Annotated in this window: 47 protein-coding genes; 24 read left to right on the top strand and 23 right to left on the bottom strand. The window is 71.5% G+C overall.

The genetic code is table 11. From position 1 onward, the window contains the following. Positions 1-18 precede the first annotated feature (18 nt). Positions 19-2,892: an FAD-binding and (Fe-S)-binding domain-containing protein gene (locus ACGFW6_RS43585; RefSeq protein ID WP_393522893.1), complete on the bottom strand. Its 2,874-nt coding sequence runs from the start codon at positions 2,890-2,892 to the stop codon at positions 19-21. Positions 2,893-3,118: 226 nt separating this feature from the next. Here ACGFW6_RS43585 and serC point away from each other — a divergent pair, with 226 nt between their 5' ends. Beyond that, positions 3,119-4,237, top strand: coding sequence for a phosphoserine transaminase (gene serC / locus ACGFW6_RS43580; protein WP_393522891.1), 1,119 nt, complete (start codon positions 3,119-3,121; stop codon positions 4,235-4,237). A 59-nt stretch (positions 4,238-4,296) separates the two neighbouring features. On the opposite strand, the gene ACGFW6_RS43575 is transcribed toward serC, so the two are convergent. The 3 genes from ACGFW6_RS43575 to ACGFW6_RS43565 all read right to left on the bottom strand — a co-directional run bounded on the left by ACGFW6_RS43575 (position 4,297) and on the right by ACGFW6_RS43565 (position 8,057). Then, positions 4,297-5,847, bottom strand: a complete 1,551-nt coding sequence (locus ACGFW6_RS43575; RefSeq protein ID WP_393522888.1) for a cellulase family glycosylhydrolase — start codon at positions 5,845-5,847, stop codon at positions 4,297-4,299. A gap of 309 nt (positions 5,848-6,156) precedes the next feature. Continuing rightward, complete coding sequence (locus ACGFW6_RS43570) at positions 6,157-6,978, bottom strand: ABC transporter permease (protein ID WP_393522886.1); 822 nt, start codon at positions 6,976-6,978, stop codon at positions 6,157-6,159. Next, entirely contained in the window at positions 6,975-8,057 is a 1,083-nt protein-coding gene (locus ACGFW6_RS43565; RefSeq protein WP_393522884.1) for an ATP-binding cassette domain-containing protein, read from the bottom strand. Before ACGFW6_RS43565 ends, ACGFW6_RS43570 begins: the two co-directional genes overlap by 4 nt. Before the next feature lie 87 nt (positions 8,058-8,144). Between ACGFW6_RS43565 and ACGFW6_RS43560 the strand changes: the two genes are divergently transcribed. Then, positions 8,145-8,924, top strand: a complete 780-nt coding sequence (locus ACGFW6_RS43560) for a TetR/AcrR family transcriptional regulator (RefSeq protein ID WP_393522881.1) — start codon at positions 8,145-8,147, stop codon at positions 8,922-8,924. A gap of 326 nt (positions 8,925-9,250) precedes the next feature. On the opposite strand, the gene ACGFW6_RS43555 is transcribed toward ACGFW6_RS43560, so the two are convergent. Together ACGFW6_RS43555 and ACGFW6_RS43550 are read right to left on the bottom strand one after the other, a co-directional pair. Beyond that, positions 9,251-9,877, bottom strand: a complete 627-nt coding sequence (locus tag ACGFW6_RS43555) for a hypothetical protein (RefSeq protein ID WP_393522878.1) — start codon at positions 9,875-9,877, stop codon at positions 9,251-9,253. A 91-nt stretch (positions 9,878-9,968) separates the two neighbouring features. Continuing rightward, complete coding sequence (locus tag ACGFW6_RS43550) at positions 9,969-10,943, bottom strand: WD40 repeat domain-containing protein (RefSeq protein WP_393522875.1); 975 nt, start codon at positions 10,941-10,943, stop codon at positions 9,969-9,971. Between the two features lie 99 nt (positions 10,944-11,042). Between ACGFW6_RS43550 and ACGFW6_RS43545 the strand changes: the two genes are divergently transcribed. From ACGFW6_RS43545 to ACGFW6_RS43535, 3 genes are all read left to right on the top strand, one after another. Next, on the top strand, positions 11,043-11,732 hold the full coding sequence (locus tag ACGFW6_RS43545; RefSeq protein ID WP_393522873.1) for an SGNH/GDSL hydrolase family protein: 690 nt from the start codon (positions 11,043-11,045) through the stop codon (positions 11,730-11,732). Between the two features lie 132 nt (positions 11,733-11,864). Continuing rightward, positions 11,865-12,449 (top strand): Uma2 family endonuclease, encoded by a 585-nt coding sequence (locus ACGFW6_RS43540; RefSeq protein WP_393522871.1) that lies wholly within the window; start codon positions 11,865-11,867, stop codon positions 12,447-12,449. A 50-nt stretch (positions 12,450-12,499) separates the two neighbouring features. Further along, positions 12,500-13,492, top strand: coding sequence for an aldo/keto reductase (locus tag ACGFW6_RS43535; protein WP_393522869.1), 993 nt, complete (start codon positions 12,500-12,502; stop codon positions 13,490-13,492). Positions 13,493-13,805: 313 nt separating this feature from the next. On the opposite strand, the gene thpR is transcribed toward ACGFW6_RS43535, so the two are convergent. Continuing rightward, entirely contained in the window at positions 13,806-14,384 is a 579-nt protein-coding gene (gene thpR, locus ACGFW6_RS43530) for an RNA 2',3'-cyclic phosphodiesterase (protein ID WP_393522867.1), read from the bottom strand. Between the two features lie 25 nt (positions 14,385-14,409). Here thpR and ACGFW6_RS43525 point away from each other — a divergent pair, with 25 nt between their 5' ends. Further along, positions 14,410-14,928: a GNAT family N-acetyltransferase gene (locus tag ACGFW6_RS43525; protein ID WP_393522864.1), complete on the top strand. Its 519-nt coding sequence runs from the start codon at positions 14,410-14,412 to the stop codon at positions 14,926-14,928. 58 nt (positions 14,929-14,986) lie between these two features. Here the strand turns inward: ACGFW6_RS43525 and ACGFW6_RS43520 are convergent, their stop codons facing one another. Together ACGFW6_RS43520 and ACGFW6_RS43515 are read right to left on the bottom strand one after the other, a co-directional pair. Beyond that, complete coding sequence (locus tag ACGFW6_RS43520; protein ID WP_393522861.1) at positions 14,987-16,336, bottom strand: MFS transporter; 1,350 nt, start codon at positions 16,334-16,336, stop codon at positions 14,987-14,989. Between the two features lie 27 nt (positions 16,337-16,363). Beyond that, a complete protein-coding gene (locus ACGFW6_RS43515; protein ID WP_093904463.1) occupies positions 16,364-16,801 on the bottom strand; it encodes a MarR family winged helix-turn-helix transcriptional regulator in 438 nt (145 codons plus the stop codon). A 119-nt stretch (positions 16,802-16,920) separates the two neighbouring features. Between ACGFW6_RS43515 and ACGFW6_RS43510 the strand changes: the two genes are divergently transcribed. Further along, complete coding sequence (locus ACGFW6_RS43510) at positions 16,921-17,103, top strand: ribbon-helix-helix protein, CopG family (RefSeq protein ID WP_272118905.1); 183 nt, start codon at positions 16,921-16,923, stop codon at positions 17,101-17,103. Positions 17,104-17,109: 6 nt separating this feature from the next. On the opposite strand, the gene ACGFW6_RS43505 is transcribed toward ACGFW6_RS43510, so the two are convergent. Continuing rightward, entirely contained in the window at positions 17,110-18,561 is a 1,452-nt protein-coding gene (locus ACGFW6_RS43505) for an NCS2 family permease (RefSeq protein ID WP_393522858.1), read from the bottom strand. Positions 18,562-18,679: 118 nt separating this feature from the next. On the opposite strand from ACGFW6_RS43505, the gene ACGFW6_RS43500 reads away from it, so the two are divergent. Together ACGFW6_RS43500 and ACGFW6_RS43495 are read left to right on the top strand one after the other, a co-directional pair. Beyond that, on the top strand, positions 18,680-18,979 hold the full coding sequence (locus ACGFW6_RS43500) for a DUF2530 domain-containing protein (protein WP_393522855.1): 300 nt from the start codon (positions 18,680-18,682) through the stop codon (positions 18,977-18,979). A gap of 104 nt (positions 18,980-19,083) precedes the next feature. Beyond that, positions 19,084-21,495, top strand: coding sequence for a cation-translocating P-type ATPase (locus ACGFW6_RS43495; RefSeq protein ID WP_393522852.1), 2,412 nt, complete (start codon positions 19,084-19,086; stop codon positions 21,493-21,495). Between the two features lie 75 nt (positions 21,496-21,570). Here the strand turns inward: ACGFW6_RS43495 and ACGFW6_RS43490 are convergent, their stop codons facing one another. The 3 genes from ACGFW6_RS43490 to ACGFW6_RS43480 form a co-directional block, all read right to left on the bottom strand. Then, positions 21,571-22,470 (bottom strand): hypothetical protein, encoded by a 900-nt coding sequence (locus ACGFW6_RS43490; protein WP_393522850.1) that lies wholly within the window; start codon positions 22,468-22,470, stop codon positions 21,571-21,573. A 191-nt stretch (positions 22,471-22,661) separates the two neighbouring features. After that, positions 22,662-23,522, bottom strand: coding sequence for a DUF5707 domain-containing protein (locus ACGFW6_RS43485; RefSeq protein WP_393522847.1), 861 nt, complete (start codon positions 23,520-23,522; stop codon positions 22,662-22,664). Between the two features lie 185 nt (positions 23,523-23,707). After that, on the bottom strand, positions 23,708-26,830 hold the full coding sequence (locus ACGFW6_RS43480) for a sacsin N-terminal ATP-binding-like domain-containing protein (protein ID WP_393522844.1): 3,123 nt from the start codon (positions 26,828-26,830) through the stop codon (positions 23,708-23,710). Between the two features lie 125 nt (positions 26,831-26,955). Here ACGFW6_RS43480 and ACGFW6_RS43475 point away from each other — a divergent pair, with 125 nt between their 5' ends. From ACGFW6_RS43475 to ACGFW6_RS43460, 4 genes are all read left to right on the top strand, one after another. Then, positions 26,956-28,611, top strand: coding sequence for a hypothetical protein (locus tag ACGFW6_RS43475; RefSeq protein WP_393522841.1), 1,656 nt, complete (start codon positions 26,956-26,958; stop codon positions 28,609-28,611). After that, positions 28,596-29,291 carry a tetratricopeptide repeat protein gene (locus tag ACGFW6_RS43470; protein ID WP_393522838.1) on the top strand — a complete coding sequence of 232 codons (696 nt, stop codon included), beginning with the start codon at positions 28,596-28,598 and terminating at the stop codon, positions 29,289-29,291. The genes ACGFW6_RS43475 and ACGFW6_RS43470 overlap by 16 nt, the downstream gene beginning before the upstream one ends. A gap of 127 nt (positions 29,292-29,418) precedes the next feature. After that, positions 29,419-31,536: an RNase A-like domain-containing protein gene (locus tag ACGFW6_RS43465; RefSeq protein ID WP_393522896.1), complete on the top strand. Its 2,118-nt coding sequence runs from the start codon at positions 29,419-29,421 to the stop codon at positions 31,534-31,536. Between the two features lie 21 nt (positions 31,537-31,557). Beyond that, the gene (locus tag ACGFW6_RS43460) at positions 31,558-32,217 is read left to right on the top strand and encodes a contact-dependent growth inhibition system immunity protein (protein ID WP_393522836.1); all 660 of its coding nucleotides are present in this window, start codon (positions 31,558-31,560) and stop codon (positions 32,215-32,217) included. A 475-nt stretch (positions 32,218-32,692) separates the two neighbouring features. On the opposite strand, the gene ACGFW6_RS43455 is transcribed toward ACGFW6_RS43460, so the two are convergent. Further along, positions 32,693-33,424: a hypothetical protein gene (locus ACGFW6_RS43455; RefSeq protein WP_393522833.1), complete on the bottom strand. Its 732-nt coding sequence runs from the start codon at positions 33,422-33,424 to the stop codon at positions 32,693-32,695. A gap of 158 nt (positions 33,425-33,582) precedes the next feature. On the opposite strand from ACGFW6_RS43455, the gene ACGFW6_RS43450 reads away from it, so the two are divergent. Beyond that, the gene (locus ACGFW6_RS43450; protein WP_393522830.1) at positions 33,583-33,798 is read left to right on the top strand and encodes a hypothetical protein; all 216 of its coding nucleotides are present in this window, start codon (positions 33,583-33,585) and stop codon (positions 33,796-33,798) included. Between the two features lie 122 nt (positions 33,799-33,920). Here ACGFW6_RS43450 and ACGFW6_RS43445 read toward each other — a convergent pair whose 3' ends face one another. Next, on the bottom strand, positions 33,921-34,847 hold the full coding sequence (locus tag ACGFW6_RS43445; RefSeq protein WP_393522828.1) for a DUF3027 domain-containing protein: 927 nt from the start codon (positions 34,845-34,847) through the stop codon (positions 33,921-33,923). Positions 34,848-35,138: 291 nt separating this feature from the next. Between ACGFW6_RS43445 and ACGFW6_RS43440 the strand changes: the two genes are divergently transcribed. The 4 genes from ACGFW6_RS43440 to ACGFW6_RS43425 all read left to right on the top strand — a co-directional run bounded on the left by ACGFW6_RS43440 (position 35,139) and on the right by ACGFW6_RS43425 (position 38,630). Continuing rightward, entirely contained in the window at positions 35,139-36,566 is a 1,428-nt protein-coding gene (locus ACGFW6_RS43440; protein WP_393522826.1) for an MFS transporter, read from the top strand. Between the two features lie 81 nt (positions 36,567-36,647). Continuing rightward, a complete protein-coding gene (locus ACGFW6_RS43435) occupies positions 36,648-37,121 on the top strand; it encodes a DUF2771 domain-containing protein (RefSeq protein ID WP_393522823.1) in 474 nt (157 codons plus the stop codon). Between the two features lie 11 nt (positions 37,122-37,132). Next, on the top strand, positions 37,133-37,792 hold the full coding sequence (locus ACGFW6_RS43430; RefSeq protein WP_393522820.1) for a futalosine hydrolase: 660 nt from the start codon (positions 37,133-37,135) through the stop codon (positions 37,790-37,792). Next, positions 37,782-38,630 (top strand): 1,4-dihydroxy-6-naphthoate synthase, encoded by an 849-nt coding sequence (locus tag ACGFW6_RS43425; RefSeq protein ID WP_393522817.1) that lies wholly within the window; start codon positions 37,782-37,784, stop codon positions 38,628-38,630. Before ACGFW6_RS43430 ends, ACGFW6_RS43425 begins: the two co-directional genes overlap by 11 nt. Positions 38,631-38,670: 40 nt before the next feature. On the opposite strand, the gene ACGFW6_RS43420 is transcribed toward ACGFW6_RS43425, so the two are convergent. Continuing rightward, on the bottom strand, positions 38,671-39,054 hold the full coding sequence (locus tag ACGFW6_RS43420; protein ID WP_107906050.1) for a cold-shock protein: 384 nt from the start codon (positions 39,052-39,054) through the stop codon (positions 38,671-38,673). 165 nt (positions 39,055-39,219) lie between these two features. Here ACGFW6_RS43420 and ACGFW6_RS43415 point away from each other — a divergent pair, with 165 nt between their 5' ends. Then, the gene (locus tag ACGFW6_RS43415) at positions 39,220-39,471 is read left to right on the top strand and encodes a hypothetical protein (protein ID WP_393522815.1); all 252 of its coding nucleotides are present in this window, start codon (positions 39,220-39,222) and stop codon (positions 39,469-39,471) included. On the opposite strand, the gene ACGFW6_RS43410 is transcribed toward ACGFW6_RS43415, so the two are convergent. The 3 genes from ACGFW6_RS43410 to ACGFW6_RS43400 form a co-directional block, all read right to left on the bottom strand. Then, positions 39,447-40,073, bottom strand: coding sequence for an HAD family hydrolase (locus ACGFW6_RS43410; protein ID WP_393522812.1), 627 nt, complete (start codon positions 40,071-40,073; stop codon positions 39,447-39,449). The genes ACGFW6_RS43415 and ACGFW6_RS43410 overlap by 25 nt on opposite strands. Before the next feature lie 124 nt (positions 40,074-40,197). After that, the gene (locus tag ACGFW6_RS43405; protein WP_393522809.1) at positions 40,198-41,196 is read right to left on the bottom strand and encodes a hypothetical protein; all 999 of its coding nucleotides are present in this window, start codon (positions 41,194-41,196) and stop codon (positions 40,198-40,200) included. Between the two features lie 75 nt (positions 41,197-41,271). Continuing rightward, positions 41,272-42,912, bottom strand: a complete 1,641-nt coding sequence (locus ACGFW6_RS43400) for a substrate-binding domain-containing protein (RefSeq protein WP_393522807.1) — start codon at positions 42,910-42,912, stop codon at positions 41,272-41,274. Positions 42,913-43,224: 312 nt separating this feature from the next. Between ACGFW6_RS43400 and ACGFW6_RS43395 the strand changes: the two genes are divergently transcribed. The 3 genes from ACGFW6_RS43395 to ACGFW6_RS43385 all read left to right on the top strand — a co-directional run bounded on the left by ACGFW6_RS43395 (position 43,225) and on the right by ACGFW6_RS43385 (position 46,448). Further along, the gene (locus tag ACGFW6_RS43395; RefSeq protein ID WP_393522804.1) at positions 43,225-45,858 is read left to right on the top strand and encodes a helicase-associated domain-containing protein; all 2,634 of its coding nucleotides are present in this window, start codon (positions 43,225-43,227) and stop codon (positions 45,856-45,858) included. 178 nt (positions 45,859-46,036) lie between these two features. Further along, the gene (locus tag ACGFW6_RS43390; protein ID WP_093746457.1) at positions 46,037-46,165 is read left to right on the top strand and encodes a hypothetical protein; all 129 of its coding nucleotides are present in this window, start codon (positions 46,037-46,039) and stop codon (positions 46,163-46,165) included. Positions 46,166-46,238: 73 nt separating this feature from the next. Next, positions 46,239-46,448, top strand: coding sequence for a hypothetical protein (locus ACGFW6_RS43385; protein ID WP_393522801.1), 210 nt, complete (start codon positions 46,239-46,241; stop codon positions 46,446-46,448). Here ACGFW6_RS43385 and istB read toward each other — a convergent pair. Next, positions 46,426-47,643 (bottom strand): IS21-like element helper ATPase IstB, encoded by a 1,218-nt coding sequence (gene istB, locus ACGFW6_RS43380; RefSeq protein WP_393522799.1) that lies wholly within the window; start codon positions 47,641-47,643, stop codon positions 46,426-46,428. The two genes, ACGFW6_RS43385 and istB, sit on opposite strands and share 23 nt — an antisense overlap. Positions 47,644-47,793: 150 nt before the next feature. Here istB and ACGFW6_RS43375 point away from each other — a divergent pair, with 150 nt between their 5' ends. Further along, complete coding sequence (locus ACGFW6_RS43375) at positions 47,794-49,437, top strand: DNA repair helicase XPB (RefSeq protein WP_393522796.1); 1,644 nt, start codon at positions 47,794-47,796, stop codon at positions 49,435-49,437. Positions 49,438-49,473: 36 nt separating this feature from the next. On the opposite strand, the gene ACGFW6_RS43370 is transcribed toward ACGFW6_RS43375, so the two are convergent. Further along, positions 49,474-49,653: a hypothetical protein gene (locus ACGFW6_RS43370; protein WP_393522794.1), complete on the bottom strand. Its 180-nt coding sequence runs from the start codon at positions 49,651-49,653 to the stop codon at positions 49,474-49,476. A gap of 294 nt (positions 49,654-49,947) precedes the next feature. Between ACGFW6_RS43370 and ACGFW6_RS43365 the strand changes: the two genes are divergently transcribed. After that, the gene (locus ACGFW6_RS43365; RefSeq protein WP_393522792.1) at positions 49,948-51,996 is read left to right on the top strand and encodes a HelD family protein; all 2,049 of its coding nucleotides are present in this window, start codon (positions 49,948-49,950) and stop codon (positions 51,994-51,996) included. A gap of 449 nt (positions 51,997-52,445) precedes the next feature. Here ACGFW6_RS43365 and ACGFW6_RS43360 read toward each other — a convergent pair whose 3' ends face one another. Both ACGFW6_RS43360 and ACGFW6_RS43355 read right to left on the bottom strand, forming a co-directional pair. Continuing rightward, complete coding sequence (locus ACGFW6_RS43360) at positions 52,446-53,186, bottom strand: copper homeostasis protein CutC (RefSeq protein WP_393522790.1); 741 nt, start codon at positions 53,184-53,186, stop codon at positions 52,446-52,448. Positions 53,187-53,643: 457 nt separating this feature from the next. After that, positions 53,644-54,318 (bottom strand): maleylpyruvate isomerase family mycothiol-dependent enzyme, encoded by a 675-nt coding sequence (locus ACGFW6_RS43355; protein ID WP_393522787.1) that lies wholly within the window; start codon positions 54,316-54,318, stop codon positions 53,644-53,646. Positions 54,319-54,502 lie beyond the last annotated feature (184 nt).

Here is a 54,502-nt window from a genome sequence, read left to right as displayed (position 1 = left end):
GCCACCACCCCCGCCCCCCTACACAGCCGGCCCCAGCCCCTCCGCCAACACCTCCGCCAGATGCCGCCCCCGCACCCCCGCCAACTGCTCCAGCTGCGTCCGGCAGGAGAACCCGTCCGCCAGCACCACGGCGCTCTCCCCCGCCCCCCGCACCGCCGGCAGCACCTGTTCCTCAGCACAGGCCACCGACACCTCGTAGTGCCCCTTCTCGAACCCGAAGTTGCCCGCGAGGCCGCAGCAGCCACCGCTCAGCTCCCCGGCGAGACCCGCCGCCTCACGCAGTCGCCGGTCGGGCGCGTCGCCCAGGACGGCGTGCTGATGGCAGTGGGTCTGGCCGACCACCGGCCGTTCGACGCGGGGCGGCGTCCAGTCGGGTGCGAGCCGCTCCAGTGCCTCCGCGAAGGTCAGGACACGGTCGGCCAGGCGACGGGCCCGCGGATCGTCGTGCAGCAGTTCCGGCAGATCCGAGCGCAGCGCCGCCGCACAGCTCGGCTCCAGGACGACGACCGGCGCGCCCGTCCCCAGCACCGGCTCCATCAGGTCGAGCGTGCGCCGCAGCACCGCGCGGGCACGGTCGAGCTGCCCCGTCGAGACGTACGTCAGGCCGCAGCAGACGCGTTCCCGGCCGCGCAGGAGCGACACCGGATCCATCGCCACGGTCACGCCCTCCCCGCCCCCGGCGGGCACCTTCCACCGCACCGTCGGCGGCAGCGCCACCCGCAACCCGGCCGCTTCGAGGACGCGTACGGCCGCCTGTCCCACGGACGGCGACAGGTGCTCGGTGAAGGTGTCCGGCCACAGGAACACGAGGTCGCCGCCCGCACCGGCGGGAGCCTTCTCCCGCCGCTCCCACCACCGGCTGAACGTGCGGGGCGCCAGCCGCGGGATGTCCCGCTCCGGCGCGATCCCGCCGAGCCGTTTCGCCGCCCACGCCAAGGGCCTCACGGCGGCGAGGGCGTTGACCGAGGACGCGGTACGCGTGCGTGCCACCAGCCGCAGCCACTGCGGCAGCCGGCCCATGCTGTGGTGCGCGGCCGGACGCCGCCGCCCCTCGTAGTGGTGGTGCAGGAACTCCGCCTTGTACGTGGCCATGTCGACCTCGACCGGGCAGTCGGACCGGCAGCCCTTGCAGGCCAGGCACAGGTCCAGTGCGTCGCGCACCTCGGTCGAGCGCCATCCGTCGGTCACCAGTTCCCCGGCGAGCATCTCGTGCAGCAGCCGGGCACGCCCGCGCGTGGAGTGCTCCTCCTCGCCGGTCGCCCGGAACGACGGGCACATCACGGCCGGGCCCGCCGCCGATGTCGTACGGCATTTGGCGACCCCGACGCAGCGCCGTACGGCCGCCGAGAAGTCACCGCCGTCGGCGGGGTAGCCGAAGGCCACGTCGACCGGCTCGCGGGGCAGGACGGAGAAGCGGAGGTTGCTGTCGAGCGGGGCCGGGCGCACCAGCATCCCGGGGTTGAGCAGGTCGTCGGGGTCCCACACACCCTTGGCCCGCTCGAAGAGCCCGACCATGTCGTGGCCGTACATCTTCGGCAGCAGCTCGGCACGCGCCTGCCCGTCCCCGTGCTCCCCGGACAGCGAGCCCCCGTGCGCCACGACGACCTCGGCGAGCTCCTCCGAGAACCGCCGGAAGCGGGCCACGCCCGGCTCCGTCAGCAGATCGAAGTCGATCCGGACGTGGATGCAGCCGTCCCCGAAGTGCCCGTACGGCGTCCCGCGCAGCCCGTGCGTGGTCAGCAGCGCCCGGAAGTCCCGCAGGTACGCCCCGAGCCGCGGCGGCGGCACCGCGCAGTCCTCCCAGCCGGGCCAGGCCTCGCTCCCGTCGGGCATCCGGGTCGCCGTACCGCTGGCGTCCTCCCGGATGCGCCACAGGGCCCGCTGCCCGCCCGCGTCGGTGACGACCGTCGCCCCGACGACGTCGGCGGCCCGCACGATCGCCTCCGCACGCGCGCGTGCCTCGTCCTGCGACTCCCCGCCCGTCTCCACGAACAGCCAGGCGCCGCCCCTGGGCAGCAGGTCCACCGAGGGCACCAGGTCGGCGGCCATGCCCTCCACGGTCAGCGGTCCGTACGGCAGCAGCCCGGCGGCGGCCTCGGCGGCCGCGCTCTCGTCGCCGTACCCGAGCACCGCGAGCGCACGCGCGCGTGGCGCCTCGACGAGGCGTACGACCGCCTCGGTGAGGATGCCGAGGGTGCCCTCGCTGCCGCAGAACGAGCGGGCGACGTCGGCGCCCTTCTCGGGCAGCAGCGCGTCCAGGGCGTACCCGGAGATGCGGCGGGGCAGCTCGGGGAAGCCGGTGCGCAGCCGGGCCAGTTCCCCGTCCACCAGCTCCCGCAGTCCCGGCGGCGCGCCGGCCCCCTCCCGCCCGAGCCGCAGCCGCTGCCCGCGCCCGCTGATGACGTCCAGCTCCTGCACGCTGTCGGCGGTGGTGCCCCAGGCCACCGAGTGGGAGCCGCAGGAGTTGTTGCCGATCATGCCGCCGAGGGTGCAGCGGCTGTGGGTGGAGGGGTCGGGTCCGAAGCGCAGGCCGTGCGGGGCGGCGGCCTCCTGGAGACGGTCGAGGACCAGGCCGGGCTGGACGACGGCGGTGCGGGTGTCCGGGTCCAGGGACACGAGCCGGTTCATGTGCCGGGTGAAGTCCAGGACGATGCCGGTGCCCGTGGCCTGCCCGGCGATCGACGTGCCGCCGCCCCGCGCCACCACCGGCACCATGTGGTCCCGACACACCTCCAGCACGGCGGCGACGTCGTCAGCGTCATGTGGTGCGACCACACCGAGTGGGACGCGCCGGTAGTTGGAGGCGTCCATGGTCGTCAACGCCCGAGAGGTGACGTCGAACCCGATGTCGCCCCGGACAACCTTGCGCAGCTCTGCCTCAAGTTCCGACATACGTCCACTCCATCAGCCGGGCCAGTACTCACTCAGCCCTCCCGTACCCACTCGGCCCGTCCGGCCTTTGACGGACGGGCCGAGCGGGGCGAGGCCGGACGAGGCCGGTTCAGGGCCGAAGCCGGGGTCCGGGGCGGCGGCCCCCGGAGGTGGCGGCCGCCGAAACGCCGTCTCACCCGACGGACGAGGTTTCACCCAGGTTTCCCGAAACGGCTAACCTCACCCCGTGGCTGAGATCCAGATTCCCGCTGACATCAAGCCCGCCGACGGACGTTTCGGCGCGGGCCCCTCCAAGGTGCGGACGGAAGCGCTGGACGCGCTGGCCGCGACCGGAGCCTCCCTCCTCGGTACCTCTCACCGCCAGGCACCTGTCAAGAACCTGGTCGGCCAGGTGCGCGAGGGCATCCGCGAGCTGTTCCAGCTGCCGGACGGCTACGAGGTGATCCTCGGCAACGGCGGCTCCACCGCGTTCTGGGACATCGCGACGCACGGCCTGATCGAGAACAAGTCGCAGCACCTCACCTTCGGTGAGTTCAGCTCCAAGTTCGCCAAGGCCGCCAAGCTCGCGCCGTGGCTCGCCGAGCCGGACGTCATCACCAGCGAGCCGGGCACGCACCCGGAGCCGGTCGCCCAGTCGGGCGTCGACGTCTACGCCTTCACCCACAACGAGACGTCCACCGGTGTGGCCATGCCGATCAAGCGCGTGGCCGGCGCCGACGAGGGCGCGCTGGTCCTGGTCGACGCCACCTCGGGCGCCGGCGGCCTCCCGGTCGACGTCTCCGAGACCGACGTCTACTACTTCGCCCCGCAGAAGTCCTTCGCCTCCGACGGCGGCCTGTGGATCGGCGTCTTCTCCCCGGCCGCGATCGAGCGCGCCGAGCGCGTCCACGCGTCCGGCCGCCACGTCCCGGAGTTCTTCAGCCTGCCCACGGCGATCGACAACTCCCGCAAGAACCAGACGTACAACACCCCGGCGCTGTCCACCCTGTTCCTGTTGAACCAGCAGCTGGAGTGGATCAACGGCCAGGGCGGCCTGGACTGGGCGGTGCGCCGCACGGCCACCTCCGCCCGCACGCTGTACGGCTGGGCCGAGGACATCAAGTACGCCAACCCCTTCGTCACCGACCCGGCCAAGCGCTCGGCGGTCATCGGCACGATCGACTTCACGGACGAGATCGACGCCGCCGCCGTCGCGAAGGTCTTGCGCGCCAACGGCATCGTCGACACCGAGCCCTACCGCAAGCTCGGCCGCAACCAGCTCCGCGTGGCGATGTTCCCGGCGATCGACCCGGCGGACATCGAGGCACTGACGAAGTGCGTGGACTACGTGATCGAGAAGCTGTAACCGCCTCTCCCACGACATCCGAAGGGCGCCCGGCGAACTCACCGCCGGGCGCCCTTCGTTCATGCTGCTGTGCAGGTCACCGAAGGCGCCGGGCCGCCCCCTGGCGTGCCGCCGAATCCGAAGCCTGCCGAGCCGCCCACCGGTACCGCTCCGTTGTGCGCGGCGTTGGACGCGGTCACCGTCGTCCCGCTCTGGGTGTACGTCGCGTTCCACATGGACGTGATCTGGCGGGAGCCGGGCCACGTCCAGATGACCTTCCAGGAGTTGACCGGGGTGGTACCCGTGTTGGTCACCTTCACCTCCGCGTTGAAGCCGCCGCCCCAGTCGCTGGTGACGGTGTAGGCGGCGCTGCAGGCCGCCGTGCCGCCGCCAGGGTCGGGGTCCGGGTCGCCGCCTCCGCCGGCCGGCGGGAAGCCCGGCGCCTTGACGCTCGCGAGGTAGCCGTCCTTCACGGTGTCCACCGTCGACCAGTCGTCCTTGAGGATGCCGCCCGTGTCACCGGAGTTGGGGTTCCAGGACCAGAAGGTCCAGTGGAAGGAGTCGGCGCCGTACGTCGACGTGGGCCGCAGGTAGTTCACCAGCGCCGCCAGCCACTTCTGGTCCACCGTCGACTGGAGTGTCGTACCGAACTCGCCGACCCACACGGGGGCGATGTTCTGCTTGAAGATGTAGCCCCAGTACTTGTCCCAGACACCCGGCATGTTGTCGGGGAACGTGGGGTCGCTGAACCAGCTCTGCTGGGCCACGCTCGTGGCGTAGTCGTGGGCGGAGTAGACGAGCCGGCCCGGCACGTCCAGTTGCACCGGGTACTGCGCGACGCCCATGAGGTTGCCGCCCCACCAGCCGGACACGCCGTTGAAGGTCTGCACGCCCTCGACGAAGATCAGGAGGTCGGGGTCGACGGACAGGACGGCGTTGCCCGCCCGCTGGGCCGCCAGGCGCCAGTCGCGGGTGGTGTCGCCGCAGCCCCAGCAGGCGGGATCGTGCGGCTCGTTGTGCAGGTCGATGCCGACGACCGTGTCCTGGCCCTGGTAACGGGTCGCCAGCGCCTTCAGGTTGGCGATCCAGGTCGACTCGGGGACCGCCGCCGTGTACCAGAGCGCCGACTGGCCGCCCGCGTCCGGACGGTGCCGGTCGAGGACGATCTTCAGGCCGCTCTGTCCGGCGTACGCCACGATCCTGTCCAGCACGCCGAGCGAACCGAGCCCCTGGAGGTCGGCGTTCTTGCCGCCGGAGAAGTCGATGCTGTTCGGGACGGTGGAGCTCTTGAGGATGTCGTCGCTGTAGGGGATGCGGATCGTGTTGTAGCCCAGCGACTTCATCTGGTCGATCATGCTCTTGTAGTCGCGTGACCAGAGGCCGTGCACGACGTTGTTGCCGGTCTCGAAGCCGAACCAGTTGATCCCGGCGATCCGGACCGGCTGCCCGGCGGCGTCCAGGATCTGCCGGCCGCTGGTGTGCCAGGGACCGGCGCCGGCCTCCGCCGCACGGACCGCATCCGTGCCGACGCCGGGCTCCGCCGCCCGGGCCGGCTGCACACCGACCCCCACCAGCGGTAACAGAAGCCCCGCCACCAGCGCGCACAGCGCTCTTCGCAAGCTGCCGACCATGTCGCTGCTTCCTCTCGGGAGGCGCGGGTCCGGAACGAGTGGGAGCGCTCCCACATCCCGCGTCTCTCATGGAAGCCAGGTCGCATGGACACGTCAAGAGCTCCTGCGCCACTTGATATGACAGCCGGGCCGGGACGCCCTTCGACGGGACGGCCGGCCCGGGCACCCCTCGATACGACAGCCGGGCCTGGGCGCCCCTCGATACGACAGGCGGGCCCGGACACCCCTCGATACGACAGCCGCGGCCCGGGCACCCCTCGATACGACGCCCGGGCCACGGCACCCTTCGTATGCGCAGGGCGGCGGTCGTCACCGGCTCAGCTTCTGGAACCTCCGTACCGCCAGCGGCAGGAAGATCGCCGTGAGGATCACGGGCCACACTCCGGCCATCAGCAGCGCGTGCTGCTCGACCCAGGAGTCGCCGCCCCCGACGGGCGTCCCGAACAGGTCGCGGGCCGCCGCGGCCGTGGACGAGATGGGGTTCCAGGCCGCCACCCAGCCGAGCCAGTCGGGCATCAGCTGCGGCGCGACGAAGATGCTGGAGATCATCGTCAGCGGGAAGGCCACGGCGAACAGACCGCCCGCCGCCTCCGGGTTCGGCACCAGCAGGCCCAGCCACACGCCGATCCAGATCAGCGCGAACCGCAGCCACAGCAGCAGCCCGAACGCGCCCAGGAAGCCGAACCCGCCGTCCGGCCGCCAGCCCATCGCGAAGGCGGTCAGCATCATGATCGCCAACTCCGCGCAGGCGATGAGCAGATCGGTGACCCCGCGTCCGGCGACCACCGCGGACGACGACATCGGCATCGAGCGGAAGCGGTCGATGACGCCCTTCGTCGAGTCGTAGACGACGACCGTCGCGGTGTTGATGAAGCCGAAGGCCATGGTCATCACGAACATGCCCGGCATCAGGAAGTCCTTGTAGTCCCCGCCGCCCGGCACCTTCATCGCGCTGCCGAAGACATAGCCGTAGAGCAGGACGGACAGGATCGGGAAGCCCAGCTGCCAGGCGATGTTGACCGGCTGGCGCTGGTAGTGGGTGAGGCCGCGGCGGACGATGTTCCACACGTCGGCGAGGGCCCAGTACACGCGGCCGCGCTCGGCCGGGACGGTCAGGTCGACGGCGGTCATACGACGGCCTCCTTCTCGGTGCCGGCGGCCAGTTCGGCCTTACCGGAGTTCCCGGCCTTACCGGAGTTCCCGGCCTTACCGGAGGTTCCGGAGCTCCCGGGCTCCCCCGCCCCCGCCGCCTTCTCGGCGCGGTGTCCGGTCAGCCGCAGGAACACGTCGTCGAGGCTCGGCCTGCGCAGCCCGATGTCCTCGACCTGGACGCCCTCGTCCTGAAGGGTGCGGGCGACCTCGGTCAGGGCCGACACCCGGTCGATGACGGGCGCGTGCACCCGCAACTCACCCTCCTCCGTCTCGGGTTCGCCGTCCGAGACGCGGGCGACGACCTTCGCCACGTGGGGGATGTCGGACCGCTCCGCGACCACGACCTCGATACGGTCGCCGCCGACGAGGTTCTTCAGCCCGTCCGGGGTGTCGTCGGCGATGGCCCGCCCCTGGTCGATCACGGTGATGCGGGAGGCCAGCTTGTCGGCCTCCTCCAGATACTGGGTGGTCAGCAGCACGGTCGTGCCGCTCGCCACCAGCGCCCGTACGGATTCCCAGACCTCACCCCGGCTGCGGGGGTCGAGCCCGGTCGTCGGCTCGTCCAGGAAGAGCACGGCGGGCGCAAGGATCATCGACGCGGCGAGGTCGAGGCGGCGCCGCATGCCGCCGCTGTAGCCGCCGACGCCCTTGTCGGCGGCGTCGGTCAGGTCGAACTGCTCCAGCAGTTCGACGGCGCGCAACTTGGCCCGCCCACCGCCCAGATGGAAGAGCCGGCCGAACATCTCCAGGTTCTGCCGTCCGGTGAGCACCTCGTCCACGGCCGCGTACTGCCCGGTGAGTCCGATGCGTGCGCGCACCTCGCGCGACTGCCGGGCCACGTCGAGCCCGGCCACGCTCGCCCGGCCGCCGTCGAGCCTGACCAGCGTGGACAGGATGCGTACGGCGGTGGTCTTGCCGGCGCCGTTCGGGCCGAGCAGGCCGTGCACCGTGCCCTCGCGGACGGCCAGGTCGAAGCCGTCGAGGGCGCGTTTGTCGCCGTAGCGCTTCTCGAGCCCCTCGGCCCGTACCGCGTACCCGTCGTCGTTCCCGTCGCCCATGGGTCCCCCTCTCGGTAACTGAGTACAGCGTACCCGATTGCGCGTACACCGTACTCAGTTTTTCCCGGAGGACATAAGCTGAAGTGCATGACGAGCGGCAAGGGCGGCACCAGCGGTACGGAGACCAGCGGCAGCGGCGACATCGTCCGTACGTTGGAGCTGCTGTGGGACACCGGCCGGCGCCCGAGCCGCGGGCCGAAGCCGGCGCTGACGCTGGACCGGATCGTGGAGGCGGCCGTCGGGGTCGCGGACGCCGAGGGGCTGGAGTCGGTGTCCATGCGCCGGGTCGCGGCCGAACTGGGCACCGGCACGATGTCGTTGTACCGCTATCTCCCCGGCAAGGCCGAGCTGCTCGACCTGATGCTGGACCGCGTCCAGCGGCCCTCCGAGAACCCGGCCGACCTCGGCGACGGCACCTGGCGCTCGGCGCTGGCGGCCATGGGCCGCGCGACCCTCGCCCTGTACCAGCGCCACCCCTGGCTGCTCCAGGTCAACCAGTCCCGCCCGATCCTCGGCCCGAGCGCCCTGGACGGTATGGAGAAGGTGCTCACCCGCATCAAGCCGATGGGCCTGTCCGACCCCGAGCTGGTCTCCGCGATCATCATGATCGACGGCTATGTCGTCGGCGCCGCGCGCACCCAGCTGTACCAACTGGAGGCGGAGCGCCGGACGGGGCTGACGGACGTGGAGTTCTGGGAGGCCCAGACCCCGATGCTGGAGAAGGTCCTCGCGTCGGGCCGCTACCCCCTCATGGCCTCACTCGACGAGAACACCTGGGGCCCCGACTTCGACCACTTCGAGTTCGGACTCCAGCGGATCCTGGACGGCCTGGAAGCCTTCGTGAACCGCCGCACGGACGAGACGTAGAGCACGCGAGTACGCCCTACGACGTCGGCTCAGCAATCATTGCGATCCAGCTCAGGAGGCCCACGGGGACGGCGACCAGAACGGCGTGGCCCACCCGGTCGGCCGCCTTCTGACGCCGTGAGGGCTCCCGGCGGTGGGCCTCGCCGCGGGCTGCCCGTCCACGTGGCTTGATCGCCTGGTGGGCGAGAACGGCCAGGACGGTCACACAGATCGCCACCTGCCAGAGCACAGCCCGGCGGACAGGGCGAGATCCGAGGTCGCCGTGACCCACCACAGGCCGGTGACGAGGGCGAGGGCGACACCGCACACCCACCCGAGGACGCGCTTCATCCGCCCACCATGATGTTCGGTTCCTTCTCCAACAGCCTGGAGATTCCCGCCTGTTCGGCAAGTTCCCGACGCCGCGGCCCGGCCTGGGCGCGCTCCTGCTCGTACTCCTGCCAGTCGGCGGGCTGCACGAAGAACATGTCATGGCTTCCCGGCAGGACCATGACACCGCCGAAGGCCGAGTCACCGGCGAACCAGGCACCGCCCTGCTCGGCCTCCTTCGGCCAGCGGCGCCTCGTCGAGGCGTTCAGCGCGCGCAGCGAAGGCGCGCCGTGCTGCCCGCGCATCGTGAGCCGGACGGTGTGCACGGTGCCGAGGTACATCCACTGGGAGCCCTTGCGGACGACCCGGTTGCGGTATTCGAAGGGGTAGGCGTGCAGCACCCTCGCGCACACCCTCATCCGCGAGCCGTGGCGCAGCCGCAGCAACAGGAAGATCAGCACGAAGAAGGCGGCCGGGATGCCGAACGCGGAGAGGGCGGCGTCGTAGCCGACGCCGTGTGCGGCGAACGGCACCGCGAACAGGGCGGCGGCCAGCGCGAGGCGCGCGGCCAAGTGCCCGTACAGCAGCGTGCGGTTGTGCCGGAGCACCTGTGCGACGTCGGGGGCCGGGGGCGGACTGTCCATGGGGAGCGGGAAGTTCCTTCGGGCAAGATCGACGGCCGGGCCCGGCGACGCTATCAGGCACCACCCGACCGCCCGCGTCTCACCTGCGTCATCACCTCCGCCGGAACAACCGGCGCAGCGCGAACAGTACGACGCAGGCGGCTCCCAGGGCGATGGCGCCTACCTTGAGGTTGCTGCCGGAGGCGTCGCCGTCGTCTCCGGAGGCCGAACTGCCGCTGCCGGTCGCGGAGTCGGAGTCGGCGGATCCGGCCGCGCCCGGGGCGTCCTCGGCGACGACGGTGCTGCCGGCGCCCTCCATGCCGAGCATGAGCTTGGTGCCGTCGGGCGAGTAGCTGGCGGACTCGCCCTGGCCCAGGGGCACGCTGATGCGCTCCAGCCGCTTGAGCTTGCCGCCGTTCCAGTCGTACGCGATGCCGCCGAGGTAACCGCGCACGGCGAGCGTGCGGCCGTCCGGGGAGAAGGCGGCGTCGGTGGCCCACAGGTCGACGGGGACGGTGGGCTTGAAGACGTTCGTACCGGACGGGGAGAGTTCGGCCGGCCCTTCGTAGAGGTGCCCGCCGTCCTCGTGTTTGTCGATGATGTAGACCCGGCCGGTCTTGGGGTGCACGACCATCGACTCGGCGTCACGGGTGCCGTCCGTGTACTTCACGACGTACTGGGTGGCCCTGATCGTCTGGTCCTTGAGGGTCTTGGGCTCGGGCAGCCGGTAGATCCAGACGTACGGCCACTGCACACCGTCGTTGTCGCCGATGTCGCCGACGTAGAGCTGGTTGTCCGGGCCCATGGAGATCGCCTCCACGTCGCGCGGGGTGCCGACGCCGGTCAGGGTGATCGTCGCGACGGTCTCGCCGGTGCTGCTGTCGACGGCGTAGAGGTAGGCGCCGGTGTCCTGGTCGTTGTGCGTCCAGTAGATGCCCGGGTGCTGACGTGAGGCGGCCAGGCCGCTGGACTCCGTGATGCGGGGGTCCTTGATCGTGAAGTCCTCGTCACCGGCGGCGGCTGAGGCGGGCAGGGTGAATGCCCCCGTGAGCAGGACCCCGGCGAGAATGGCGAGCGGTCGGCGCATGCCCCAAGCCTGCCATCCGCTCCGGCCGTTCGGGCGGCGTGGCAGGCTTCACACCCCGCCCGCTCCTGCCGACAGGTGGCGATCGTCCATCATGAGCGGATGCTCAGGTTCATGCCCGTCGGCGACTCCATGACCATCGGCAGCGCCGGCGAACACACGTGGCGCTACCGCATGTGGCAGCACCTGCGCGACACCTACGGCGGCCCCTTCGCCCTCGTCGGGCCGCGCGAGACGCTGTACGACAAGGCGGCGGACGCGCCCACGTCGTACGAGTACGCCGACTGCGAGCCCGCCTTCCCCCGTGCCCATCTGGCCGGCTGGGGCGAGGGCTGGCTGCACATGGCGCCGCTGATCGGTGAGGCGGTGCGCTCGTGCCGGGCCGATGTGCTGCTGGTCTCGCTGGGCCTGATCGACCTGGGCTTCTACACCAACGCGGAGCAGACGGCGGACAACGCGCGGAACTTCGTGGCCGCGGCCCGGGCGGCGAACCCGCGGCTGCGGATCGTGGTCATGCCGGTGATCCCGAACGTGCGCGCCGAGTCGGACCCGCCCTTCGCCGCCGAGGTCGCCCGCTTCAACGAACTGCTGGCGAAGGCGGTCGCCGACCTGGACGAGCCCCGCTCACCGCTGCTCCTGGCGTCCCCGCCGCCCTCGTACGACATCCACCTCGACACCTACGACGGCACGCACCCCAACGCGAGCGGCGAGCACAAGATCGCACAGGGCTTCGCGGAGGCGATGTACCAGGCGTGGGACTTGGGCGAGCCGTACGAGGCCGACTCCGTCTGACGGCCGACGGCCGACGGCGGGATCGTCGATGGCCGCGACGCATGTGAGCTTCCTCTCCGTGTCGCGGTCACTGTGCGTATCGTTGTACCGCGCGGCTGCACTCGTGCGGAGCGGCCGGGGAGGAGCGCCACGATGACCGTCCTGGAAGACAGGATCGAGATGGCCGACGACAACGCCCAGCACCTCGACCAGTGGTTCGAGCTGATTGAGCGGATGGTCCCCGCAGGATACAAAGTTGAGGTGGTCGAGGGGGCCGTCCACATGGTGCCGCAGCGGGACACGCACTGGGAGATCACTCGCCGGATCATCCACGCACTGGAGGACAGGTTCGGCAGGGACATCAACGTGAAGACGGATGTACGCATCGACTTCCCCGGATTCGAGAACGGCTTCTGCCCCGACGTGATGAAGCTGCGTGACGACGCGGAACGCGACCCGGAGCGCGGCTGGCGCCATGAGGACGTCGAGTTCGTCGCCGAGGTCATCTCCCGCGGGACCGGCATGAACGACTATGGCCCGAAGAAGGCCGCGTACGCGGACGCCGGGGTTCCCGTCTACCTCATCGCCGATCCGTACCAGGGCCGTTGCCACCTCTTCACCAACCCCAAGGACGGCGAGTACCGCACCGACTCCAGGTTCGACTTCGGCGAGCGGATGGATCTGACCCACACCCTCCTCGACCTCACCCTCGACACGGCCACGTTCCCCCGCGACTAGAACTCAAGTCCCTTGCCTAGAGCACACTCCACCTGGCTAGCGTGCACTTCATGAAGTACACGCAGCTCGGACGCACGGGACTCAAGGTCAGCCGGCTCGTCCTCGGCACCATGAACTTCGGTCCGCAGACGGACGAGGCGGACAGTCGCGCGATCATGGACGCGGCGCTGGACGCCGGCATCAACTTCTTCGACACGGCGAACGTGTACGGCTGGGGCGAGAACAAGGGCCGTACCGAGACGATCATCGGCAACTGGTTCGCGAAGGGCGGCGAGCGGCGCGACAAGGTCGTTCTCGCGACCAAGGTGTACGGCAACATGGCCGCGGACGGCGCCGCGTGGCCCAACCACGACAAGCTGTCGGCGGTGAACATCCGCCGTGCCGTGGACGCCTCCCTCAAGCGGCTGCAGACCGACCACATCGACGTCTACCAGTTCCACCACATCGACCGGGCCACCGGCTTCGAGGAGATCTGGCAGGCGATCGACGTCCTCGTGCAGCAGGGCAAGATCCTGTACGCGGGCTCCAGCAACTTCCCCGGCTACAAGATCGCCCAGGCCAACGAGACCGCCGCCCGGCGCGGCGGCACCATCGGCCTGGTCAGCGAGCAGTGCCTCTACAACCTCTTCGAGCGGCGCGCCGAGATGGAGGTCATCCCGGCCGCGCAGGAGTACGGCCTGGGTGTCATCCCCTGGTCGCCCCTGCACGGCGGACTGCTCGGCGGCATGATCAAGAAGGAGGTCGAGGGCGGGCGCCGCGGCTCGGGCCGGGCGGCCGACTCCCTGGCCGACCCTGCCGTGCGCACGAAGATCCAGGCCTACGAGGACCTGCTCGACAAGCACGGGCTGGAGCCCGGCGAGGCCGCGCTGGCCTGGCTGCTCACCCGGCCGGGCGTGACGGGCCCGATCGTCGGCCCGCGCACCGCGGGACAGCTGGAGTCCGCGCTGCGTGCGGTCGAGCTGGAGCTGAGCGACGAGCTGCTGGCGGGGCTGGACGAGATCTTCCCGGGCCCCGGGCCGTCTCCGGAGGCGTTCGCCTGGTAGGCGAGCACGCGGGCGCGGCGGGGGCGCTCGGTCACTTGCCGAGGGCCGCCGCCAGCGCCACCAGCACGAACATCAGCACAAGCGCACCGGCCATGATCCGGTTCCGGGTTTTCGGGTCCACGCCTTCGAGCCTAACCGGCGCCCCCGAACGACCGACGGGCGACCGCCCTGTAGCGGGACCGCCCGCCCGGGACAGCGGATGTCGACAAGCTCGTGCCCCTCAGCTCTCGCCGCCCCCCGAGCCACCCACAGGCGACCGCGCCTTAGCGGGACCGCCCGCCCGGGACACCGGGCGTCGGCAGGCTCCCGCACATCAGCTCCGGCCGGCGTCCCCGAGTGGCCGGCGGGCGATCGCCTCGTAGTGGGGCTGCTCGCCGGGGATGCCGGATCTCGGGAGGTCGCTGCGCATCAGCACCAGCTCGTCGACCGTCCAGGTACGGCTCGTGAACGTGTCGAGGGCGGTCAGGTACGGGCGTACGTCCACCGCCGACCGGCTCCTGGCCACCGTGAGGTGGGGCTTGTAGCGGCGGTGCTCGCCCATCGGGACGCCGGCCTTGCGCGCCGCGGCCTCACTGCGGTCCGCCAGCAGCCGCAGGGTCTCCAGGTCGCCCCGCGCGCCCGCCCACAGCGCCCGCCCGTGCCCGAACTGTCCGCCGCCGCGCAGGGCCAGCGCGAAGGGGGCGGTGCGCCGGGCGGCCCGCTGAAGCCGTTCCGACAGTTCGGGGACGAGGTCGTCGTCGACCTCGCCGTAGAAGGCGAGGGTGAAGTGCCAGCCGGGGCTGCCGGTCCAGCGGAGCCCGTCCGCGCCGGGGAGCTTCCTCAACTGGGCCACTTCGGAGGCCAGTTCACTGGTCACGTCCTGCGGCGGCAGCACGGCGGCGAAGAGTCTCATGGGTCCAGCCTGGCACCATGGGGGGATGTCGATCACCATCAGAGAAGGCGGGCCCGGCGACATCCCCGTGATACTCGGCATGCTCGACAGCTGCGTGGAGTGGCTGGTCGGGCAGGGCCGCACGGGGCAGTGGGGGACGAAGCCGCTGTCGCGGAACCCGAGGACCGTGGAATCGGTCACCCGGAACGTGGACGAGGGCAGCCTCTTCGTCGCCGAGGTCGACGGCGTGCCGGCCGCCTCCCTCACCCTCACCGACTCCCCCGGCCCCTCCCTGTCCCACCTCCCGCCGCCCGGCGAGCCCGAGCGCTACATCCACTGGCTCGCCTCGGACCGCCGCTTCAAGGGCCACGGCGCGGGCAGCGCCCTGCTCGCCCACGCCGCCGAGGTGACCCGGCGGGCGGGCGTCTCGCTGCTGCGGGTGGACTGCTACGCGGGCGACGACGGCAGGCTGGTGGCCTACTACGAGAGCAACGGCTTCGTCCGCACGGAGACCTACGTGGGCACGAACGACTGGCCCGGACAGGTGCTGGCCCGACGGGTGTGACCCGGTGCGGCCGGGAGGGCGGAGGGCCGGGTCGCGCGCTCGGCCCTCCCTCCGCGGCTCACGCGGCCGCGGCCAGTTGTTCCTGTTCCCTGGGTACGAACCGGACGTGCGGATGGCCGCGGTTCCAGCCCACCGACAGGCGCAGGCCGCCGACGCGGGCCAGGACCAGGGCGATCGTCACCGCGGCCGCGGCCGTGATCGCGCCGCCCACCGCCAGGCCGGCCCGGACGCCGTACGCGTCCGTGATCCAGCCGGCGATCGGTGCGCCCAGTGGCGCGCCGCCCATGAACACCATCATGTACAGGGCCATCACCCGGCCCCGCATGCTCGGGTCGGTGGCCATCTGGATGCTGCTGTTGGCGGTGACGTTCACCGTCATGCCGAACATTCCTATGGGCGCCATGAGCAGGGCGAACAGCCACAGCGAGGGCGCGAACGCGGCGACGATCTCCATCGTGCCGAAAGCCACCGCGCCCGCGACGAGCACCCGCATCCGGGCCGTGCCGCGCCGGGCCGCGAGCAGGGCGCCGGCCAGGGAGCCGACCGCCATCAGCGTGTTGAAGAGGCTGTAGGAGCCGGCGCCCGCGTGGAAGACGTCGTCGGCGAACGCGGACAGATAGACGGGGAAGTTGAAGCCGAAGGTGCTGACGAACCCGGCGAGGACGATCGTCCAGATCAGCTCCGGGCGCCCGGCGACATACCGCAGGCCCTCCCGCAGCTGCCCCTTGCCGCGCGGCGCCCGCTGCACCGGGTACAGCTCGCGCGCCCGCATCAGCAGCAAACCGGCGATGGGCGCGACGAAGGACAGTCCGTTGGCGAGGAACGCCCAGCCCGTGCCGACCCCGGTGATCATCAGGCCGGCCACGGCGGGGCCGACCAGCCGGGCGGACTGGAAGTTCGCCGAGTTCAGGCTCACCGCGTTCTGGAGCTGGTCCGGGCCGACCATCTCGGAGACGAAGGACTGCCGGGCCGGGTTGTCGACGACGGTCGCGAGACCGACGGCGAAGGCGGCCAGGTAGACGTGCCAGACCTGGACATGTCCGGTGAGGGTGAGGACGGCGAGGGCGATGCCGGTGACGGCCATCGCCGACTGGGTGAAGAGCAGCGTGCGGCGCTTGGGCAGCCGGTCGACGAGGACACCGCCGTAGAGGCCGAAGAGCAGCATCGGCAGGAATTGGAGGGCCGTCGTGATGCCGACGGCCGTGGCGGAGCCGGTGAGGCTGAGGACCAGCCAGTCCTGGGCGATGCGCTGCATCCAGGTGCCGGTGTTGGAGACGACCTGGCCGAGGAAGAACAGCCGGTAGTTCCGGACCTTGAGCGAGCTGAACATCGAGGACTTGCGGGGGCCGGAGGGGGTAGTAGGTGCGGTCGGTGCGGGTGCGGAAGCTGCTCCGGGTCCCGAACTCAAAAGTGTTCGCCTCCTTGCGACGACTGCTTACAGATGCGCGAGCTTCTCCAGCACGGGGGCGGCGGCGCGCAGTTTCGCCCACTCGTCCTCGTCCAGGCCCTCGACCAGGGTGGCCAGGAAGGCGTTGCGCTTGCGGCGGCTCTCCTCGAGCATCGCCTCGGCCTGCTCCGTCTTCGTGACGACCTTCTGGCGCCGGTCCTCCGGGTGCGGCTCCAGCCGGACCAGGCCCTTGGACTCCAGCAGCGCGACGATGCGGGTCATCGACGGCGGCTGGACGTGCTCCTTGCGGGCGAGCTCACCGGGGGTGGCCTTGCCGCAGAGGGAGAGGGTGCCCAGCACCGACATCTCGGTGGGGCTCAGCGACTCGTCGACCCGCTGGTGCTTGAGCCGGCGCGACAGCCGCATCACGGCGGAGCGCAGGGAGTTCACGGCGGCAGCGTCGTCGCCATGGGTAAGGTCCGACATGTTCTTTAGCATAACTCATTACCCTGACTAAAGACCACCTGAAATCGGGTCACTCATATGGGTGATCCGGTGGCGGAACGTGACACGTCGAACCCGCGTGTGCCGGGACCCTCATGTCCATGGGGACCAGCGTGCTCAGCCTGCGGATAGACCACGAGCTGCTCGAACGACTCAAGGAGCATGCGGCGAAAAGAGGAATGAGCGTCCAGGACTACGTGGTCCGGACGCTCATTCGCGACGACTTCGACGAACGGTTCCAGACCGCCGTCGACGAGACCGAGAAGTTCTACGGCCTCACCTGATCCCTGCTACGTCAGTCCCAGCGCCGGCATCAGGTAGTAGAACGTGAAGACGGCGGCCACGACGTACATCGCCACCGGCACCTCCCTGCCCCGCCCGGCGGCCAGGCGCAGCACTGCGAAGGTGATGAAGCCCATGCCGATGCCGTTGGTGATCGAGTAGGTGAACGGCATCATCACCATCGTCACGAAGGCCGGCACGGCGATCGTGTAGTCCGTCCAGTCGATCTCCTTGACGGAGTTCGCCAGGATCAGGAACCCGACCGCGAGCAGGGCCGGGGTGGCCGCCTGGGACGGGACCATGGTGGCGACCGGCGTGAGGAACAGCGCCACCGCGAACAGGGCGCCGGTGACGACGTTGGCGAAGCCGGTCCGGGCGCCCTCGCCGACGCCGGCGGTGGACTCCACGAAGGCCGTGGTGGCCGAGGAGGAGCTGGCACCGCCCGCGGCGACGGCGACACCGTCGACGAACAGGACCTTGTTGATGCCCGGCATCTGCCCCTGGGCGTCGGTCAGCTTCGCCTCGTCGCTGACGCCCATGATCGTGCCCATGGCGTCGAAGAAGCAGGACAGCAGGACGGTGAAGACGAACAGGACGCCGGTCAGCGCGCCGACCTTGTCGAAGCCGCCGAACAGGCTGACCTGCCCGATCAGCCCGAAGTCGGGGCTGTCGAAGGGGTTGCCGGGCCACTTCGGGGTCGTCAGGCCCCAGGACGGCACATCCGCGACCGCCTCGATGATCACCGCCAGCACGGTCATCGCGACGATGGAGATGAGGATCGCGCCGGGCACCTTGCGCACGATCAGCGCGAGGGTGAGCAGCGCGCCGAGGATGAAGACCAGGACGGGCCAGCCGTTGAGGTGACCGTCGGCGCCGAGCTGGAGCGGGACCGTGGTGTGGGCGGCGTCCGGGATGCGCGAGACGAAGCCGGAGTCCACGAGACCGATCAGCATGATGAACAGGCCGATACCGATGGAGATGGCCTTGCGCAGGCTGTACGGCACGGCGTTCATCACGCGCTCGCGCAGACCGGTGGCGACCAGCAGCATGACCACGAAGCCGGCCAGGACCACCATGCCCATGGCGTCCGGCCAGGACATCCGGGGCGCGAGCTGGAGCGCGACGACCGAGTTGACGCCGAGACCGGCCGCCAGCGCGATCGGCACATTGCCGATGACGCCCATCAGCAGCGTGGTGAAGGCGGCCGTCAGAGCGGTCGCGGTGACGAGCTGGCCGTTGTCCAGCTGATGGCCGTACATGTCCTTCGCGCTGCCGAGGATGATCGGGTTCAGCACGATGATGTACGCCATCGCGAAGAAGGTGGCGAGACCGCCGCGGATCTCACGGGACAGCGTGCTGCCGCGTTCGGAGATCTTGAAGTAACGGTCGAGTGCGCCGTAAGTGGGCCCGGCTCCCGGCTGTTCAGGGGTGGGGGCCTTGGCAGGAGCCGAGGTGGGCATGCTTTTGGTGTTTCCTACGAAGAGAAGTGGTCAGACACAAACCGTTTCAGTATGAACATATAAAGCCGCGATCGGCCATCTCCGCGCGTAGACCCGATCGCCTCGTAAGCTGTCCTCCATGGCCGGATTTTTCACGGGACCCATCAAGCACGAGGCGCCGGAGCCCCTGGAGGGGCCGGTGGTCCCCACCATCGTCGGGGGCACCGTCCTCTGGTTCGTCCTCTTCCTCGTGCAGCTCCCCTTCTACGGCTGGTTCGACGACCACGGCCACACCTGGTGGGTGTGGACGTGCCTGGCCGGCGGCGGACTCGGACTGATCGGCATCTGGTACGTCCGCAGGCGGGACGCGGCCCTCAAGCGGGCGGCAGCCGCCCTCCCGGAGCCCAGGGAAACGACGGGCGAACCCCAGTCGTCCTGAGGCACCGCGCCCTACGACCAGGGCACGAGGCCCCGTCCTCCCCAGGTCGGAACTTCCGCCCACTCGGCGGGTGAAGCCGTAAATCCGCACGTACCGTCGAATGCATGACGCATGCCGACGCGGGCACCGACGTGGACAACCCCGTGCACCCCGCCGCCGTCCAGGTGGCGTCGGGCGGGCTGACCGCCGCCGAGGTGGCCGAGCGGGTCGCTCAGGGCAAGGTCAACGACCTGCCCGTGCGCTCCAGCCGCTCGATGGGCGAGATCGTCCGCGCCAACGTCTTCACCCGGTTCAACGCCATCATCGGCGTGCTGTGGCTGATCATGCTGTTCGTCGCGCCCATCCAGGACAGCCTGTTCGGCTTCGTGATCCTCGCCAACACCGGCATCGGGATCATCCAGGAATGGCGGGCGAAGAAGACCCTCGACTCCCTCGCGGTGATCGGTGAGGCCCGGCCCACCGTGCGACGCGACGGCGTCGCCGCCCAGGTCGGCACCTCGGACATCGTGCTGGACGACCTGATAGAGATCGGGCCCGGCGACAAGGCCGTGGTGGACGGCGTGTGCGTGGAGACCGACGGTCTGGAGATCGACGAGTCACTGCTCACCGGCGAGGCCGACCCGGTCGTCAAACAGCCCGGCGACCCGGTCCTGTCCGGCAGCTTCGTCGTCGCGGGCGGCGGCGCGTTCCAGGCCACCAAGGTCGGCCGCGAGGCCTACGCCGCCCAGCTCGCCGAGGAGGCCTCCCGCTTCACCCTCGTCCAGTCCGAGCTGCGCTCCGGCATCTCCACCATCCTCAAGTACGTGACGTGGATGATGGTCCCGGCCGCGATCGGCCTGATCGTCACCCAGCTGGTGGTGAAGAACAAGGACCTCGACGACTCCATCGCCCGGACCGTCGGCGGCATCGTGCCCATGGTCCCCGAGGGGCTGGTGCTGCTCACCTCCGTCGCCTTCGCGATCGGCGTCATCCGCCTCGGCCGCCAGCAGTGCCTGGTCCAGGAACTGCCCGCCATCGAGGGCCTCGCCCGGGTGGACACCGTCTGCCTGGACAAGACCGGCACCCTCACCGAGGGCGGCATGGACGTCACCGAGCTGCGCACCCTGAACGGCCACGACCAGGCGTACGTCGCCCAGGTACTCGGCGCCCTCGGCGAGTCCGACCCGCGCCCGAACGCCTCCCTGCAGGCCATCATCGACGCCTACCCGGACGCCGAGGACTGGCGCTGCACCGAGTCGCTGCCCTTCTCCTCCGCCCGCAAGTACAGCGGCGCCACCTTCAGCGAGGGCGACGGCGAGGCCGGCACCTGGCTGCTGGGCGCCCCGGATGTGCTGCTGCCCGACGGCGACCCGGCGCTGGCCGAAACCGATCGCCTCAACGAACAGGGGCTGCGGGTGCTGCTGCTCGCCCGGGCCCGCCGCGACCTCGGCGATCCCGACGTGGCCGAGGGGGCCGGGCCGGCCGCCCTCGTCGTACTGGAACAGCGGCTGCGGCCGGACGCCGCCGACACCCTGCGCTACTTCGCGGACCAGAACGTCCGGGCGAAGGTGATCTCCGGCGACAACGCGGTGTCGGTGGGGGCGGTGGCCGGCAAGCTGGGGCTGACCGGCACGACCGTCGACGCCCGCACCCTGCCCCGCGACAAGGACGGGATGGCGACGGCCCTGGACGAGGGCACCGTGTTCGGGCGGGTCACCCCGCAGCAGAAGCAGGACATGGTGGGCGCGCTCCAGTCCCACGGGCACACCGTCGCCATGACCGGCGACGGTGTGAACGACGTCCTCGCCCTGAAGGACGCCGACATCGGCGTGGCGATGGGCTCGGGGTCCGAGGCGACCCGGGCCGTCGCGCAGATCGTGCTGCTGAACAACAGCTTCGCGACGCTGCCGTCGGTGGTGGCCGAGGGGCGCCGGGTCATCGGCAACATCACGCGCGTGGCGACGCTGTTCCTGGTCAAGACGGTCTACTCGGTGCTGCTGGCGCTGATGGTGGTGTTCTGGCAGGTGGAGTACCCGTTCCTGCCGCGCCATCTGACCCTGCTGTCCACCCTCACCATCGGTGTCCCCGCGTTCTTCCTGGCCCTCGCGCCGAACAAGGAACGCGCCCGGCCCCACTTCGTACGGCGGGTCATGCGGTACTCGATCCCGGGCGGCGTGGTGGCCGGGGTGGCGACCTTCGGGACGTATCTGATCGCCCGGCACCACTACACGGGCGAGGGCGCGCTGGACGCCGAGACGAGCGTCGCCACGCTGACGCTCTTCCTGATCTCGATGTGGGTACTGGTCATCATCGCCCGGCCCTACACGTGGTGGCGCGTCGTCCTGGTGGCCGCGATGGGGCTCGGGTTCCTGCTGGTACTGATGGTGCCCTGGCTCCAGGAGTTCTTCGCGCTGAAGCTGGTCGGGATGACGATGCCGTGGATCGCGGTGGGGATCTCGGCGGGGGCGGCGGTCGTCCTGGAAGTCGCGTGGAGGTGGGTCGACCGCCGGCCCGCTGCGCTCGGCCATGGCCGGTGAGGGGCCGTGGGTCACTGCGGGTCCGTCGTGGCCGGTCGCGCAGTTTCCCCGCGCCCCTGAAAGAAGGGCGCTGTCCTAGCGGACGTCTACGAAGTCGCCCGTCGCGGTGGCCGCCGGGGTCGTCGTCGTGCCCGCGAAGGTGAAGCGGAAGTAGCCGTCCTGGGCGGCGGTGACCGTGGTCTTCAGATTGCCCGTCGCGTTGGTCTTCACGGTCCTGACCGTGGTGTAGGTGGTGCTGCCGTTCTTGCGGAACTGAAGGTTCACGGGCTGCTCGACATAGCCGTTGTAGGTGCCCCGGTCCCAGTTGGCGCGGGACAGCTTGCCGGTGACGGTGATGGGCTTGCCCTTCTTCACCGGCTCCGGCGAGGCGTCCACCGTCAGCTTCGAGAAGCGCTGCATCAGCGTGCTGCCGAGGCCGCTCTGCCCCTTGTAGCCGACCTTGGTGATGTCAAAGGTCTCGCCCGCCGGGTCCTGGCCGTTGAACGCGGTGGCCTCGGCGGCGGCGCGCCAGGTGCCGGCGTCGGTGTTGCGCAGCTCGTGGTCGCCCGGGTAGACGTCGATGGTGCCCTTGCAGGTGGCCGTGGTCGCGTTCGTCGCGGTGCACTTGGCCGGCTTGTTGCCGTAGAGCATGTTGTCCGGCCTGGTGTAGGAGCCCCGGTAGATGATCGGGTCCGTGACGAAGTCGCGGGCGGTGATGTCGACGTCCGCGCCGTGGGTCAGCGTGTAGGTGACCGTGGTGGCGACGTGGTTGGTCGTGCCGGCCTTGACCGCCTTGGCGATCTTGAAGTCGGAGAAGGAGACGTTCAGGGCGTACGGCTTGCCCGCGGCCCTGACGGACCCGGCGTGCGCCGCCTGACGCACCTTCGCGACGTCCGCGCGGGAGACGGCGGAGTCGTCGGCCTGGGCGGCCGGGACGGCGAGGGCGGAGAGGGCCAGTGCGCCGGAGACGGCGGCCACGGTGGCTCTGATGCGCATGCGTTCCCCTGGTACGTAAAGGGGCCCCGCTGGTCGTGTCGGGGCCCGGTGATCGCGGGGCCTGTTGACCCATGTGATCAGATACGCGCCCGGGGTTGGCGGTTGTCCCGCCGGCGGGGAAACTTCGTGACCTTCGTCACGAACCCCCGGATGGCGACCGGGAGTTCGTGACACGGGGCCTGCCGCGCGGACTACTGCACGTCGACGAAGTCACCCGTGGCGTTGACCGCCGGGGTGGTCGTGGTGCCCGCGAAGCTGTAGCGGAAGTAGCCGTCGGTGGAGGCGGTGACGGTCGTCTTCAGCTCGCCCGTCGAGTTCGACGTGATGGTCTTCAGCGTGGTGTAGGTGCTGCTGTCCTTCTTGCGGAACTGCAGCTTCACCGACTGGTTGGTGTAGCCGTGGTACGCGAAGTCCTCCCAGTTGGCCCGGGAGAGCTTGCCGGTGACCGTGATGGTCCTGCCCTTCTTCACCGGCTCCGGCGAGGCGTTGACCGTGAGCTTCGAGTAGCGCTGGACCTTGTGGGTCGTGTGGAAGTCGTTCCAGTAGATGCTGCCGTCGCCCGCGAGCGCGCCGGCGGTCACGTGCCAGGTGCCGGCCAGGGCGTTCATGTACAGGTCGGTGCCCGGCGTGGCCGTGATGGTGAGCTTGCAGGTCGACGTGGTGGCGCTGGAGGCGGTGCAGGTGGCGGCCTCCTCGTTCGCCATCAGCAGGCCGTCGATGTTGTCGAGGTCGGTGCCGTGCCACAGGTCGACGTACGCGTCCTGGATGCCCGTGGCGTGGCTGGCGGTCACCGACACCGTGAAGGTCTTGGCGTACGTGGTGCCGACGGCCACGCCGGCACCGGAGTTGACCGTCACCTTGGACACGACGGGCAGGGCCTCGGCCTCGGCGGCCGTGCTGAACGCCGACCGGTTGGAGCTGCCGAAACGCTCGGCGGCGCTCGGCTTGTTCACGCTCGCGTCGCTGTCGTTGCCGGCCTGCGCGGCCGGAACGGCGAGGGCGGACAGGGCCAGGGCGCCGGTCACGGCGGCCACGGTGGCTCGAATGCGCATGCGTTCCCCAGGAGGAGAAGGGGGCCCGGCCGTGGTCGTTCCGTGCGGTTCGTCGCCGAGCGGGCCCAAGTGATCGTGGAGCCAGTTGGCTCGGGTGATCAGATCGGCGAGGGCGACGAAAGGTTGTACGGGGGGTGAAGAAAATATGTACGGGCCCTGCGTCCAGGGCCCGTACCCCTTCCGTCTCAGTCGAACCAGCGGTCGCGTGCCAGCTCCGCCGTCCGCGACGGGTCCTCAAGGAGTGCCGCGACCTCGAACCGGCGGGGCCACTGCCGTGCCGCCCAGGCCAGCCCGGCGGCCACGCCCTCCAGGGTCGCCGCGTGCAGCACGCCGTCGTCGGTGAGACGCCAGTCGATCTCCACGCCGTCGACGACGAGTTCCTCGTGCTCGACGTACGACTCGGGGGTGCGCGCCCCCAGCAGTACCCGTACCGACTCGGGTACGTCGTGCTCGGTGCCCTCGGAGTCCACCTCGCCGGTGACGGACTCGCTCAGCCGCCGCACCTGGAACAGCTCGGCCAGCTCGGCGGCCCGCGCGGGCCGGACCGGGAGCAGCGGGACGCCCTCGGTGAACGGCAGCAGATCGGGCGAGTCGACGACCACGGCGTCCGCCGCGTCCACCACCTCGACCCGCCCGTCCACGACGGCCCGCAGCTCGTCCGGCAGGGTCACCTGCTCGGGGTCCAGGTCGGCCAGGGCGCCGTAGAGGGCGTGCAGTTGGGCGGCGGTGACGGCACGCTCCGGGTCGGCGAGCCGGTCCAGCAGTTCGGCGGCACCGCCCGGCTCGTCGAGCAGCGCGGCGACGGAGGTGCGCACGCCGAGCGCCCGCAGCACCTGCTCGTCGTCGAAGCCGGTCGCGTCGGCCTCGTCGTACAGACCGCGCAGCAGCGGGTCGCCGCCGGAGGCGAGCAGGCCCGCGGGACGGCGGCCGTCCAGCACCGGGTTCCCGCGCAGCCACCAGGCCGTGTACGGCCGAACCACCTCGTGGGTGCCGTCCGGCAGCAGGATCCGCACCTGCTGGGTCAGCGCGTCGCGCAGCGGCGGCTGGGCGAGCAGGGCGAGGGCCCGGGGCCACTTGTCGTCGTCCACCAGGTCCAGGTCGCGTACGGCGATCAGCTCGGTGGCGACCGGCGGTACGGGCGTGTCCGGGAACCGGTCGAGGATGTCCTCGCACCAGACGTCGACGGCGTCCAGCAGACCCGCGTCGTCCGGCTCGGCGAAGTCGCCCTCGCGCGGCTCCAGTTCGTCCGGGTCGAGGACGACGTCCGTGGCGCGGACCAGGGCGAAGTTGGCGAGGACGCCGCAGGCCGCGAGCGGCTGCTCGCCCCATTTCTCGGCCAGCTCGGCGTCGACGGCGGCGAGCTCGTCCTCCCGCATGACCTCGGCGAAGGGGCTGCCGGGCAGGACCAGTTCACCGGCGGGGGCGAGCTCCCCCTCCTCGTCGGGCAGGGCGAGGGCGCCCAGCCACGGCTCGTCACCGGGCTCCAGGCCGGCGTCGCGCACCAGAGCCAGGACCGTGTCGGCCAGGTCCTCGGCGTCGGGCGCGTCCTCCTCCCAGCTCGCGCCGCCCTCGTCGTCGAGGGAGGCGGCGACGGCTGCGCGCACCTGGGGCGTGGTGAGGACCGCGCGGGGTGTGGCCGGCAGGGCGCCGAGCTTCTCCAGGAGCGGGTGCGCGGCGTCCGGGTGGGCGACCTTGAGGCCGAGGCGGGCCAGGATCCCGGGCTCGACGCGGGCCGTGTCGGAGGTGGGCAGCAGGATCTGGCGGGGGCCGATGGTGGTGCGGCCGTCGGCGAGCGGCACGGGCAGCCCGGACAGCCGGTCCGGGTCGACCCCGGCGAGGCTGTCGTAGAGCCGCCGCCACCAGCCGGGCTCCTTCTCCAGGCCCGCCAGCCGGTCGACGGCGTCGGTGAGCGGGACGCGGGCGACGCCCAGCGTGCGCAGCTCCACCCGCCGTTCGAGCCCGGCGGGGAGCAGGGTGGGCAGCACCTCGGCCAGCACCCGCACGGTGTCGGCGCCGGCGCCCTCGACGACTTCGGCGTCCCGCGGCCGCAGCGCCTCGGGCAGCTCGGAGTCGGCTTCCTGCGGTGGCACGGCGGGCGGGAGGAAGGACGTGCGGGGCAGCCGCTCCAGGATGGCCTGGCGCAGGGCACCGTCCAGTTCGCCCTGGCCGAGGGGGCCGGGCACGAGGCCGATGACGCCCTCGCTCACCGGCCGCCAGTCGGCGAGCAGTTCGGCGTAGGTGTCCGCCGCGCGCTGCACCAGGAAGTCGGTCAGCGGTCCGGGCGCGGCGTGCCGGCGGGTGGTGTCGAGGGGGAAGGAGGCGATGAGCAGGGCCGGGACACCGAGGGCTTCGTCGCTGGGCGTCGGCGCGTGCACGACCGGGGCGGTGCGGGGGCGGTCGGGCGTGCTGTCGGCGGCGTTGACCGGGACGGCCCAGGTGAGCGACCAGTGGGGGCGCAGCCGCTCCTCCACGGGCCGGTCGGCGAGGAGTTCGGGTGTGAGCGGGCCGTGCGCGGAGGACGTACGCCAGTGGGTGACGCCCGCCCGGGAGTCCTCCACGACGACGAAGGGGCCGTCGACACGGCGGCGCAGTGTGCGCGCCTCGTCCTCCCCGACCTCGATCACGACCTCTTCCAGGCCGGGCAGGGCGAGCAGCAGCGCGTCGTCGACGGCATGCAGCAGCCGTTCGGCGAGGCCGGCGGCCGCGCTGTCACGGAGGGAGAGGATGACGGCGGTGTCGTACGGATCGGGGGCGGTGCCCTCGGCGGCGAAGGGAAGCCGCAGCAGCGGCACATGCCCGTCCCGCCGGCGGATCTCGTCCCCCAGACCAGGGCTGTGCCGAGCGGTCTCCTGAGCCAGCTCCCGCGCTTCGGCGAGCGCCCACCGCACACCGCCGTGCCGGCCGACGACGGCGGGCTCGTCGGTGACGGCGAGGACAGCGGCGAATCCGACGCCGAAGCGGCCGACGGCCGCCGCGTCGCGCTTGGCGGAGGCGCGCAGCGTGGACAGCGACTCCACGCCGGCGGCGTCCAGCGGCGCACCGGTGTTGGCGGCGACGAGAACACCCTCCCGGAGGGTCAGCCGAAGCCGCCCCGGGACCCCCGCACGGGCCGCGGCGTCGGCGGCGTTCTGAGCGAGCTCGACGACGAGCCGGTCCCGGTACCCGCCGAGGACCAGGTCCTCCTCGGCGTTGGCGTCCTCCCGGAAACGGGCCGGACTGGTCGCCCAGGCATCCAGCACGCCGCGACGCAGACGGGCCGTACCGAACGGGTCGGCGCCCTCGGCCGCGGGCCGCACGAACTTGCTCACGTTGACTCTCCTCATCGGCGTGATGATGAAGGTACCGCCCACAGGACACCTGCGCGCCGCCTGCCTGCTCCGCTCCGGGGGCGCGTTCCATGGACCGACTCGGCCCGCGGTGCTCTCATGGGCTCATGCGGACGTGGGGGACCCGTCGGGGCGGCTGGTTGCTGCTCGTCGCCGTCGCCGTCGGGGTGTCGTCGGTTTCCTGGGCTGCCCGTCTGTTGCCGGGCCTGGTCGGTGGGGCACTGGTCGCCGTCGCGGCGACGGTGGGTGCGACGCTGTCCCAGCGCGGCCGGCGGTTCGTCGAGGAGAGCGCCCTGCACACGGCGAATGCCAGGGACGCGCTGCTGCGCGACCGGCGCGGCCGTGTCCCCCGGGTCCGCGACATCGAGGACCTGATCGAGATCGGTGTCCATCCCGCGGCACCGGCCGGCGACACGGGCACGGCCGGCGGACGGGTCCCTCCGTTCGTACGCCGCGACCGCAGCCACGAGATCGAGGAGGCCCTGCGGACGCGGGGCTTCGTCCTCCTGGTCGGCGAGTCGACGGCGGGCAAGACCCGGGCGGCGTTCGAGGCGGTCCGTACGGTGCTCCCGCAGGCCGCCTTCATCGCCCCCGACCCCACCGACCCGTCGGCGCTGCACGTTGCGGCCGCCGCGGTCCAGCGCGAACGGTGTTGCGTCGTCTGGCTGGACGACATCGAGCGCTATCTCGGGGCGGGGGCCCTCACGCCCCATCTCCTGCGCAGGCTGGCTCGTCCCGGCGGCAGCCGTACGGCCGTCGTCGTCGCGACGATCCGGGCGCAGGAGCGGGCACGCCACCTGGACGCGCGGCAGGCGGGAGACGGCGCGGGCAGGAGGACGGCACGGGATGTCCTGGTGTCGGCTCACGAGATCCGTCTCGACCGGCGCTGGCACGAGGACGAGGTGACCCGGGCCCGGGACCAGGGCCGCCGGGACGGCCGCGTGGCCCGCGCGGTCGAGAACGCGGAACGCCACGGCATCGCCGAGTTCCTGGCCGCCGGCCCGCAACTGCTGGCGGCGTGGCAGGACGCCTGGGCGCCCGAGGGGGGACACACGAGAGGTGCCGCGCTCGTCAGTGCGGCCGTGGAGGCTCGCCGTGCGGGATGGAGCAGGCCGCTCCCGGTCACGCTGCTGCGGGACCTGCACGAGCAGCACTTGGCCGCGCGCGGCGGCCCGTCACTGCGGCCCGAGAGCTGGCAGGAGGCCCTGTCCTGGGCGACCACCCCGCTCTGTGCCACGAGCAGCATGCTCCTCCCGCACGAACCACCGGACACCTATGACGTCTTCGACTACCTGTCGGACACGCTGCCCGGCTCCGTGTCCGGCTCTCTGTCCGATGCGCCGGACGCCGCTCCCGAGGCCGTGCGCATCTCCGACGGCACCTGGACCCGGTTGATCGCGGAGGCGGAGCCGGACGTGTGCGAGGACATCGGCTGGACGGCCGTCGCGCACACCTGCCGGACAGTCGCCCGGCGGGCCTTCCAGCGCGCCCTGGACAACGGCGTCCTCACCGCCGCCGTGGGGCTGGCGACGCTGCTGGGGGACGAGTGGCGGACGAAGCCTGCCGGGTGCTGCGCACCACGCTCGCCTCGGCCCCGGCGGACACCACGTCGGACGTCCTTTTCGAGCTGCGCTCGGCACTGGCCTGGTGGACGGGCGGGGCGGGCGACACGGAGGAAGCGCTCGCTCTCGCCGCCTCGCTGCACGAGGAGAGCCGGCACCGGTACGGGGACGACCAGCCGTGGACCGTGGACCTGGCGCTGAACGTGGCCCGCTGGACCGGCAACTCCGGCCGGATCCCCGAGGCACTGGACCTGGCCCTGGCGTCCCGCGAACGCGCAGCGGCCTCGCTGGGCTCCGACCATCCGATGACGATCCACGCCCGCTTCGAGGTCGCGGTGTGGAGGGCGAGCGGTCGGACGACCGAGGCCGTCACCCTGTGGCGCGAACTCGCGGACGACGCCCGACGGATCCTGGGCGCCCATGACCGGACCACGCACTTCGTGGACTGGAACCTGGCCGGCACGGTGACCGAGTCGGGCGATACGGCACGGGGACTGAGGCTCCTGTCGAACGTCGTCCGCGACCGATCCGTCATTTACGGCAGCGATCACCCGTGGACCTTCGCGGGCCGTCTGGAACACGCGGGCCGCACCGGTGAGACCGGACGCCGGGACGAGGCGCGCACACTCCTGACGGCCCTGGCCGAGGACGCCGCACGCGCACTCGGTCCCGACCACGAACTGACGCTGGCCGCCCGCCACCAGCAGGCCCTGTGGACCGCGCACGAGGGCCAACCCGACCGTGCCTCCGCTCAGTTCAGTTCGCTTCTCAACGACTGCGACCGCGCCCTCGGACCGGACCATCCACTCACCCAGGACACCCGCGCCCGGCTCACCGACCCCGACCGGCCGCCCTGGTACTACCAGCCACCGTCCTGGTGACCCGCCCCGAAGGCGCCGCATCCGTCTCACAACTCCCTTGCAGCACCGGCAGTTGACTACCTAGCATCACGTTCACGATCGCGAATCACGAGTTGTTCCAGTGCATCGGGGGCCTGGCGTGACGTTGATGATGGCGGTGGCCGCCGTCTGGGGTGTGCTGCAACTGTTCGCGATCTCCTGGCCGACGCGTTCGGTGCGCCTGTCGACCGTGCTGCTGGCGCTCGCGGTCGGCGGGTACGGATGCGGGGTGGCGGCGGCGCTGGCACAGCTCGCCTACACCCGGGTCTACGCGGAGCAGTCCGGCCAGTCACTGGTGACGGTGGTGAACACCACCGGCTACACCGTGGCCCCCTGGGTGGAGGAGCTGCTCAAGGTCACCCCGCTGCTGCTGGCGGGGTTGAGTGTGCGGGTCCGACGCCAGTGGGGTCTGAGCGACTTCGTGGTGGTGGGCGCTGCCCTGGGAGCCGGGTTCGGGCTGCTGGAGGCGGTTCTCCGGTTCGGCCTGGACGCGGGCCGGGCGATCCCCCGCGGCGAGGGCTGGATCGTCCCCGACAGTCTGTCTCCGCCGTATGTGCCGGGCCCGGGACAGGTGTTGACGTCCTGGCTCCCGGCGCCGTTCAGCCAGCTGGAGCTGGGCGGCCCTCCGGTCACGGAGACGTTCACGCACCTGGTGTTCACGGCCGTGGCCGGCTTCGGGGTGGGGCTGCTGTGGCGCGCACAGGGCTGGATACGTCTGCTGTCGGTGCTCCCGATCGCGGCCGCCACCGTCCACCACACGGTGAACAACTACGCGGTGCAGGAACACTCGGGATCGGCCGAGAAGTGGCTGGATTCCCTGAACGGGGTGGCGTGGGCGGCACCGCTGCTCTGCCTGGCCGTCGCCATGGCCGCGGACCTGCGCCGACTGCACCGAGGCAAGGCCGCCGTACCCGACGTCCTGCTCGCCTCCGAACGCGCCGACGGCGACAGCATCGGAGCCCTCCTGCGCTACGCCGCCTGGCGCCCGCCCTGGAGCCTGCTGATCGTCCTGCGCCACGTCAGACTGCGGCGCGCCCTGCTGTACGCCGCCGCGTCGACGCCGCCCGACCCGGCCGACGGACTCCGTCGTGTGGTCGCCGGGATCACGGCCCGGATGGACGCGTCCGACAACGCCGAGGCCTGGCGGGCGCTGAACATCCGCGCATGGCTGAAGGCGACGAGAGCGGCCCGCCGGTCCCGGCGCCGATGGCTCCTGCTGATCCCGTGCGTGCTCACGCTTCCCTCGCTGCTGTTCCTGGGCGTCGGCTCGTTCACCTCCACCGCCGGCTTGCAGGAGTTCTTCAGCACCGGCGCGGGCCCGGAGATCCTCATGGGCTTCGGCGTCGCCGCGCTGGCCTGGATCGCGTACCAGCTCATCACTCTCCTGCGCACCTGGCGCCTGGCGTCCGCCCAGCCCCTGGGCGAACTGCTGGCAGCCCACCGCTTCCGCTTCGGAACGGCCCTGGGCGCGGCGACCACCGGCACCCTCCTGCTGTGGCGCGCCCTGGGCGACGCGGGCCCCGACGGCGCCACCATCCGCACCCTCCATCTCCTCGACGCGCTCGACACCTTCCTGGCCTACCTCGGCTTCGCCCTGATCCTCCTGTCCCTGCTGGCCCTGTTCCCACCCGGCGGCTTCGCGCTGGCGGGAGGCGGAGTGGCCGGCGCCCTGACGGCCGAGGCCGCGCTCAACGCCGGCCTCCTCGGCACAGCCGGCGTCGTGTTGATGGCCCTGGGCAGCTCGAACAACTCCGGCGGGGACTACAACGCTTGGCCGCGGAGCAAGCGGAAGGGGCGCGTGAATCCTGAGCATCGCGCCGATGTCCGAGGTGATGAGGGGAAGAGCCTTGGTGGAAAGAGCAAGGCACATACGATCGACAGACACGTCGACAAGACCATTGCCGACATGCGCAGGCGTCTCCGCGAGGACCCCGGTCTGCAATCGGACTCGCGCTACGTGGACGTGGAATCGGCACAGCGCTTCACGGACGGCACTCTCACCACTGCGGGAAACCAGCGGAAGATATCTGCTTGGCTGGCCAAGGGCGCGAAGGGAACATTGCGGCTGCAGGCGAAGTTCGAAGAGCCCACAGGACTCCGCCTCACGCGGTACGACTTCACTCACGGACAGCCGACGACGTGGGTGAACCGTGTTCGTGTCGTCCTCAAGGCGGACCCGTCGGCGGCATCCGGATACCGCGTCCTCACGTCTTTCCCGCGCCCCTGAAACCCACTGTTGGAGCAAGCGATGAGTCAGGCACTTCCACCTGGGCAGCGGTTCTACGAACTCAGCGACCTGCTGGAGGCGTACACCGATACGGGCTACATGTTCTCCGACACCGCGGAGACCCCGGGCCCCGGCCTGTCCTCCTACCTCAGGATCGCTGCCCGGGATCCCGCGCGCGCGGCAACGGCCATCGATCAGATCGACGACCTGCTTTCCGTCGGACTGTTCGCCGAGGAGATCGCGGACGAGGTGGAACACCTGCCGCACATCCGCCCCCCGATGGGCACCAGTGTGGAGGACTGCCTGCGCGTCACAAGAGAACACCTGCGCCGACTGCTGCAGGACCCGTCACGAGTTCCCCGGACGAACCCACAGACCGTGTGGGAATGGAACGAGCGGTTCCCCGAATTGGGACAGTTCCTGGGCGGCTACCTGCACCAGAATTACTCAGAGTTTCACGCCTCTCCCGACGATGCCGTCCATGAGTACGCCACCGAAACCGCACCGGAGAACCGCGCACAGGCCGCGCAAGAGATCACCGAGCTTCTGGCGATGGTCGCCTCGGAGGAGGAACTCCGCACGGCCGCTTCGGCGTTGGGGCTCGACCTTCTGCCGCCGGAAGGGACCTCGCTCCGGCAGTGGCTGGAAATCATGGGGCGCCGCATCGCTCCGACGAGCTGATCCGGCGTCGGCGTACGTGGCGGAGCCCGGGAGTCGTATCCAGCTCCCGGGCCCCTGGGGATGCCACCCAATTGCGCACGCCGGCGGCGTTTAAGAGGACGGATCAGTCATCATGCCGTCGTGTTCTTCCTTTGAACTACCGCAGCGCGAGAGAGCTGCAGGCGAGATTCGAACTCGCATCCGACGGCGTTCGTCCGGCCTCGGTCGATCCGGCGATCGGCGGCAATGCTGAGACTGGAGCGAGAGTCTGAGATTGATCACGGCTGCCTCTGCCATGTTGGGCTACCCCGGCCCGGATGGGTGTCGTAGTGCCGGGGGAAGGACTCGAACCTTCACTGTCACCGTGTCTTTCAGGCTGAACTTCAGTGTCAGCTTGCGCTCATCGCGCGAACCGGTCCTCAGTTCCGGTCCGCGCCTGTTGCGCACCCCCGCGCTCGCACGCGGGGGCGATCATGGAGGCTACCCGTGACCGGCGTCAGCCGAACAGGTAGCCGAACACCGCGTCGCCGACCCGCTGGTCGGTGACCTCCGCGCCGTTGGCCTCCTCGCGGGCGAACTTCACGGCCTGCTGGAGCTTCTCGACCCGCTCCACCAGTTCGTTGACGCGTCGCGCCGGAAGGGCGCCGGAGAACTTCACGGTCGTCCAGTACCCGATGGGCACGTCCTCGTAGTACACCTCGACCTGCGCCGGGTGCTTCTCGGTCGCCTCCGCCTTCACGTGGTTGCGCGGGACCTTCTTCGTACGGATCGTGCGGACCGGGTCCGTCTTCCACCAGTCCGTCGACGGGTCGTGGGACCAGGACTCGGCGGCATCGAGCGTGGGCAGCTTCTTGACGAAGGTGTGCAGGTCGGTGAGCTGCTTCTCCAGGAAGAGCAGGTAGCTGACCGGAACATCGGCGACGACCGTACGCCCCTCGACCGTGACGTCCGCGCGCGCCGAGCAGTTCGCCCAGTCCTTCGTCGCGGTCACGTCGAACAGCCGGGTCAGCGACGCGGACATCTCCCGCAGCACGTCCTCCGCCTGCACCTGCACCCGCGTGGACTCCGGCGGCAGCTGCTCGCCCTCCTCGTCCTTCGGCTGGTACGTACGCGAGATACCGGCCAGCAGCGCGGGCTTCTGCACCTTGTGATGCGCCGCGGTGATGTCCTGGAGCGACTTGCTCTTGACACCCTTTTCGACAGCGATGATCTGATTCAGCTTCGCCACGAGTCCCCCTTCGAACGGCAGGAACCTACCGCGCCGACTCGAACAGGCGCACTCGCTTTTCGAGCGCGCGGCCCTCCAAGTCCCGTGACGCACACGGCATGAGAGTCTGATGTGCGGTTGATCATGCAGACATCTCATCCGCACGGGAGTGCCGCGCAATGCTGGACCTGATCAAGGAGACCCTCGGCGAACTGGCCTGGGGAGTCCTCGCGATCATCGTGTTCCTCTGGTGGATCGGCGGCCCGGGAGTCGCCGCGTTCCTCTGGAGCGACGGCGACCGGACCCTCGCGCTCCAGTTCCTGGCGGCCTGGGCGGCCGTGACCACCCTGTACCTCACGGCGTCCCGGCTGATCCGCCGCGCACGCAGGAGCTAGGCACGCAGAAGACGCCGGGCGTCGAGCCTCGGTACGTGGCCACCGGAATTCACCGCGAACGTCTGAAGGCCGCTGTCCCGTCCCCGAGCGACATCGACCTCAGGAACCTCGTGCCCTGACCTCTACGAGTGCCCCAGCTCCGCCGTGTCCCCGTCCGCCCCCACCGGCACCGAGCCCGAGTCCGGGGACGGGCGCAGCGGGAAGGGGTCGACGCGGGTCTCGTCGATCACCGGGGGTGCCGGGCGGGGCGGCTTGGGCATGACCGCGGCCTCGGAGTGGCCGCCGCAGCCGTAGGTCAGGGAGACGACCCGGCCGTCCGCCGGGGAGAACTCGTTCGCGCACACGCCGAAGGCCTGGCCGAGGGAGCCGCCGATCGGGGTGAGGAAGCCGCAGGTGACGCAGGACGCCGGGGCCGCCTGGGCCATGGGGGTCTTGGCGCCGTAGGACTCCTCCCAGCGGTCCGCGGCGACGTGCAGGCCGTAGCGGGACAGGACGCGGGCGCGGCGCATGCCCAGTTCCTCGGCGACCGAGGTGATCGAGCCACGGGAGGGGGCCATGGGCAGGTTCGCGGGGGCGCCGGCGGTGACCTCCGCGTCCTCCGCCTCGACCAGTTCCGCCATCTCCTCCGAGACGGGCGCGTTCGGTGCCGGCTCGTCCTCGCCGGAGTAGCCGGGCTCCAGGCGCAGGTCCTCGGCGTCCGTGGGCAGCAGATCGCCGGGGCCCATGTCGCCGGGGCGCAGCCGCTCGCTCCACGGCACCCACTCGGGCGCGAGGAGGGCGTCCGGTCCGGGCAGGAGGACCACCTCGTCCAGCGTCACGAACTTCGCACGCGACGCCCGCGCCACCGTCACGGCCCAGCGCCAGCCCCGGTACCCGAGCTCCTTGCACTCGAAGAAGTGCGTGACAACGCGGTCGCCCTCGGAGACCAGTCCCGCGTGCTCGCCCACGACGCCGGGCGCGGCGGCCTCCTCGGCGGCACTGCGGGCGAGGTCGACCGCCTCGGCGCACAGACGGTCGGGGGTGCGGCTTCGCGTTGTCGCTGCGCTCACAGGTATCGCTTCTCTCCTACGCCGTCTCTCGGGTGCGGCTGCCTGAAGGCGGCGGAGCGAACGGAGCGGACCTGTGGGCCGCGTCGACGTCCGCGTCCGAATCGCGCTCGGGCGCACCTACGTCATCCATTGTGCGGGATGGCTGAGATACGCACGCTACCTGTTCGCGGGCGCTGGGCCTACACCGACGTTGCTTCTCGGCGCTCCGCGCTGCCCGCCGACCGTGAGAGCTTGCCCTCCATACGCGCCGTAACCGCACTACCCACCCCCATCTCGGGGCACTATTGCGTCGTGGCAACCGCGAGGTCGCCCCACGGAGCCACCGGTGTCGGTGGGGCCAAGGGCGACCGTGATCGAGGTGGCGGAACGGGCCGGATCGGCGGCTCCCTCCGCGCGGTGGGCCGTGCCCTGCACTTCCCGCTGACCGGTCCCGCGCGCGGGATCCGCAAGGCCACGCACGCGCAGGGCGCCGGCGAGTCCGGCCTCGGCAAGCTGATCGAGCTCCACGCCGTGAACGGCGCCGGGGACATGATGATCACGGTCGCCCTGGCCTCCACCGTGTTCTTCTCGGTCCCCACGGACGAGGCCCGCGGGCGCGTCGCGCTGTACCTCGGCATCACGATGGCACCGTTCACGCTCCTCGCCCCCGTGATCGGCCCGCTCCTCGACCGGCTCCCGCACGGCCGCCGCGCGGCCATGGCGGGCGCGATGCTGGCCCGGGCGCTGCTCGCCCTGGTCCTGTCCAGCGCGGTCGTCAGCGGCGATCTCCAGCTCTATCCGGCCGCTCTCGGGGTGCTGGTCGCCTCGAAGGCGTACGGGGTCGTCAGAAGCGCCGTGGTGCCCCGTCTGCTGCCACCACGCTTCTCCCTGGTGAAGGCGAACTCCCGGGTCACCCTGGGCGGCCTCCTGGCCACCGGCATCGCCGCGCCCATCGGCGCGGGGCTCCAGGCGATCGGGCCGCGCTGGCCGCTGTACGGCGCCTTCGTGATCTTCATCGCCGGTACGTTCCTGTCCTTCACCCTGCCGCACAAGGTCGACTCGGCCAAGGGCGAGGACACCGCCCTCCTCGCGTCCGACGAGCAGCATCTGCACGGGCCGCACCGCCAACCCGTGAAGCGTCCGGGGCTGCGCACGGTCGGCATCGCCGTCACCCACGCCCTCGCCGCCAACTGCTCCATCCGCTGCCTCACCGGCTTCCTGATCTTCTTCCTCGCGTTCCTGCTGCGCGAGCACCCGATGTCCGGCCAGAGCGCCGCCGTGTCGCTGGGCATAGTCGCCGTCGCGGCAGGCACGGGCAACGCGCTGGGCACGTCCGTCGGGGCGTGGCTGAGGTCCCGGGCGCCGGAGATCATCATCGTGACCGTCGTCGGTTTCGTGCTGGCCGTGGCGATCACGGCAGCGCTCTTCTTCGGTGCCGTGATGGTGGCGGGCCTGGCGGCGGTCGCCGGGTTCGCGCAGGCGCTGGCCAAGCTGTCGCTGGACGCGCTGATCCAGCGGGACGTGCCGGAACTGGTGCGTACGTCGGCCTTCGCACGCTCCGAGACGCTGCTGCAGGTGTCCTGGGTACTCGGCGGCGCGGTCGGCATCGTGCTGCCGCTGAAGGGCTCCCTGGGGCTGCTGGTGGGCGCGGCGATCGTCGCCACGGGCTGGCTGACCACCGTCAAGGGCCTGATCGGCTCGGCCCGGCACGGCGGCCACGCGCGTCCGCGGGTCAGCTGAAGCGCCCCGGCGTCGTAGTGACCTACGGCACGCCGCCCCCCACGTAGTCGGACCGTCACACGCGCCCGATAGCCTTCGCCCATGACCACGCTGCAATCCGTTGTGCGACGCCGCCGCGCGCTCGCCGCCGCCGGCGCCGTTTCCGCCGGACTGCTCGTCCTGTCGGCCTGCGACAAGCCGACGCCGCTGGCCACGGTCACCGTCGGCACCTCCTCCGTGCACTCGGAGGCCACCTGCGGTGGTGAGGGTGAGCCCCTGAAGACCGCGGACCTGGCGAAGTGCCTGCAGAACAAGGACATCGAGTCCATCAAGGTGGACCCGGACGACACCGTGCGCTTCGGTGTCGACCCGGACATCGCCGACGAGGGCTGGACGATCCTGATGAACGGCCAGCCGCTCACCGACTCCAGCACCAAGACCTACCGCACCGTCCCGGGCAGCGTGTTCTTCAACGCCCAGTACGGCGCCAGCGGCGACTCCACGCTGGTGTCCATCAAGGAGGGCGAGCAGAACGTGACGGGTCTGTGGTCCTTCAAGCTGAAGAAGGACAGCTGACCACGTCCGGCATGCGTGTCCTGGTGGCCACCGCCGTCCCCGCCGAGCGGGACGCGGTGGCCGGGGCGTTCGCACCGTCCGGCGCCGAGGTGATCGCCGCCGGCGTCGGCCCCGCCCTCGCGGCGGCCGCCACGGCCACCGCCCTCACCCGGGCCGCCCTCGCGGGCACCCCCTACGACCTGGTCGTCTCGGCGGGCATAGCGGGCGGCTTCGCCCCCGACGCCCCCGTCGGCTCCCTCGTCGTGGCCGACGAGATCACGGCCGCCGACCTCGGGGCGGAGACCCCGGACGGCTTCCTGGCCGTCACCGAGCTGGGCTTCGGCACCGTCACCCACCATCCGCCGGAAGCACTCGTACGGGAGGTCGCCGCCGCCACCGGCGCGCGCCCCGGCGCCGTCCTCACCGTCTCCACCGTGACCGGCACCGCCGTGCGGGCCGCCTCGCTGCGTGAGCGCCACCCCACCGCCCTGGCCGAGGCCATGGAGGGCTTCGGCGTCGCCGAGGCCGCGGCCGCGCACCGTACGCCGGTGCTGGAGCTGCGCGCGATCTCCAACCCGGTGGGCCCCCGCGACCGCGCCGCGTGGCGTATCGGCGACGCGCTGGCCGCGCTGGCGGACGGCTTCGGGAAGCTCGCGCCCGTACTGGAGAGTTGGAACCCACATGACCAGTGAGCCGCTGAAGATCGCGTACTCCCCCTGCCCGAACGACACCTTCGTCTTCGACGCCCTCGCCCACGGCCGCGTCCCCGGCGCCCCCGCGCTCGACGTCACCTTCGCCGACATCGACCTCACCAACGGCATGGCCGAGCGCGGCGAGTACGACGTGCTGAAGGTGTCGTACGCCGTGCTGCCGTACGTCCTCGACGAGTACGCGCTGCTGCCCTGCGGCGGCGCGCTGGGCCGGGGGTGCGGACCGCTGGTGCTGACGCGGGAGGCGGGGGCCGATCTGACGGGCCGCACGGTCGCGGTGCCGAGCGAGCGGTCGACGGCGTATCTGCTGTTCCGGCTGTGGGCCGCCGACACGGTCCCGGGCGGGGTCGGCGAGATCGTGGTGATGCCGTTCCACGAGATCATGCCCGCGGTGCGGGACGGGAAGGTCGACGCGGGGCTCGTCATCCACGAGGCGCGTTTCACGTACCGGAACTACGGCCTGAACAAGCTCGCCGACATGGGCGAGCACTGGGAGAACACCACCGGGCTGCCGATCCCGCTCGGGGCGATCATCGCCAAGCGGTCGCTGGGCGCCGGGACACTGGCGGGGCTCGCGGACTCCATCCGTACGTCGGTGCGCGCCGCCTGGGACGACCCTGAGGTCTCCCGCCCGTACGTCATGGAGCACGCCCAGGAGATGGACCCGGCCGTCGCGGACCAGCACATCGGCCTGTACGTCAACGAGTTCACGGCCGGCCTCGGCGAGGACGGCTATGCGGCCGTACGCGGACTGCTCACGCGCGCGGCGGCCGAGGGACTGGTACCGCCCCTCGGCCCGGGTGCACTGGATTTCCCCTAGAAATACCGAGGATCCGCCGGGTTCACGGCGGATCCTCGCGCTATACGTCGAGCTGGTCGGCGACCGCGCGGAGCAGGCCGGCGATCTTCTTGCCGGCGGTCTTCTCGGGGTAGCGGCCCCGCTCCAGCATCGGCGTGATGTTCTCGAGGAGCGTCGTCAGGTCCTGGACGATGGACGCCAGCTCGTCCGGCTTCTTGCGCTGGGCGGCCGCGACGGACGGGGTCGGATCGAGAATGACGACCGAGAGCGCCTGGTCGCCGCGCTGACCGGCGACGACGCCGAACTCCACCCGCTGTCCCGGCTTGAGTCCGTCTACTCCGGCGGGGAGGACCGAGGAATGAACGAAGACGTCACCGCCGTCGTCGCGGGAGAGAAAGCCGAAGCCCTTCTCACTGTTGAACCACTTGACCTTGCCGGTAGGCACGTCTGTCCTCGTCCTCGTACTCGTCGGAAAACTGCTTCTGAAAACGGCTCTTGATAGCACTACAGCGGGTCGACCACGACCCGCCGGTACCAAGGCTAATGGTCCCCGGGCGGGTGACAAGACGTCGCCCGGTAGTTCCCTCGCGCAGGGAACTACCCTGGTCCGGTGCGTGACAAAACCCAAACGAATTCCGCCGCTCCCGGCGACCGACTGATCCGTGCCGGTGCGGTCGTGTTCTTCATCGGTGCTGTGGCCACTCTGGTCACAGTGGCCCCGTTCCTGCTCGGCACGACGCCATTTCCGACATACATGTTCGGACTGAGCATGTTGATGGGTGTCGGATTCCTCGTCGCCGGCGCCGGAGTGTTCCGTTCGATCGCGGCCGGAAGGCGTCAGGCGCGCGGCGCTTCGAGGTAGCCGGCGAGCCAGTCCGGGAACCTCGTCAGGTCGGCGAGGACCACGTCGGCGCCGAGCGCGCCGAGTTCGGCGGCGCTGTAGGGCCCGGTCGCCACGGTGACCGCCAGCGTGCCCGCGGCGCGGGCGGCGCGGATGTCGCCCTGGTGGTCGCCGACGTAGACGCTCGCGCCGTACTCGCGCAGGGCCTCCGCCTTCTGCTCGGCCCAGAGGTTGCCGATGACCGCGTCCGGGTCGATGCCGAGGTGTTCCAGGTGCAGCTTGGCGTTCGGCTCGTACTTGGCGGTGACGACGATCGCGCGGCCGCCGGCCTCGCGCACGGCGGCTATCGCCTCGCGGGCGCCGGGCAGGGCGGGGGTCGCGGCGATGGCGATCGTCGGGTACATCTCGCGGTACCGGTCGGCGATGTCCGCGACCTGCTCCGCCGGGAACCAGTTGATCAGCTCCTCCTCCAGCGGCGGGCCGAGGCGGGTGATCGCCAGGTCGGCGTCGATGTACGTTCCCGTCCGGTCGGCCAGCGCCGTGTAGCAGGCGTGGATGCCGGGGCGGGAGTCGATGAGGGTCATGTCCAGGTCGAAGCCGACGGTGAGTGCCATATGGGCCATTGTGCCCAGGTCAGCCTGCGGGCAGACGCCGGGTGGGTGTGATGTGCGCCCGGTGGCTCGGTTCCATGCGCTGTGTCGCGGGTGCGGGTCGGTGGGGGTTGAACGCGCAGGTCCCCGCGCCCCTTCAGGGGCGCCTCTGTGAGCGCCAGACGATGAACAACGCCGATGCCACCGCCGCGCCCCGCAGGACCCAGGGCCAGGTCTCGGCGATCGCGGTGTTGGTGTGGCCCTCGGTGATGGGGGCGCCCCAGCGGTCGTTGGTGCGGCCCCAGAGCCAGACCACGCCGGCCGTGAGGGAGAGGGCGGGCAGGATCATCACCGCCCACTTGGTCTCGGCGTCGCTCAGGCGGCGCGAGCCCCAGGCGATGAGCCAGCCGAGGAGCAGGGCGAGGAGGTTGCCGAGGATCGCGCCGGCGACGAGGAGGGCGGCGGCGACGAGCAGGAGGGGGTTGCTCCAGCGGCCGGACGGCAGGGTGGGCCGGCGCAGGAGGCGGCGGCGGGATGTCGGCTCGTCCTCCTCGGTCTCCTCCACGGCGGCCGTTTCGGGCTCCTCGGCGGGCTTCTTCCTGCGGAGCCCCGCCTCGTCCTTCGCGGGCGGACGCCTGAGCATCTCGGGGATCTCGATGCCGCCGACGAAGCCGGGGACGTCCTCGCCGGGGCCGAAGGGGCTGCTGTCGACCCGCCACCAGTCCGGCTGCAGCGCGCTGTCGCCGAGGTCGGCGGTGCCGGCGAGATGGGGCGGCGGAGGCGCGTCGTCGCGGGCCGCGGGGGGCTCGGCGGGGCGCGGGCGCGGCACGATCCGGCGCAGGCCCTTGGGGCGCTTGCCGTCGGTCCCCTCGTCCCGGCCCGCCGGCTGCGCGGGCACGGGGGCGACCGGCGCCCGCGGCGCGGAGGCGGTGCCCCCGGCCGCCGAGACGACCTCGTCCGGGCTGCCGAGGCGGGCGATGATGCGGCGGACGGTGGCGGGACTGTCGACCGGGGCCTTGGCCCGCCGCCGGTCGATCTCGCCCCGCAGTTCGTTCACCAGGCGCATACGGGTGGACGACGGCAGCTGCCGTTGCTGGGCCACGTCGCCGACACGGCTCAGATACTCGTAGACGACCTGGTCGCTCTCGATCCCCACGAAGTCCCCTCCGGGGTGGGTGCGTTGGATGCCCGGGGGGACGACGTTAGCGCAGGACAGCACGGGTGAGGTGGGTCAGGCCGGGCGGCACTCGCCCGAGTTCTGCACCTCGGAGCACAGGCCGTGGCCGTGGTCGCGGAGGATGTCGCGGCCGCTCTGCTGGGTGAGGAAGTTCAGGAAGGCCGCGGCGACGGAGCCGGCCGGGGCCTCTCCGTAGGTGTAGGCGAACTCGGTCTGCCAGTACGGATAGTTGGTGGCCTCGACGCCCTCCGCGGTCGGTTGCCGGCCGTCGATCGTGACCTTGACCAGCCCGTCGGCCGCCTGATGGCCGTCCACGGCGGTGACCTCGCTGTAGCCGACGGCGCCGGGGGTCGAGGCGGTGGTGTGCAGCATGGTGTCCGTGCCGGTGACCTCGCAGCGGCCGTACCGTTTCGGGTTGAGGGCGGCGCAGTCGGTCACGGTGAACTGGGGCGGTTCCTTGCCCGCGAGGACCTTGGCGACCAGGGTGCCGCGGGTGCCGGAGCCGGGGTCCCGGTTGACGAGGTGGACGGGTACGTCGTTGCCGCCGATGTCGGACCAGTTCTGGACGCGGCCCGCGAAGACGGCCCGTATCTGGTCCAGTTCCAGGTTCTCCACGCCGGCGTCCTTGTTGACGACGAGGGTGAAGACGGAGAGCGCGACGGGTCGGGGGATCAGCCGGGGGTGGCCGTCGGAGGCGAGTCCGTCGGTGAAGGAGACGTGGTCGCGCAGACCCTCGCCGACCGGGATGCCGGCCTCCCGGCCGGCCTTGTCGAGGTCGGTGACGCCGTCGGTGCTGCCCTTGAAGGTGTCGTCGGCGAGCGGGATGTGCACGTCGGCGCCGTCGCAGCGCGCGAGGTAGTCCTGGGCGGCGGCCCTGACCGCGGGGGCGAAGGCGGTGGAGCCGTGCAGGTACAGGGTGCCCTTGACGCAGTCCAGCGGGGGGCGCTTGTCCTCGCGGACGAAGAGCGTGAAGTTGGCCTGGACGGCGACGGCCGCGATCAGGATCCACATGACCCACCACGCGGGCCGGGAGGCGAAGACATGGCTCTCGGTCCTGGTCGCCTTCAGCCTCAGCAGCCGTACCAGCGGGTCGTACCAGCGCTCCTGTCCGTCGGTGCCCTGGACGACGGGGTCCGGGAACGGGTCGGTGCTGTGGTCCTCGGGCCAGCGTTCCAGCACGACGAGGACCTTGTACTCGGCGCCCCGGGGCAGCGTGACCTTCGGCAGCCGGATGGTGCCCGTGCGGTCGCCCGCGTTGTTGTTGCGGCGGAAGCCGGGTTTGGCGACGGTGCGGACGCTGTCGCCCTCCGTGACCTCCTCGAAGAAGAAGTCGCGCAGCGCGTTGTTGCTCGGGTCGGTGAGGACCACGGCGGCGACGCGGCGGTCGCGGAAGGTGACCTTGATGCCGTAGGGGTCGGCGGGATCGGCCAGATAGTCCTCCGAGACGATCTTGGTCGATCCGGCGTTCTCGATCCGGAGCAGCACGAAGGAGGGGTCCTTGAGCTGGTGGCCGTCGTGCCGCATGTCCCCGAGCACGTCGGCGTACGGCTTGTCGGCGGCGTCCGCGGCGAGGGTGTCCATCTGCACCCGGTAGCCGAGCCGCTTGCGCCCGACGATGGCGAACTCCCACAGGAAGGCGGCGACGGGGAACGCGAGACTCAGGATCGCGATCCACTGCTCGGCCTGCTCGCTCATCGCCGAACCCCCAATTCCCTTGAGCGCTGAAGTAGTTGACCGGGTGCCCAGGGTGACGAGTGGGGGCGAGGCGTTGCCAGAGGTGCCGGGTACCTCCGGATGATGTTCATCCGAGGGCCATCTACGAAACGTTCTGTTTGCCCGTGGGAAGAGAGCGCGGATCGGGCGAGGCCCGCACCATGACCGGGTCGAGGCCGGGGGCGGAGCCCCCGGGGACGCGCGCCCCCGCGCGGCCGCGCCCTGTCGCCGTACCCGGATCCGCCCCGCCGCTGTCGGCCCGACCGCCGGAGGCGACCCGCTAACGTGGGCAGGATGAGCGACCCGGCCACACCGCCCCGTTCCCTCGCGGAGGATCTCCGTGTGCGGGACGACGCCTCGCTGACCGTGCTCCTGCGCAGCCGGCCCGACCTCATCACCCCCGTCCCGACCGACCTCACCCAGCTCGCGACCCGCGCCGGCACCCGGGCCTCGGTGGTGCGTGCCCTGGAGCGGCTGGACCGGTTCGCGCTGCAGACGGCGGAGGCGCTCGCGGTGGCGGCGGATCCGGCGACGTACGCCGAACTGCTCGCCCTGATGGCCGGCGACGAGGGCGACCCGGCGGTCACCTCGGCGCTGCCGCACGCGCTCGGCGCCCTGCGCGAGCAGGCTCTGGTGTGGGGTGCCGACGACCGGCTGCGCCTGGTGCGCACGGCACGCGAGCTGCTCACCCCCTCCCCGCAGCACCCCTCCCCGACGGGCCTGGGGCCGACCGTGCAGGAGGCGACGGCCGGGATGTCGCCGGGCCGTATCCAGGAGATCGTCACCACCGCCGGGCTGCCCTCGACCCACGACGCGGTGTCCGCCGTCTCGTCGCTCACGGCGCTGTTCACCGACCGCCGGCGGATGACGGCCCTGCTCGCCGACGCCCCGGAGGAGTCCCGGGAGGTCCTCTCGCGCCTGGTCTGGGGACCGCCGTACGGCCAGGTCACCGCCGAACCCGCGGCCCGCCTGCGCTGGCTCCTCGACCGCGGTCTCCTCCTGCCGACGGCACCCGGCACCGTCGTACTGCCCCGCGAGGTGGCCCTGCACCTGCGGGCGGGACGCGCGCACCGGGCCACCGATCCGCTGCCGCCGCCCGTCGAACCGGCCGCGACGCACAGTCCACAGGTGGTGGACACGACGGCGGCCGGGCAGGCGTACACCGCGCTGGCCACCGTCGAGGAGCTGTTGAAGGACTGGCACGAGGGCGGCCCCGCGGTGCTGCGCGCGGGTGGTCTGAGCGTGCGCGACCTCAAGCGGACCGCCGTCGCCCTCGACGTGCCCGAGCCGGTGGCCGCCTTCTGGACCGAACTCGCCTACGCGGCGGGCCTGCTGGCCTCCGACGGCGAGGCCGACGAGCGGTTCGCGGCGACGCCCGCCTACGACGAGTGGCTGGAGCAGCCCGCCGCCGAGCGCTGGGCCCGGCTGGCGGAGGCGTGGCTGGCGGCGACGCGGACCGCGGGCGTGGTCGGCGGGCGGGACGCCAAGGACCGTACGTTGTCGGCGCTGGGCCCCGGCCTGGACCGCTCCGCGGCGCCCGAGGTGCGGCACCGGGTGCTGACGCTGCTCGCCGGACTGCCGCAGGGCGCGTCCCCGTCGCCCGAGTCGGTGCTGGCCCGGCTGCGCTGGGAGCGCCCGCTGCGCGGCCCGCAGCGCGACGACGACCTGCGCGGCCGCCTGGCCCGGTGGACGCTGAACGAGGCGGAGCTGCTGGGTGTGACGGGCCGCGGGGCGCTGTCGGCGCACGGACGGGCGCTGCTGGGGGTGCCCGCCGCGCCTGCCGCCGGGAAGCCGGGAGGCCGTGCCTCCGGCCCGTCCGGCACCGGCCCGGCCGCGGCGACCCGCGACACCCCGCCCGTGCCCTCCACGGCCGGCTCCCCGGCCCCGTCCGGCGGCCCCGGCGACAAGCTCCCCGTCCATCACGAGCACCGCCGCCCGGCCGGCCCGCCCGAGCCTCTCTCCGCCGCCGAGCAGGCCGTCGCCTCCGCTGCCGCCGCCCGGCTGCTCGCCCCGCTGCTGCCCGAGCCGCTGGACCATGTCCTGCTCCAGGCCGACCTGACGGCCGTGGCGCCGGGGCCGCTGCGGCGGCCGCTCGCCGACATGCTGGGCGTGCTCGCGGACGTCGAGTCCAAGGGCGGGGCGACGGTGTACCGGTTCACGCCCGGCTCGGTGCGCCGCGCGCTGGACGCCGGACGCAGCGCCTCCGACCTGCACGCCTTCCTCGCGGAGCACTCCCGCACCCCGGTGCCGCAGCCGCTGGCGTACCTGATCGACGACGTGGCGCGTAGGCACGGCCATCTGCGGGTGGGCGCGGCGTCCGCGTACGTCCGCTGCGACGACGACGCGGTGCTGAACGAGATCCTCGCCGACAAGCGGGCCGCCGGGCTGCGGCTGCGCCGCCTGGCGCCGACCGTGCTGGCCGCCCAGGCGGACCCGGCGGGGCTGCTGGAGGGCCTGCGCGCGATGGGCTTCGCGCCGGCCGCCGAGTCGGCGGAGGGCGACGTCCTGATCACCCGCGCCGACGCGCACCGCACCCCGCCGCGCTCGGCGCCCGAGCCGGTCCCGGACGGCCCGCCGACGCCGGACGCCACACTGCTGGCCGCCGCGATCCGCGCCATCCGGGCGGGCGACCTCGCCTCCACGACACCGCGCAAGCCGAGCGGGGCCGCCGCCGCGCCCGCCGGGGGCGAACTGCCGCGCACCACCTCCGCCGAGACCCTCGCCACCATGCAGGCCGCCGTCCTGACCGGCGAGTCGCTGTGGATCGGGTACGTCAACGCCGAGGGCTCCGCGAGTCAGCGGGTGATCGCGCCGGTACGGGTCGAGGGCGGGTTCGTGACGGCGTACGACCACACCGCGGACGAGGTGCGCACCTACCCGCTGCACCGGATCACCGGTGTCGCCGAGCTCGCGGACGACCAGATCTGAGGTCGGCCCGCTCCGGTTCACTCGTGCGGGCGTAAGCGGCGGTTCATGCCCGCCACGCCGGGCTTTTCCAACTCTTGAGGGACCTTTCGGAACTCTCCGCATCGCCTCGCGTGGCGCAGGGCAGCCACCCGGTGTCCTGATCACGCTCAAGTGAGCGCAACAGAGAGGTAGTTGTCCCATGCGCACAGCGCGTCGTCTCGCCACCGTCCTGGCCGCCGCGGCCCTGATGATCGGCGCCTTCACCACGCAGGCCGCCGCGGTCAGCGTCGACATCGCCGGGCTGGTCGTCGAGACCCCGCAGGTCTGACGCAGTGCAAGGGGCCGGTCCCGGCACACCAGGGCCGGCCCGCCCTCCCCCACCCGAAAGGCTCCGAGGCACCATGCGTTCCGAGCGCACCGCCCGCACCGTCCTGTCCGCCGCCACTCTCCTCGCCGCCGCGGCCCTGGTCACGGCCCTCGCGCCCGCGGCGACCGCGGCCCCCGCACTGCCGCTGCCGCTCCCGGCGGCCGGTGGGGAGTCCCTGGTCACCGAGGGGCTCACCATCGAAGGACCGCTGATCAACAACGTCAGTCTGCCCACGCTGAGGTAGTGCGGCGCATCCGGTAGCTCTCGCCCTCGATCCGTACGAGCTCGGCGTGGTGGGCGAGCCGGTCCGCCATCGCCAGGGCCGAGGGACCGCCGAACACCTCGTCCCAGCGGGCGAGCGGACGGTCGCTGGTCACGATCAGCGAGGACCGCTCGTAGCGGTGGGCGACCAGTTGGAAGAAGAGCGCGGCGGTCTCCGGGTCGAAGGGCGTGTAGCCGACCTCGTCGACGATCAGCAGGGCGTGCGCGTCGAGGGCGGCCAGCTCCCGCGCGAGCCGTCCGGCGTCCCGGGCGGCGGCCAGCCGGGCGGCCCACTGCGCGGCGCTCGCGAACAGCACCGAGTGTCCGGCCTGGCAGGCACGCACCCCGAGCCCGACGGCCAGATGCGTCTTGCCGGTGCCGGGCGGCCCCACGAAGACCACGTTGCGTGCCGCGGTGACGAAGTCCAGCTTGCCGAGCCGGGCGACGGTCTCCCGGTCGAAGGAGCGCGGGTGCTCGGAGTCGAAGTCCTCCAGCAGCTTGCGGGCGGGGAACCCGGCGGCCCGCAGCCGCTCCTCGGTGCTGGGCTCGTCCTCGCACGGGGCGGCCTGCGCCGGGACGAAGACCTTCGCGGCCGGCTCCCGGGCGGCGGGCTCGTGAGGGGTGTGCTGATGCGCCCGCTCGGCCTGCGCGGCCATCGGCCCCGACATGTACGCCAGGATCGCCGCCGACGCGATGAACGCCATGTGGATCACCGTGCCCCACAGCAGCGAGTGGTGCGAGGTGCGGTGGACGTCCACGAACATCTGGAGCAGATGGACCGAGGAGATGCCCACGATGGCGGTGGCGAGCTTGACCTTCAGTACGTTGGAGTTGACGTGCGAGAGCCATTCCGGCTGGTCACGGTGGCCCTGGAGGCCGATGCGGGAGACGAAGGTCTCGTAGCCGCCGACGATCACCATGATCAGCAGGTTCGCGATCATGACGACGTCGACGAGCTTGAGCACGGCGAGCATGACGTACGTCTCGGTGGCCTGCCCGGTCACACAGCGGAGAATTAAGGCCCAGAGTTCGTTGAAGAACTTGTAGACGTACACCCCCTGCGCGGCCACGAGGCCGAAGTAGAGCGGCGCCTGCAACCAGCGGGTGGCGAACAGGGCGTATCCGAGGGTGGTGGTCGGCGGGGACGGTTCACGATCGATGGCCTGCACGCTCGGCATTCTTCGCAGCCGCCGCCGTACAGGTGAAACCACGCCACTCACAGGAATGAAAAGACATCCTGTAGGACTCCGCAGGACTCCTGCGGGGCCTGGGAAACGATCAGGCACACTGGACGTTTGGTCGAGTGGTGAGCGGAAGGACGGACCCACGTGAACGGACCACTGATCGTCCAGTCGGACAAGACCCTGCTCCTGGAGGTGGACCACGAGCAGGCCGACGCGTGCCGTCGGGCGATCGCGGCGTTCGCGGAGCTGGAGCGGGCGCCCGAGCACATCCACACCTACCGGGTCACCCCGCTGGGGCTGTGGAACGCGCGCGCGGCCGGCCACGACGCCGAGCAGGTCGTGGACGCCCTGGTGACGTACAGCCGCTACCCCGTGCCGCACGCCCTGCTGGTCGACATCGCCGACACGATGGACCGCTACGGCCGCCTCACGCTCTCCAAGCACCCGACGCACGGCCTCGTCCTCACCACCACCGACCGCCCGGTCCTGGAGGAGGTGCTGCGCTCGAAGCGGGTCGCGCCGCTCGTCGGCGCCCGCATCGACCCGGACACCGTGGCCGTGCACCCCTCCGAGCGCGGGCAGATCAAGCAGACGCTGCTGAAGCTGGGCTGGCCCGCCGAGGACCTCGCCGGTTACGTCGACGGCGAGGCGCACCCGATCGAGCTGAACGAGGACGGCTGGGCGCTGCGGCCGTACCAGAAGCAGGCCGTGGAGAACTTCTGGCACGGCGGCAGCGGCGTGGTCGTCCTGCCCTGCGGGGCGGGCAAGACCCTCGTCGGCGCCGGGTCCATGGCGCAGGCGAAGTCGACGACGCTCATCCTCGTCACGAACACCGTCTCGGCCCGGCAGTGGAAGCACGAGCTGATCAAGCGGACCTCGCTCACCGAGGAGGAGATCGGCGAGTACAGCGGGACGAGGAAGGAGATCCGCCCGGTCACCATCGCCACCTACCAGGTGCTGACCACCAAGCGGAAGGGTGTCTACCCGCACCTGGAGCTCTTCGACTCCCGCGACTGGGGCCTGATCCTCTACGACGAGGTGCACCTGCTGCCGGCGCCCGTCTTCAAGTTCACCGCCGACCTCCAGGCCCGCCGCCGGCTCGGCCTGACCGCGACCCTGGTCCGCGAGGACGGCCGTGAGTCGGACGTGTTCTCCCTCATCGGCCCGAAGCGGTTCGACGCGCCGTGGAAGGAGATCGAGGCGCAGGGATATATCGCGCCCGCCGACTGTGTCGAGGTGCGCGTCAACCTGACCGACGCCGAGCGGCTGGCGTACGCCACCGCCGAGCAGGAGGAGAAGTACCGCTTCTGCGCGACGACCGACACCAAGCGGAAGGTCACCGAGGCCCTCGTCCGCCGGTTCGCGGGGCAGCAGATCCTGGTCATCGGCCAGTACATCGACCAGCTCGACGAGCTCGGGGAGCATCTGAACGCCCCCGTGATCAAGGGTGAGACCTCCAATGCGCAGCGCGAGAAGCTCTTCGACGCCTTCCGGGAGGGCGAGATCAGCGTCCTGGTGGTGTCCAAGGTCGCGAACTTCTCGATCGACCTGCCGGAGGCCACGGTCGCCATCCAGGTCTCGGGCACCTTCGGCTCGCGCCAGGAGGAGGCACAACGTCTCGGCCGGGTCCTGCGGCCCAAGGCCGACGGCCATCAGGCGCACTTCTACTCGGTCGTCGCCCGCGACACGATCGACCAGGACTTCGCCGCCCACCGCCAGCGCTTCCTGGCGGAACAGGGCTACGCGTACCGGATCGTGGACGCCGACGAGATGCTCGCGGACGGATAGCGGAGGGCCGGCGGGCCGGGACGGGCGTCCCCGGAGTCACTTACGGCGGACGCCCGCTTCCTCTCCGTACTCACCGAGGACGATCACGTCGAAGGCCGCCCCGGCGAACACCCTGACGGCGCGCAGGGCTTCGCCGAGGCGATGACGGTGGCTCCCCTGGAGCGCTGTCGCTCCGCGGGGGCCCGCGGGGGCTGGGTGAATGGTTGCTGCGCTCATGTCTCCATGATGCGTTCGCGCACATAAAGGCCGCATCGGCCTGCGGACCGAAGCCGCACACCGTCCGCGTACGTCTCGGGACGGACCGCGTACCCCCACGGAGGAGGGCCGTGTCCCCTAGGGGACGGACCTTGCGTACGGGGGTCGGCCGGGCCGGAAAATCATTGGCATCCGGCGTCGGCGCTCACCTAAGATCTCCGCTCTTGCCCGCCTCCGTTCACGGAGTGCCGCCGCCCGGACGGAAACCGGCCGGCCCGACCGACCACCTGCTCGTAGGTCCCCGGAGGCATCCCCTTGTCCACGCCCGTCGACGACCCCCTGGATCCCCTCTCCCGAGAGCGCTCCCACCTCGCCGGTTCCCGTGCCGCCCTGCGCGCGATGCGGGAGGACGTCGAGTCCCTCGACATCAGCGACGTCACCGCGAACTGGGTCAACGCCGAGGTCCTCGCCCGCCAGATCGACGAGCGCATCAAGGCGCTGGCCGACCTCAGTGACACCCCGCTGTTCTTCGGCCGGCTCGACTATCTGCATGCGCCGGGCGCCGAGGGGGCGGAGGGCGCGGAGGGCGAGCGCTTCTACATCGGGCGCCGGCATGTGCACGACGCCGAGGGCGACCCGATGGTCATCGACTGGCGGGCACCGGTGTCGCAGCCGTTCTACCGGGCGTCCAAGAAGGACCCGATGGACATCGCGCTGCGCCGCCGCTTCGGCTACACCGGCGGCGATCTCACGGCGTACGAGGACGAGCACCTCTCCGACCCGCAGGAGGCGGCCCGCACCAGCAAGCTGCTCCAGCGGGAGATCGAGCGTCCGCGCGTCGGCCCGATGCGCGACATCGTGGCGACGATCCAGCCCGAGCAGGACGAGATCGTACGGTCCGGGCTCGGCGGGACGGTGTGCGTGCAGGGCGGCCCCGGCACCGGGAAGACGGCGGTCGGCCTGCACCGGGTCGCCTACCTCCTGTACGCCCACCGCGAGCGCCTCGCCCGCACCGGCACCCTGGTGATCGGGCCGAACAAGTCCTTCCTCCACTACATCGAACAGGTGCTCCCGGCCCTCGGTGAGTTGACGGTCCGCCAGGCGACCGTGGACGACCTGGTCGCCCATGTCGAGGTGCGCGGCACGGACGAGGCGACGGCCGCGGTCGTCAAGGGGGACGCACGGCTGGCGGAGGTGCTGCGGCGGGCGGTCTACTCGCACGTGACCATGCCGACGGAGGCGGTGGTCGTCGTCCGCGGATCCCGCCGGTGGCGCGTCCCGGCGTACGAACTCGAAGAGACCGTACGGGAGTTGCTGGACCGCGGCATCCGCTACGGTGCCGCCCGCGAGGCCCTTCCGCAGCGCATCGCACATGCCGTGCTGGTGCAGATGGAACGGTCGGGGGAGGCGCCGGACGACCGGGTGCAGGACGCGGTGGCCCGCAACAGCGCCGTGAAGGCGGCCGTGAAGGCGATCTGGCCGCCGGTCGACCCGGCGAAGCTGGTGCTGCGGCTGCTGACGGACGCGGACTTCCTTGCCGAGCACGCCGCCGGAATCCTGTCCGGGGACGAGCAGAAGACGATCCTGTGGGCGAAGCCGGTGCGGTCGGTGAAGTCCGCGAAGTGGTCGGCGGCGGACGCGGTGCTGATCGACGAGGTGGCCGACCTCGTGTCCCGGACGGCGTCCCTCGGCCATGTCGTGCTCGACGAGGCGCAGGACCTCTCCCCCATGCAGTACCGGGCGGTGGGGCGGCGCTGTACGACCGGGTCGGCGACGGTGCTCGGTGACCTGGCGCAGGGCACGACGCCGTGGGCGACGCGCAGTTGGGACGAGGCGCTGGCGCACCTCGGCAAGTCGGAGGGGGTCATCGAGGAGCTGACGGCCGGTTTCCGCGTCCCCACGGACGTGATCGCGTACGCCTCCCGTCTGCTCCCGCACATCGCGCCGGGGCTGGCTCCGGTGGCGTCGATCCGGGAGAATCCCGGGTTCTTCGAGGTCCGTCCGGTGTCGGAGACGGCCGACGTGGTCGCCGCGTGCGGGGAGTTGCTGCGGCGGGAGGGGTCGGTCGGCCTGATCGCCGCGGACGCGCGGGTCGCGGCGCTGGCGGAGGCGCTGGCCGAGGCGGGTATCGGGTACCTCTCCCCCGGCGAGGAGACGACCCACGAGACCCGGCTGACCCTGGTCCCCGCGTCCCTCGCGAAGGGTCTGGAGTACGACTACGTCGTCCTGGACGAGCCCTGCGCGGTGGTGGACGGCGAGCCGGACGAACGGACCGGGTTGCGGCGGTTGTATGTCGCGCTGACGAGGGCGGTGTCCGGGTTGGTGGTGGTGCATGCGGCGGGGTTGCCGTCGCAGCTGGGGTGAGGGCCGGGGGTTCGGGGTGACGCCGGCTCGTGTTTCGTGTGCGGGCCGGTGGGGGCCGGTCGCGCAGTTCCCCGCGCCCCTGAAGGGGTTGCGGACCCGCCGGTTGATTGGCTGAGGGTGCTGCCGGCTGGTGTTCGTCTGCGGGCCGGTGGGGGTGGATCGCGCAGTTCCCCGCGCCCCTGAAGGGGTTGCGGACCCGCCGGTTGATTGGTTGAGGGTGCTGCCGGCTGGTGTTCGTCTGCGGGCCGGTGGGGGTGGATCGCGCAGTTCCCCGCGCCCCTGAAGGGGTTGCGGACCCGTCGGTTGATTGGTTGAGGGTGCTGCCGGCTGGTGTTCGTGTGCGGGGCGGTGGGGGCTGGTCGCGCAGTTCCCCGCGCCCCTGAGGGGGTGGGGCTGAGGGGGATGGGTGCGTGGGTACGGCGTTGCTCGGTGGGGCGTTGCTCGTGTGTCTACCGGGTGGGGGGCTGGCTCTGGGCGGCGGGGGTCGGGACTCCCCCTGTTCCTCCGTCCAGTGCGGCTCGCCAGTTCGCGACCGCGGTTGTGGACACGGGGCCGTTCCAGCCCTGGGGGCGGGCCGCGCCGCCGATGTGGAAGGCGTTGATGCCGGCGTTCTGGAGGGTGGGGACGTGGTCGAGGCGGAGGCCGCCGCCGACCAGGATGTGCTGCTCGTACCCGGGTTCTCCGGCCCTCTCCGCCTCGGCGAGCAGCGTGGGCAGGCCCTCGTCCACGCCCTCCGCCGCGCCGGCCGTGAGGTAGGTGTCCAGCCCCGGCATCCCGTCGAGCTGCTTGCGCAGTGCGTCCCGGTCGGCGGCGCGGTCGATGGCACGGTGGAAGGTCCACCGGCACCCGTCCAGCACGGCCACCACCCGCTCGACGGCCTCCAGATCGACCCCGCCGTCCGCGTCGAGGAACCCGAGCACGAACTCGTCGGCCCCGGCGTCCCGCATCGCCCGCGCCGTCCGGATCACCCGCTCGACGTCCCCCACCGCGAACCCGTCCGCCAGCCTCAGCATCACGCGCAGGTCGATGTCGACGGCGGCACGGACACCGGCGAACGTCTCCACCGGCGGGGTCAGGCCGTCGGCCGCCATGTCGGTGACCAGTTCGAGCCGATCCGCACCTCCGGCCTGGGCGGCGACCGCGTCCTCGACGCCGAGGGCGATCACCTCCAGGACTGCACGCTTGCTCATGGGACCCCATTCCTCGGTATTGGACGACGCTAGAGGTCTAGCCCAAACAGGTCTAGTCCAATCCCACCCTACGCCGCCCACCCAAGATCAGCCCACACCACAACCCGGCCAACGGCACACCGAGCCGACCACGCCCCCGACCAACGAACCAACGGAACCCCACCCCCTCAGGGACGCGGGGAACTGCGCGACCGGCCCCCACCTGCCCGCACACGAACACCAGCCGGCAGCACCCTCAGCCAGTCAACCGGCGGGTCCGCAACCCCTTCAGGGGCGCGGGGAACTGCGCGACCAGCCCCCACCCACCCGCAGACGACCGCGAATCGTCAACGCCCCCGACCAACGAACCGACGGAACCGCACCCCCTCAGGGGCGCGGGGAACTGCGCGACCAACCCCCACCCACCCGCACACGAACACCAGCCGGCACCACCCCGAACCCCCGGCCCCCTCCCCCCTCACCCGAAAATGTTCAGCTCCTTCGGCTCAACCCCCACCAGCTCATACCCCGCCCCCTCCACCGGCCGCCCCGCATACAACCGCAGCAGCGTCGCCGCATCCCCGATGTACCGGGCCGGAGGCCGCCCCGCCGCCGCGTCACCCAGCCGCACCGGCTCATCGACATCGTCCAGATCCGCATGCAGCGGAACATGCCGCCGATCCCGCGTCAGCCAGGCAAGCAGCCGAACCGCATCCGCCATCCCCGCCCCCGCATACGCCCCCGGCGCCCCCCGCACCTCCCGCACATCCCCCGCATGCACCCACTCCCCGAGCGCGATGCCGTCCAGCGCCCCGCCCGCCCGGGCGATCACGGGCCCCGCCTCGGTCATCCCGCGCTCCAACTCGTCGACGACCCGCGCATCACTCCACTCGGCCCGCTCGGCGATGTCCCGGTCGTTGGACTCCGGCGAGAACACACCCTCCTCGAACCGGTTCTCCACCACCCGCATCAACGCGGCCGAACAGTGCGCCAGCACATCCCGCACCGACCACCCCGGACACGCCACCGTCGGCAACGCGAAGTCCGCGGCCGACCGCCCCCGCAACAGCGGCACCAGCGCATCCCGCTCGACGACCAACAGCCGCCCCGGCAGTTCCGGATCCCGTACGTCGTGCACGTCAGCAGAAGTCATGCCCTCCACGCTAGGCGCTCCACCGGCAACGCCGCAGGGGTGCCACGATCGTCCGTCAGTCGTCTGCGGACCCGTCACAGCTGATCGCGCAGTTCCCCGCGCCCCCGGCGCCACTCACGAACCAACGGGACTCGAACCCCCTCAGGGGCGCGGGGAACTGCGCGACCCACCCCCACCCACCCGC

Origin of the sequence: Streptomyces sp. Y7 (assembly GCF_043195415.1) — a bacterium.
GTDB lineage: Bacteria > Actinomycetota > Actinomycetes > Streptomycetales > Streptomycetaceae > Streptomyces.
The sequence above is the reverse complement of the archived record's forward strand: the minus strand, read 5'-3'. Positions and strand labels throughout refer to the sequence as shown.

Coding starts and splice junctions, on each gene's coding strand:
- ACGFW6_RS43540 (WP_393522871.1), top strand. CDS start 11,865: ATGACCGTCCTGGAAGACAGGATCGAGATGGCCGACGACAACGCCCAG.
- ACGFW6_RS43495 (WP_393522852.1), top strand. CDS start 19,084: ATGACGCATGCCGACGCGGGCACCGACGTGGACAACCCCGTGCACCCC.
- ACGFW6_RS43565 (WP_393522884.1), bottom strand. CDS start 8,057: ATGGGCGACGGGAACGACGACGGGTACGCGGTACGGGCCGAGGGGCTC.
- ACGFW6_RS43555 (WP_393522878.1), bottom strand. CDS start 9,877: ATGGACAGTCCGCCCCCGGCCCCCGACGTCGCACAGGTGCTCCGGCAC.
- ACGFW6_RS43585 (WP_393522893.1), bottom strand. CDS start 2,892: ATGTCGGAACTTGAGGCAGAGCTGCGCAAGGTTGTCCGGGGCGACATC.
- ACGFW6_RS43490 (WP_393522850.1), bottom strand. CDS start 22,470: ATGCGCATCAGAGCCACCGTGGCCGCCGTCTCCGGCGCACTGGCCCTC.
- ACGFW6_RS43385 (WP_393522801.1), top strand. CDS start 46,239: ATGCGTTCCGAGCGCACCGCCCGCACCGTCCTGTCCGCCGCCACTCTC.
- ACGFW6_RS43465 (WP_393522896.1), top strand. CDS start 29,419: ATGATGGCGGTGGCCGCCGTCTGGGGTGTGCTGCAACTGTTCGCGATC.
- ACGFW6_RS43545 (WP_393522873.1), top strand. CDS start 11,043: ATGCTCAGGTTCATGCCCGTCGGCGACTCCATGACCATCGGCAGCGCC.
- ACGFW6_RS43435 (WP_393522823.1), top strand. CDS start 36,648: ATGACCACGCTGCAATCCGTTGTGCGACGCCGCCGCGCGCTCGCCGCC.
- ACGFW6_RS43355 (WP_393522787.1), bottom strand. CDS start 54,318: ATGACTTCTGCTGACGTGCACGACGTACGGGATCCGGAACTGCCGGGG.
- ACGFW6_RS43575 (WP_393522888.1), bottom strand. CDS start 5,847: ATGGTCGGCAGCTTGCGAAGAGCGCTGTGCGCGCTGGTGGCGGGGCTT.
- ACGFW6_RS43525 (WP_393522864.1), top strand. CDS start 14,410: ATGTCGATCACCATCAGAGAAGGCGGGCCCGGCGACATCCCCGTGATA.
- ACGFW6_RS43560 (WP_393522881.1), top strand. CDS start 8,145: ATGACGAGCGGCAAGGGCGGCACCAGCGGTACGGAGACCAGCGGCAGC.
- ACGFW6_RS43390 (WP_093746457.1), top strand. CDS start 46,037: ATGCGCACAGCGCGTCGTCTCGCCACCGTCCTGGCCGCCGCGGCCCTG.
- ACGFW6_RS43475 (WP_393522841.1), top strand. CDS start 26,956: ATGCGGACGTGGGGGACCCGTCGGGGCGGCTGGTTGCTGCTCGTCGCC.
- ACGFW6_RS43430 (WP_393522820.1), top strand. CDS start 37,133: ATGCGTGTCCTGGTGGCCACCGCCGTCCCCGCCGAGCGGGACGCGGTG.
- ACGFW6_RS43570 (WP_393522886.1), bottom strand. CDS start 6,978: ATGACCGCCGTCGACCTGACCGTCCCGGCCGAGCGCGGCCGCGTGTAC.
- ACGFW6_RS43410 (WP_393522812.1), bottom strand. CDS start 40,073: ATGGCCCATATGGCACTCACCGTCGGCTTCGACCTGGACATGACCCTC.
- ACGFW6_RS43395 (WP_393522804.1), top strand. CDS start 43,225: ATGAGCGACCCGGCCACACCGCCCCGTTCCCTCGCGGAGGATCTCCGT.
- ACGFW6_RS43500 (WP_393522855.1), top strand. CDS start 18,680: ATGGCCGGATTTTTCACGGGACCCATCAAGCACGAGGCGCCGGAGCCC.
- ACGFW6_RS43535 (WP_393522869.1), top strand. CDS start 12,500: ATGAAGTACACGCAGCTCGGACGCACGGGACTCAAGGTCAGCCGGCTC.
- ACGFW6_RS43485 (WP_393522847.1), bottom strand. CDS start 23,522: ATGCGCATTCGAGCCACCGTGGCCGCCGTGACCGGCGCCCTGGCCCTG.
- ACGFW6_RS43450 (WP_393522830.1), top strand. CDS start 33,583: ATGCTGGACCTGATCAAGGAGACCCTCGGCGAACTGGCCTGGGGAGTC.
- ACGFW6_RS43425 (WP_393522817.1), top strand. CDS start 37,782: ATGACCAGTGAGCCGCTGAAGATCGCGTACTCCCCCTGCCCGAACGAC.
- ACGFW6_RS43515 (WP_093904463.1), bottom strand. CDS start 16,801: ATGTCGGACCTTACCCATGGCGACGACGCTGCCGCCGTGAACTCCCTG.
- ACGFW6_RS43460 (WP_393522836.1), top strand. CDS start 31,558: ATGAGTCAGGCACTTCCACCTGGGCAGCGGTTCTACGAACTCAGCGAC.
- istB (WP_393522799.1), bottom strand. CDS start 47,643: ATGCCGAGCGTGCAGGCCATCGATCGTGAACCGTCCCCGCCGACCACC.
- ACGFW6_RS43550 (WP_393522875.1), bottom strand. CDS start 10,943: ATGCGCCGACCGCTCGCCATTCTCGCCGGGGTCCTGCTCACGGGGGCA.
- ACGFW6_RS43510 (WP_272118905.1), top strand. CDS start 16,921: ATGGGGACCAGCGTGCTCAGCCTGCGGATAGACCACGAGCTGCTCGAA.
- ACGFW6_RS43400 (WP_393522807.1), bottom strand. CDS start 42,912: ATGAGCGAGCAGGCCGAGCAGTGGATCGCGATCCTGAGTCTCGCGTTC.
- thpR (WP_393522867.1), bottom strand. CDS start 14,384: ATGAGACTCTTCGCCGCCGTGCTGCCGCCGCAGGACGTGACCAGTGAA.
- ACGFW6_RS43505 (WP_393522858.1), bottom strand. CDS start 18,561: ATGCCCACCTCGGCTCCTGCCAAGGCCCCCACCCCTGAACAGCCGGGA.
- ACGFW6_RS43360 (WP_393522790.1), bottom strand. CDS start 53,186: ATGAGCAAGCGTGCAGTCCTGGAGGTGATCGCCCTCGGCGTCGAGGAC.
- ACGFW6_RS43370 (WP_393522794.1), bottom strand. CDS start 49,653: ATGAGCGCAGCAACCATTCACCCAGCCCCCGCGGGCCCCCGCGGAGCG.